The sequence below is a fragment of the Thiomicrorhabdus arctica DSM 13458 genome (genome assembly GCF_000381085.1).
Lineage (GTDB): Bacteria > Pseudomonadota > Gammaproteobacteria > Thiomicrospirales > Thiomicrospiraceae > Thiomicrorhabdus > Thiomicrorhabdus arctica.
Map to the genome: position 1 here is coordinate 115,343 of NZ_KB905899.1, position 57,671 is coordinate 173,013.

A 57,671-nucleotide genomic window follows, 5' to 3' on the forward strand; every position below is an offset into this window, starting at 1 on the left:
GATGGCAAGGGTTCTAAAGATTCTGATAAAGGTTCTAAAGACTCACACAAACGCTCTAGATACGCAGCCAAGGGTTCAAAGCATTCATACAAAGAGTCTGAAGATTCTGAAGAGTCAGATAAAACAAACGATCACGTTTCATCAAACTGGATGGTTGTTGCTTTTGTAGATAAATTGGGCGAAGTGGTTGAAATGACAACTTCTGAACCAGCTTTAACGTGTGAGATACCTGCCAATCGTTCAAGTACTGTGCTTTATGGTTTTACTGTGACAAACTCTGGTCATTCTGTGATTGACAGCGCTGATGTGATTGATTCATTTGGTGTTGTGCCGAACAGTCCCTTAGGTGTACTAAATCCTGGTGATTCAGCGACATTAGAGCGCACGCAAGTGATCTCTGAAGAAACTGAAAATGTGGTTTCAGTGACAGGTCACTCAGCTTTTGCAACTTGTGAGAATCTAACGGCCGTGACCGTTCACCAAGCAGAAGCAAGTGATTCTGATAAGGGATCTAAAGATAAAGGCTCAAAAGGTTCTAAGGGCAAAGGTTCTAAAGATAAAGGCTCAAAGGGTTCTAAGGACAAAGGTTCTAAAGATAAAAACTCAAAGGGTTCTAAGGACAAGGGTTCTGAAGATAAAGGCTCAAAAGATAAGTAGCTTAATGACGACTTAACTCCTTTAAAATCACCATCAGAAATGCTGGTGATTTTTTTTGTATAAAATTTAGGTTTTCGATGGTAACTGTACCCTTTAACTTGGATTTAAACTTAAAATTAAGATTGGAATTGTGATGGAATTAACTATTCAACCGATGAAAGTTTCCAAAATTATGTTGAGTATTATTGCAGTATTAGCGTTATTACATATTACTCAGGTTAGCGCGTTTTTATACATTGGTGATAAAGAGGTGTTTGACTGGATCAGAATGTTAGATTTTGATTACGAAGGTAATTTGCCAACCCTGTATTCGTCAGGTGCTCTTGGCTTGAGTGCTTTACTGTTATGGGTCATTAGCCGTCACCGAAAGCAGATGAGACAAGATTATCGACACTGGTTGGTTCTGTGTTTTATTTTTATTTTTTTGGCATTGGATGAAGGAGTGGTTATTCACGAAAAAATAGGTGACCTTACCGAGCAATATATCAATGCAAGTGGTTTTCTGTATTTTGCTTGGATCGTGCCTTACGGTATTTTGATGACTGTATTTGTACTCAGTTATCTCAAGTTTTTATTTCAACTCCCTAGAAATACGGCGATTCAAATGGTGATCGCAGGGGTATTATTTATCACTGGAGCCGTCGGTTTAGAGATGTTTAGTGGCGTTGAAGCAGAACTTCACAATACATCCACGATTAAATATACTGTTTTATATACCCTTGAAGAGTTGCTGGAAATGATTGCGATTGTTATCTTTGTGAATGCGCTCTTAAAGTACATTGGTCGTGAAATCGGGGACATCACTCTGGATGTACAAAATAGGTGAGTCTTATGAATGCAATGAACCCTTTTTACAACGGCATCAAGGGTATGTCTTCTTTCGGTCTAATGTAAAAATACCTTCAAGGTGACAGCCTCTATCAGCGTTGGAAAGTTATCCAACGCATGAGGCTTATACATGTTTTTCATGCTTGCAATAAACGCCATACACACTCATTTGAAGGAGTTATTAATATACGAGTATAGACGTACTTCTTAATCAAGGTAACCATTTCTTGCACAAGTCCTATTAATTCAAGCCTGTATATTACTAATCAGGGACTCCCTTAAAATCAGCTAGAATGACCTTGCTATAATCAAAACTCGGTACCAATACAGAGTTCATTAAGAGGTTACGTGTACATGTCAATTAAATTAAAAATGGTTTTAGGAATTATTGGAGCCATGTCTTTATTGTTAATCAGTAATTTGGCCACTCAATATCTGATCAATGAAACCAAGCATACTATTTCTACTGTGGTGGATGTCAATGGCGAAAAGTTGTCGTTATTAAATCACCTGAAGAATGTCTCTGACCAACGAGAAATTACACTGCTTAATTTGGCGTTACTGGATCCAGATGAGAGTGGTTATGCTGATCATGTCGCCAGTCTTGATATTGCACTTAAAGAGACACGAGCTGAAATAACGAAAGTTTTTACAAGGATAACCGCCATCCAATTGAGCCCGCCAGAAGAAAAGATGTTTGCCTTGATCAGAGAAAATGTTCAGAGTGCTAATGCCTCTTTTGGAAGTTTTATGACGGCGATTACGGAGGGGTTTGTTGACGAAGCTATTATCATTATGAAAGAGGAGTTTAGACCTAAATACAAAGCCTTTGCTGGCATTGTTGCTAAATTCCGCGATTATGAAATTGAGCAGAATAGTCTTGCAATCGCGAGACTTAATCAACAACAGGAAGATGGCGCATTTTATCTGTGGGTCGGACTGTTATTAAGTGTGATTGGCTTTGCTGTTGCAGGATACTTTTTAAGTCGAAGCATTTTGAACCCCATTAATGCGGTCCGTGACACCATGTTGAAAATTGGTGAAACAGGTGAACTGAACCATCGTATTCCACTGTTTGGTAACGATGAATTGACAACCACAGCTCGTACCATTAATGCGGTTTTAGATGATATGAGTATGGCTTCTGGTGATGTGACTCATGTCTTAACTGAGATTGCTTCGGGACAATTTGACCGTCGTGTGCAGGGTGAATTAAAAGGTGATTTTCTGAACATGAAGATCGAGGTAAATCGTTCAGTTGAACAAATCAGCTCGGTCATGGATATTCTTGAAACAACGGCACAAAATTTCAGGGCGGGTAGGCTCGAAGTTCATAAGGATGATTCGGTCCAATTGTCCGGCAAGTTTGCAGATGTTCTATATAACTTAGATCGTTCCGCAATTCGTATGAAAGAGAATGTTGCATCCATTGCAGATACTTTGCATAGTTTAGCACAGGGTAATTTTAGTGTGCGCTCAGAGGCGGATGCACGTGGTGATTTTATCCCGCTAAAAGAGTCATTAAATATTACCTTAAGTGATTTAGAGCGTTTTGTTGATGAAGTAGCTCTTGTGCAGTCTGCAATCAGTGAAGGTAATTTAACGCGAACCGTTGATGGTTCATATACTGGAAAAATGGCCGTTTTAAAAGACTCCTTGAATCGCTCTGTAAAAAACACGGCCGTCATGGTGGCTAAGGTCGAAGCAATTGCTCGTTCGGTTGTGCAAGGCGTTGAAGAGATGGCGCGGGGTAATAATGATATCTCGATTCGCATTGAGCAGCAAGCCAGTGCGTTGGAGCAAACCTCGGCTTCAATGAGAGAGATGACCAGCAGTGTTCGTAAAAATGCAGAAAATGCTGTGTTGGCTAATCAAAAAACCACCGATGCGCGTGTTCAGCTTAAAACAGGGCTAGAGACGATGGAACAGGCATTAAACTCCATGTCTTCTATGTCAACAGCCAGTCAGAAGATTAACGATATTATTTCAATTATTGATGGAATCGCTTTCCAAACCAATTTATTGGCATTGAATGCAGCGGTAGAAGCGGCCAGAGCGGGTGAACATGGCCGTGGTTTCGCTGTTGTGGCAGGAGAGGTCAGAAATCTTGCTGGCAAGTCTGCAGAGGCCGCTGGGCAAATCAAAGGGTTGATTGAAAATAGCGCCAAAATTAGCCAGCAAAGTGGACATTATGTCCAGGAAACCAGTGAGGCTTTGAGTGCCATTAATGTATCGATGAATGAGGTTAGTGAGATGGTTTCGGATATTTCAGCGGCCAGTGATGAGCAGTCACAAGGGATTGATCATGTGAATGTTGCCATTACAGCGATGGATGAGATGACGCAGAAAAACTCAAAGGTTGTTAAGGCCGTAGAAGAGTCAGGGCGAGTCTTGATTTCAGACGGCGCTTTACTGAAAGAGCAGGTGGATCTATTTACCCTTGAATCGGAAGCTGAGGATAGCCTCTATGCATTAAGCCACACAGAAGACGAGGCTTCATTTGACGAAAAAAATACGGTCAAAGTGGCATAGATAGGTAAAGACACTTTTTAGTCTATTTGTGGGTATCGGCATGGCATTCGTTGTCAGGGTCTTAGGCCGTTTTGGCCGTTATTGGCCGCACCCACCAGTAGGTTCGAGGACTGTTTGCTTAGGCATAAAAACCATCATGAGGAGTTATAAAAAAGTGATTTAATTGACGTTAAAGTTAAACCCGTTTCAACTATTCAAAGCGCTCTACAGACTCTCCTTAATAAAGGACTGATTTCAGGGCGCTTTTTTCATGAGCAGCGCTAAGAAGAGAAAGGTGGCAACCATTACAATGGCAGGGCCTGTTGGCAGATCTGCTAGATAGGATGCCAGTAAACCCAATAAAACTGAGACAATGCCCAGTAGTATGCTCATAAAAAGCATTTTTTCAGGTGTGCTCGAAAGTCTACGAGCCGCAGCTGCGGGGATAATAAGTAGAGAGGTCACTAATAAAACACCAACAATTTTCATGGAGAGGGCAATCATCAATGCCAACAGTAAAACATATTGTAGTTGGATTCTTTTGACGTTAATACCTTCTACTTGTGCGAGTTCATGATTTAAGGTCAAGTTAAGCAGATCCTCCCAGTGAATGCGGTAGAAAATAAGGATTAACAAACCGATGCCTGTTATTAAGAATAAGTCTGTTTCATTAATGCTTAGAATATCACCAAATAGATAGCCCATTAAATCGATTTGTACATTGTCTTGTAGGCTGATTAAAATCAGGCCAAATGCCAAACTGCTGTGTGCAAGGATGCCAAGAAGCGTATCCGAAGAGAGTTCCCTGTATTGGCCTAAGCGAAAAATACCCCAGGCGACAAATAGGGAGACCGCAATAACGGTTAGGGTGAGGTCTGTTTCTAAAAACAGACCAATGCTGACACCCAACAAGGCTGAGTGGGCAAGGGTTGCGCCAAAGTAGGATTGACGTTGCCAAACTACAAAAACACCTAAAGGTGCTGAGATAATGGCTAGTCCAAGACCCCCTATTATGGCAAAAGTCATAAAGCTCGGAAACCATTCCATCTATTTTTCCTTACCTGATTTTCTGGGAGTCTTTAGGTTGCTGGATTCGACCAGGCCTGGTGGTTTTTGGGGGTCTTGTGTGCGTTCAATATGGGGTTGTCCATGAGTATGCTCACAGGTTTTGTCATGATGGTGTTCATAAAAAGCAATGCTCTCAGTATGTGTGCCAAACAAAGCTTGAAACTCAGGTGATTCACTGACATTTTGCGGCAAACCTGAACAGCACATGTGTTGATTTAGACAGAGCACATAATCGGTGTTTTTCATAACGATATGCAGATCATGGCTGACCATTAAAATCCCATAACCACGCTCATGACGAATGCGGTTTATATATTGATAGAGTTCGGTTTGACCTTGTAAATCAACCCCTTGAACAGGTTCGTCGAGAACCAATAGTTCAGGCTCTCCAATTAAAGCACGTGCCAGCAAAATGCGTTGCATTTCACCACCCGAAACCTTCTGAATCGGTTGCTGTAGTAGTGTTTGGATATTGAGTTCTTCAGCGATTTTATAAACAGTTGTGGTATCATATTTGGCCGTTGAAAAAAACATTTTCAACGGGGTTAATAGTCTGTTTTTTAAAGAAGTAAGAAACGGCGTTGGAGGCCATGGCTCCATTTCGGATCTCACTGGGTGTTGTCGAAGGCCTAGTTTTAAGAAGCGTTCAACGGACATTGGTAAGGTGGCATCAATTTGAATTTTTTGCGGCATAAACCCAATGCGCAAACCCGGTTTACGAATGACCTGGCCCGCAGTAGGTTCGATCAGTCCGAGTAGGATTTTCAATAGAGTGGATTTTCCAGCTCCGTTCGGGCCGATGAGCGTCACAATCTCTTTGGGATGAAGGGTTAAAGAGATCTCTTTGAGAACGGTTGCATCGCCAAATTTTTGATTGATATTATGGGCCTCAATTAGAGGCGTTGTTATCTGCACGATGCTGGAGTTCTCCACAATTAATTGACGGTGTTCTTTTTAAATCGGCTTTAGCCGTTTTCAAAAAGGATAGTTTATCTGTGTTATTTTATCTGCAATCCGATGCTAAGGAATAAGAGTTTTGAAAATGAATGATCGAATAGCACCAAACACTTTGCTTAGAAAACGTGTTTTGTCTTTAATGAGCGTTTTTCTGCTGGGTTTGGCAGGGAATGCTTCAGCCTTAACGGTGACGGTCTCAATCCCACCTTTGGCGGGCATAATCGCGCCTTTATTAGGGCCGGCAGATGAACTGCATGTTTTATTGAAGCCGGGGGTCTCCCCTCATGGTTTTCAATTGAGGCCTTCACATGTACGGTTGTTACAAGACAGTGATTTGGTCATTTCTGTCGGCACACCTGTTGATGCTTGGATTGTAAAACCTTTGCAGTTGGTTAACAAAACCCCCATAGCGATGGCACGTTTACCGAATGTGGAGCGATTAGCTCTAAGACAGGGGGGGCTGTGGGAAGATAAGCACCTCCATAGTGATGAGCTTACCCACCGCAAACTTGGCTCAGATGCACACGAGGCCGATAATGATTCTGTCAACCATTCTCAGGGAAATCCAGTTGAAAACAGCCATTTAGATGGGCATCTTTGGATGTCCTTATACAATGCTAAGCAAATGGTGATAGTGGTTAGTCAGCAGTTACAAGCTAAGTTGCCAGGACAGAAAGAAGCCATTCAGAAAAGAGCCGCGGATTGGTTGACACGACTTGATAAAACAAACCTGCAAATTATGACGCGTTTAGCGAAGGTGCAGGGCGAGCCATTTTTAGTTTTGCATGATGCATTTCAGTACTTTGAACATCACTATGGTTTGAACGGAGTGGGGTCGATTCGGTTGAATCCAGAGTTAGCGCCGAGCCTAAAGCGTGTCCATGAATTACGAGAACGCATTAAAGATGGTCATGTGACGTGTTTATTTAAAGAACCACAATTTCCAGAAAAGCGCATAACATCAGTCGTTTCAGGTCTTGATGTCAAGTTAGGCAGCCTCGACCCAATGGGTACCAGTTACGTGTTAAACAAACCTTTTATGCAATATGACGCATTTTTAACGGCCCTATCGAATCAGTTTTACAGCTGCTTAACGAAAGGTAAGGTTCTCTGAATATGCAAGGCGTTAGTTCAGACGTTTCGCCAAAAGACAGTTCTGTTCGTCTAGTGATTACAGGATTGCCTGGCAGTGGCAAATCTCGAGTGATGCAATCGTTGCAACATGAAATGCCCAGGCCTGGTTGTTTTGAAAGCCAGGATCTGTCAGATTTAAATCAAGTGACTTTGCCGTATCAAATCCTTTGTGTGGTTGATGTCCGTACTCCTTTGGTCAGCGGGCGTGACGATTGGTTGGAAGCGCGTTTACAGCAACTTCTATTATGCGCTGATGGAATTATCTTCAGTTTTTTAGAGAGCGCGGCATTAGATGACCAAGTCTGGTGGAACAAGTGGGTTGCTTTACATGCAGGGCATCTTCCTATTGTCAGGTGGTTAAATCAAAGCTTTCCCAGAGACTGGCAAGGATTTCCTGTGAAGAATGACTTACGAACATTGACGACGAAAACGTGTACAAAATCTCTCAAGCCTCTATCAGAATTTGAGTTCAATGTGGGTAGGATTTGTTGGGAACATCTATTATTTGGCTTGGACAGTTCTAAACAAAATTTGGGGATGAAAATCGCTCGGGTTAAAGGAATTGTTCAGACGTTAGAGTATGAAAATGCCGTCACCGTCGAAGGTTCTGCTACTCGGTGGGACCTGTTTGCTGCAGACGAAAAAGAACTTACTGAAGAGGCGCTGGGGCGACTGCAAATTCAAGGTGAGGATCTTGATCAAATTTGGTTAAAAGAGATTGTTAAAGCCAGCTTGGTATAAAACGATTCATTTTAAAAACGGACTCTAAAATAGGGTCGATAAAGTTTTGCTAAATCTCAGTTTTTCATCTCCTCGGATGGACATTTGAGTAATAACCTACTAAAATACTGTGATATTAAACTTTAGGCGATTAAGTGCATGGCAGATTCAGCGCAAATAACAGAATTGAACTCGGCAGGAACGCAATATCAAGAGATTGATAGTTTGCTGAGTAAAAACAAGAATTATAAAGAAGGTTTTTTCACCACGACCACGGTAGAGACTTTTGCTAAAGGACTTGATGAAGCAACCGTGCGTGCGATTTCTGCTAAAAAGAATGAGCCTGAATGGATGCTGAACTTTCGTTTGAAAGCCTTTAACCATTGGTTGACTATGGAAGAGCCGCATTGGGCAAAGCTGCTATATGTTCCGTTAGATTATCAGGAGTATAGCTACTATTCTGCACCAGAATGCAGTGCGTGTGATGGCAGTGCAGATAGTGCTGAAAATGAAATCGATCCGGAGGTTGCCAAGGCATTTGCTGAGTTAGGTGTGCCTTTGACAGGGGATGACTCCAATGTAGCGGTGGACGCTATTTTTGACTCTATTTCGGTTTCAACCACTAAACGTGAAGACTTATTGGAGCTGGGTATTATTTTCTGCTCATTTTCAGAAGCGGTACATGACTATCCAGAGTTAGTGCAAAAGTATATGGGTACAGTGGTGCCCTATCATGATAACTTTTTTGCGGCTTTAAACTCGGCCGTGGCCTCAGATGGTACCTTTGTATACATTCCTGAAAACGTTCGTTGTCCGCTTGATTTGTCGACCTATTTCCGTATTAACGAAGCTAAAACTGGCCAGTTTGAAAGAACGATTGTGGTCGCAGATAAAGGCAGTTATGTTAGTTATTTAGAAGGCTGTTCTGCCCCTGCACGTGATACCTATCAGTTACACGCAGCAGTGGTCGAAGTCGTTGTGCTGGAAGATGCCGAGGTCAAATACTCAACTGTACAGAACTGGTATCCAGGAGATGATGATTGTCAGGGGGGGATCTTAAACTTTGTGACCAAACGCGGAATCTGTGAAGGCAAAAATTCTAAACTATCCTGGACCCAGGCTGAAACGGGCTCTGCGATTACTTGGAAATATCCAAGTTGTATTTTAAAGGGTGACAATTCGATTGGTGAGTTTTACTCAGTCGCTTTAACCAACCGTCGTCAACAAGCTGATACGGGTACCAAGATGATCCATATTGGTAAAAACACCAGCAGTACCATTATCGCTAAAGGATTGTCTGCTGGCCGGAGTGAAAATACCTATCGCGGTTTGGTGAAAATATTGCCAAGTGCCGATGGTGCTCGTAACTTCACCCAATGTGACTCTATGTTGATTGGCAATCAGTGTGGCGCACACACCTTCCCTTATATTGAGGTGGAGAATGCTACCGCGCAAGTCGAACACGAAGCGACCACTTCGCGTATCGGTGATGATCAATTGTTTTACTGTAAGCAGCGCGGAATCAGTGAACAAGATGCAATTTCGATGATCGTTAACGGCTTCTGTAAAGACGTTTTAAGCGAGTTACCGTTAGAGTTTGCTCAAGAAGCAGAAGAGTTATTGTCTCTTAGTTTAGAAGGCTCGGTTGGTTAACTGACTTCGAGCACGACATTGGGTTTGATCCCAAACATGATAGACACCATTAATCAGAAATTATAAAAAAAGAAACAAATTATGTTATTAAAAGTTGAAAATCTTCAAGCTAAAATTGATGAAAAACAGATTCTTAAAGGGTTAAACCTTGAAGTTAAAGCGGGTGAAGTTCACGCGATTATGGGGCCTAATGGTGCCGGTAAAAGTACCTTAGCCAGCGTTTTGGCTGGACGTGATGATTATGAAGTGACTGCGGGAACCGTTGATTTTGATGGTGAAGACCTGTTGGAATTAGCGCCTGATGAACGTGCACGTAAAGGCCTATTTTTGGCTTTTCAGTATCCCGTCGAAATTCCAGGTGTGAGTAACAAGTTGTTTATGCAAACGGCACTCAATGGCGTGCGTGCCGAGCAAGGGTTACCTCCCTTAGATATGTTCGATTTTGATGAATATGCCAAGGATAAGATTGAGTTGCTGGACATGCGCGCCGATCTTTTAGAGCGTTCAGTCAATGTCGGTTTCTCTGGGGGTGAAAAGAAACGTAATGATATTTTCCAAATGGCTCTATTAGCACCAAAGCTATGCATTTTAGATGAGACCGATTCAGGTCTGGATATTGATGCTTTAGGTTTAGTCGCAAATGGAATCAATACCTTGCGCTCTCCAGATCGTGGTTTTATTGTAGTGACACATTATCAGCGTCTTTTAAATTACATTAAGCCAGATCATGTTCATGTTCTTTACAATGGTCAGATTATTAAATCAGGCGGTTTTGAATTAGTCCATGAGTTAGAAGAGTTTGGGTATGATGGAATTGTCCAAAAACACGAACAAGCTCAGTAAAAAGGTTATTAACGGTTCATTTACAGCCTTTAAACGCACCCAGAACTAGGGTGGTACTTTTTGCACAAGAATACGCTAAACACCGAGTTTCATCGGCGGATAAAAAATGTCAAAAAAGATAAATAGAAAAGTTTCTCCAATGGCTCAACAGGCCGTGGATCATTATATTGAACAGTCATTGTTGCTGAACGCGGCCTTTCCAAATGATAAAGTCATTGCAGGACGTCAACGTGCCCAGGTCCTTTTTGCTGAACAAGCGTTTCCTACCTTAAGAGATGAAGATTGGCAATATACTAAGTTAACAGGTTTTGTACAGAATCGTTTTGAATCCTTGGGTAAGCACTCCTTGAAACTGGATGATCTGCATACTTTTTTACCCCCTTATGCGGTGACCAAGATTGTCTTTGTCGATGGTTGGTTTAGCGAAGAGCTATCGGATGATTTAAGTGTTTTGCCTAATGGAGTCTCTTTTGAGTCAACTCGTGATGTGTTTGAAGTGCCAGGAGCGACCGACCAGTTGTTTGGTCGTGAAGACCTCATCAATAAGACGCCTTTTGGTGTTTTAAACAGTTTATTGATGGCTGATGGGTATTACTTGCAAATATCTGCGAATACCCTTTTAGAAACCCCTATTTTTGTCTTGTATATTCAGTCATTAGATAATCAAATGGCGACGGTGCGTAACCATGTTGTGCTGGAAGAGAACGCTGAAATGACCTTAGTAGAGAGATTCGTCAGCCTATCAGCAGACGAAAGCTTTAAAGGCTGTGCAAATGTGGTGACTGAAATGGATATTGCCAAGTCAGCCCGAATGAAACAGATAGTCGTCCAGGAACAAAATCACTCAAGTTACTATTTCAATAATCAGTTTATTTTCCAAGACGATCAAAGCACGTTTAACACCTTTTATACCGGTCTGGGTAGCTTAATTTCCCGCCACCAAAATCATCTTTTTATGAATGGTGAACATATCGAAAATCGCCAAAACAGTGCGTGTTTTGGGCGTGGACAGCAGACCATGGATTCCCGTACCAATACTCAGCACAACCAGGTTTGGGGTAAGAGTCAGCAGTTACATAAATATGTACTAGATGATTCCGCAGTGGGTGTATTCAACGGTATGATCCGTGTTGATCGATTGGCACAAAAGACCGATGGCCAGATGGATAATAAAAACCTTTTGTTGTCTGCAAAAGCCAAAGTGGATTGTAAGCCTCAATTAGAAATTTATGCCGATGACGTCAAGTGTTCTCATGGTTCGGCGACAGGACAGATTGACCAAGATCAAATTTTCTATTTGCAAGCGCGTGGTATTCTTCGCGCAAAAGCCATCGAAATGATTACGCAATCCTTTTTAATGGAACCCGCCGAAGATATTACGAATGGAAATATTCGGCAGTGGATCATGGCAACGCTTGCAGATCAACTTAATGCTAAGGATTCTTTGTAATGTCCCAGGACAGTTTAAACGTTGCCCAAGAGTCGAGGGGTGAATTTGAGGCCGTCACACGACCTGATTTTGCAAAAATTCGTGCACAATTCCCGATTTTACAACAGACTGAAAATGGTCAACCTTTGGTTTATTTAGACAGTGGTGCCACATCTCAAAAACCCTTAGCTGTGATTGAAGCGCTTGATACCTACTATCGTCAGCAGAATGCGAACGTGCATCGTGGCGTCTATGGTTTAAGTGAGCGTGCAACAGAGTTGTATGAAGGTTCACGAGAAACGGTTCGCCAGTTTATTAATGCTGAATCGACTCGAGAAATTGTCTTTGTTCGAGGCACCACCGAAGCGATTAATTTAGTGGCCCATAGTTGGGCGCGTAGTAATATGCAGGCAGGTGATGAAATCATTGTGACGGAGATGGAACATCATTCAAACATCGTACCTTGGCAATTACTGAGAGACCAGTTAGGCATTCATTTGCGAGTGTTGAAAATTAATCCAGCCGGTGAGATCTGTCTAAACGATTTAAAAAACATGGTCTCAGAAAAAACCAAATTGTTAGCTATTACCCATATGTCGAATGCATTAGGTTCAATCAATCCTGTTAAAGAGATGACTGAAATCGCCCACTCTGTTGGGGCTAAAGTCTTGGTAGATGGGGCGCAAGCTACGCCGCATATGGCGGTTGATGTTCAAGATATAGATTGTGATTTTTATGCTCTATCGGGACATAAAATGTATGGTCCAACTGGAATTGGTGTGCTATATGCCAAAGAGGCTTTATTAGAAGCCATGCCACCTTATCAGGGCGGAGGTGATATGATTTATTCAGTGACTTTTGATAAAACCGAATATAACGTCTTGCCTTATAAGTTTGAAGCTGGAACGCCCCATATTGCGGGTGCGATTGGTCTGGCAGCTGCGGTTAAATTTTTGCAGTCGATTGGTTTAAACCATATCGCCGCTTATGAAGCTGAATTATTGGCTTACGCAACAGATAGGCTTAAACAAATTAAAGGCTTAAGGATGATTGGTGAAGCACAGCATAAAGGCGGTGTGCTCTCTTTTATTATTGAAGGTGTTCATCCACATGATATGGCAACCTTAATGGATCAAGATGGGGTTGCGGTCAGAGCCAGTCACCATTGCGCCATGCCTGTGATGCAATACTATAATGTCCCTGCGACGGTGCGTGCCTCATTGGGTGTCTATAATAATAGAGATGATATCGACCGTTTAGTGGCTTCGATTGAAGAAGCTAAAGAGATGTTAATTTAATACGTATCTTAACTTATTTTTGCTATGTAAGGGCGTTCTTTATTGACGATTTATAAAACCGACCAGGCCTGGTCGGTTTTTTTTTGTCTAAAACACAGACGGTAAACGGTGTGTTTAAGTTTTGCTTGCAGACGTTCACATGATAGGGTGCTGTAGTGGCTTCTATTTTGATGGTTTAATCGTTGTAGACTAGAGATTAATTGCAGAATTTAGAGTAATAAAATGTACGTTCAATATAATAAAGCAAGGTATTATATGGGGCATTAGAATAGATTCAGGTGAATGGCTGTTATAGCGGTGTGATCTGAAGGTTTATGGAAAGGTTTGAGTGTGAAAGAACAGGTAAGGCAAATACATTTTGTAGGGATTGGCGGTGTTGGTATGGCGGGAATCGCCGAGGTGTGTTTGAACCTCGGCTATATCGTCAGTGGCTCTGACTTAAAACACAATCCTACTGTTGCAAGATTAGAGTCTTTAGGGGCTTTAATTCAACTGGGGCATGAAGCGAATCATGTTAAAAATACCGATGTTGTGGTCGTTTCTACGGCTATCTCAGCCGATAATTCAGAGGTAAATTGGGCGAGAGAGGCGCGTGTACCTGTCATTCCTCGTGCTGAAATGTTGGCTGAGTTGATGCGGATGCGTTTTGGAATTGCCATCGCAGGGACTCACGGAAAAACCACAACAACCAGTTTAACGGCGGCAATCCTAACGCAAGGGGGTATTGATCCTACGTATGTGATTGGTGGCAAACTCAATCAGACAGGTTCGAATGCACGGCTAGGATCAAGTCATTATTTAGTGGCTGAGGCGGATGAATCAGATGCCTCATTTTTACACCTTTCGCCAATGATGTCGGTCATTACAAATGTTGATGAAGATCATATGGATACTTATCACGGTGATTATCAGAACTTAGAGAATACCTTCGTCGAATTTATTCATCGTTTGCCATTTTATGGTCTGGCGATAGTCTGTATTGATGATGCCAATATTCAGATCATGTTGCCTAAATTAAGTCGTAAGGTTCAAACCTATGGTTTTTCAGAACAAGCGGATGTTCGTGCGATTAATGTCCAGGCAAAGGGCTTGAATATGCACTTTCAGGTGCTGGTTGGCCGAGAGAAAAGTTTTGATGTGGTTCTCAATACACCCGGTCGGCACAATGTTCTAAATGCTTTGGCAGCGATTTCGGTGGCATTGAAATTAGATGTGTCCATCGCTGCTATTCAAGAAGCATTATTAGAATTTGGTGGCGTTGGTCGTCGTTTTGAAGTCTATCCAGACAGATTTATTGGCCAGAAGAAGGTGACTTTGGTGGATGATTATGGTCACCACCCAACGGAACTGACAGCCACCATTGAAACCGCGAAAGCCGCTTTTCCTGGTCAGCGTTTGGTATTAATTTTTCAGCCACATCGTTATTCTCGCACTCGAGATTTGTTTGATGAATTTGTCCAAGCCTTATTAATGCCTGATCTGGTCGTACTCACGGAAGTCTATGCGGCTGGAGAAACGCACTTACCGATGTTCGATTCTAAAGCACTTTTGCAAGCTATGCGTTTGCGTGGTGCACAGGGGATTTATTCCGATAATTTTGAACAGCTTGACGTTATTAGTAAAGACATCTTGCTGGATGGTGATGTTGTGTTGGTGATGGGTGCAGGTGACGTTGGGCAAGTGGCTAAGCAATGGCAGTTACATTTAGCGGCCGAATTGTTGGCTTAATTTGTCAGTGGTCCGTGAGAAAATGTTGAACGAAAGATAAAAGATCTTAAAGCATTATCTGGTTGTGATGATGTGAAAACAAAAAAGGATTTAGAGTGGTGAATTTGGGTAAGGTTGCGGTACTCATGGGTGGTAAAGCCGCAGAGCGTGAAGTGTCTTTAAGGAGTGGTCAAGCTGTCACGATTGCTTTGCAATCACAAGGTGTTGATGCAACCGCACTTGATGTGAAAACTCTCGAAGATATTCAATCAGTGGCTAAAGATTACGACCGCGCGTTCATCGCTCTGCACGGCCGTTGGGGTGAAGACGGTGTGGTGCAAGCAATCCTTGAAGACTTGGGGGTTCCTTACACGGGGAGTGGAATGGCCGCCTCAGCGGTGGCGATGGATAAGCTGCGAACTAAGTGGCTGTGGTTAGGTGCAGGTTTACCAACGCCTAAATTTATTTGGGTCTCTGGCTCATTACCTTTAGATATTGATGCTTTTTCGATTCCATTTCCCGTCATTGTTAAGCCTTCGCATGAAGGCTCTAGTATTGGTATGCGGAAAGTGGCCAGTAAGACAGAACTAGTGGATGCTGTGGTTTTTGCACAACAGTATGATTCGGAAATATTGATTGAACAGTGGATTACTGGGCGTGAGTATACTGTCGGCGTACTTAATAACAAGCCTTTACCTTTAATTGAATTAAGAACAACGCACGATTTTTATGATTTTGAAGCGAAATATCAGTCTAATGATACACAATATATCTGTCCATGTGATTTAGACTCTGAGACGCAGCAAAAAATACAATCCTTAGTGTTACAAGCATTTAATGTTCTCGGCGCGAAGGGATGGGGGCGTGTTGATTTGATGTTAGATGAAAGTAATCAACCTTGGTTAATTGAGTTAAATTCAGTGCCCGGTATGACAGATCACAGTTTAGTCCCTATGGCGGCCAGGGCGGCAGGCCTTTCGTTTGAAGAGCTTGTTCTTGACATTTTACAGACATCAAACTGATGCGTCGACTGTTACGAAGTGCGGTATTGCTCTCAATAATAGGTGCTTTGGGTGCTGTCATTTGGGTATTGATGCAAGAAGATTCACCTCTATTTCGGCCCATACAGCAGTATGAATTAGTCTCTGAAATTCAACATGTAAAACCCGCTGAGATAGACGCTGTTATGCAACGTTATTTGGGGCGTTCTTTTTGGGAAGTGGAACTTGAATCGATTCAGTCCGAATTAACACGATTAGATTGGGTCAGCAGTGCTTTAGTCAAACGCAGTTGGCCAGCGCAATTATACGTCAGCATCCAAGAGCAAAAACCTGTAGCTCGTTGGGGAAAGACAGGCTTGGTTAATCAATCAGGCATTGTATTTTATCCAAAGGATTTAGCAGGTTTCAATAACCTGGTAGTATTAGAAGGACAGTTGGCAGATTCTGCAAAAATACTGGTGAGGCTTTCACTGTTTCAAACAGCGTTGAAGTCGATTAAATTTACGATATCTATATTGAGCTTACAGTTAGATGGCACTTGGAAGATTAGTTTGCTGGATGGTTCAAAAATCATTCTTGATAGGAAGGGCGATGATGTTAAATTGGATCAATTTATAAGGGCATATCCTCAGCTCTCAATGGCGTTGAGAAAGTCACCACAGGTGTATGATTTACGCTATAGTAATGGTTTTATTGTAGGGGGACTCTAGGATGTCTCTAGAGTGGAACTACTCGATAAAAATGTATAATGTGTCCCATATGTCGTCCCGGTGGGCAGCGTAGAAATATGAAAAAGGTAAAGCAGAGTATGGCGCGTAAACAACAAGCTTCAAACACCGTAGTCGGGTTAGATATTGGAACCTCAAAAATTGCTGCGATTATTGGAAAAATAAACTCAGATGGTGAAATTGAAGTAGTTGGGATGGGTACACATCCTTCTCGTGGATTAAAGAAAGGTGTTGTCGTCAATATTGATGCGACTGTTGAATCCATTCAACACGCGATTGATGAAGCTGAAAGAATGTCGGGTTATACCGTTGAGTCCGTCTATGTCGGTATTGCCGGGAGTCATATTAAGAGCTTTAACTCTAACGGCATGGTTGCCATTCGTAATCAAGATGTTCAACCTGAAGACATTGAAAGAGTCATGGATGCCGCGCAAACAATTGCTATTCCTGGTGATGAGCGTATTTTACATATTTTGTCACAAGAATATATTATTGATAGCCAAGGCGGTATCCGGGAACCGATTGGTATGTCAGGGGTGCGTTTAGAAGCCAAAGTTCACATGGTGACTGGATCAGTCAGTGCCGCACAAAATATTATAAAATGTGTAGAACGTTGCGGGTTAGGGGTTGCAGATATTATTTTAGAGCAACTCGCATCCAGTGAAGCCGTTTTGTCTGAAGATGAGAAAGAACTGGGTGTCTGCCTGGTGGATATTGGTGGTGGAACTTCGGATATTGCGGTTTTTCATAATGGCGCAATCAGTCATACCGCTGTAATCTCTGTGGCCGGCGATCAAGTGACAAACGACATTGCTGTCGCGTTAAGAACTCCGACACAAGCGGCTGAAGAAATTAAAAAGAAATATGCCTGTGCTTTGCCTCAGTTGATTAGCAAAGATGAAGAGATTGAGGTGCCTAGTGTAGGTGATCGTCCGGCACGCTGTTTGTCCCGCCGTACATTGGTTGAAGTGATTGAGCCAAGATATGAAGAGTTGTTTCAGTTGATTCAAGCTGAGTTACGCAGTGCAGGTTTTGAAGATATTTTAGCCGCTGGTATTGTCCTAACCGGTGGAAGTTCTTTAGTTGAAGGCGCAGTTGAATTGGCTGAAGAGGTCTTTCATATGCCTGTACGTTTGGGATATCCTCATGGTATAAAAGGATTAACAGAAGAAGTGAATAGTCCTTCTTTTGCAACGACGGTTGGTTTATTGATCTACGCTAAAGAGCATGTTGGAGACACCGCTCTTACCGTTCCAGATAAGCGTGAAGCTGTCGATGTCGGTCAAATTTTCGCTAGAATGAAATCTTGGTTTAAGTCTAGTTTTTAAGTTCCTCGAATCCGTGAGTGAGAACAGGTTATCGACTTAAGTACGTCTTAATACGTGATTGGCGTATTAAATAACACTATTTATGTTACTCGGACAGAGTCCATCTGAAAGCTGTGATAAAATACTCGACCTGAATTTTAGTGATAATCCCTTTTTTGGGGTGATAAGAGAAGACGAGTTTCCATTGAATCAAAGAACTGTTGCAAATCCGATTAAAGCCAAGGGTATTGGCCTGCATACTGGCCATGAGTCAGTCATGACTTTACGTCCAGCGCCAGTCAATACAGGGATTGTGTTCCGACGTATCGATCTCCAACCCCCTGTTGAATTTAAAGTTTCGCCAGAAATTGTTGGTGAGACCATGTTATGTACCACCATTATTAGTTTACAGAATGGTGAGAAGGTCAAAATTGCCACCATTGAACATTTGATGTCTGCGATTGCTGGCGTTGGTATTGATAATATGTATATTGATATTACGTCGGATGAAGTGCCTATTATGGATGGAAGTTCTTCTCATTTCATTTTCCTTTTGCAGTCTGCGGGTCTTAAAATCCAAGGTGAGCCAAAAGTTTTTGTTCGGATTTTAAAACCGGTTCGAGTCGAAAATGACAAGGGCGGGTTTGCTGAATTTTTACCTTATGAAGGCTATCGTTTAAACTTCTCAATTGCATTTGAGCACCCAGCATTTCAATCTACAGCCGAAAAGATGACCTTAGAGTTTTCTTCGACTTCTTATTTTAAAGAAGTCAGTCGTGCACGTACCTTTGGATTTATGAAAGATATGGAGATGCTTAGGGCTAAAAATCTAGGTTTAGGTGCAAGTTTAAAAAATGCCATTGGTCTGGATGATGAAGGGGTGATGAATGTGGAAGGCTTGCGTGATAAAGATGAGTTTGTCCGTCACAAGATTCTAGATGCCGTTGGTGACTTGTACATGTTGGGTCATCCTATTGTAGGAGAGTTCACAGCACATAAATCAGGCCACGCATTGAATAATCAATTGTTAAGAGCATTACAGCTACAGCCAGATGCATTTGAGTTGGTAACCTTTAAAGCGGATGGTGCACAACCCGTGAAATATGGCAGTAGTAAAATTTTATTGTAATGATTCCACTTCGTGGAATCGCATTAAACAAAAGCCCCTCTTAGGGGTTTTTTTGTGCTCGTAAGCTGAGGTTTTTCAGAGCATTACTTAAGCCTTCAGACCGGATAGTATTGCCCATGCTCTTCATTTCTTGAGCATCTTCGGTGGAAGGGTAACTGGTGACTTGGCGTACTTTGCGGATTTCTTTCGGTTGAGGCAAAATATTGACCTTAACGCGATTCAATTCCAGATGTGGAAAATGTGTTTGGAAGGTCCCTAATAAATTAGGTTCATGAAATCGTAGTTGTGTGGCCCAAATGCTTTCGTCTAATTGTAGGATCAAGGTCTGTTGATCAAAACTAACCCCTATAAGATGGGGTTTTAAGTCGAGAGGTAAGCCATCCTGCCCAGCATCAAGAAGCGCTTGGAAAAGCTGCGCATCTTGCAATAAATTATTTAGGGCACCATTGGCTTGTTTTAATAGAGGTTTCATGATGCGGTCACTATGAGATGTGTTAGAATGTTCGCATATTTTACCGCATTATTGCGATGATAGTGCGACGATGAGAATTGAATATTAATCACCTGATTATCCATCAACCGACAGTTTAAAATTTTAACCGGAAATACTCTTAATGGCCTTAACAATCTTTCAGAAAATCTTTGGTAGTCGCAACGAGCGTATGCTAAAGCAATACCGCAAAATAGCTCAAAAAATCAATGAATATGAAGCAAGTTTTGCTGAGTTGACCGACGAAGCTTTACAACAAAAAACCACTGAATTTAAAGCGGCAATCGTTGCGGGTAGTTCACTGGATGAGATATTACCTGAGGCTTTCGCAGTTGTACGTGAAGCTGGAAAGCGCGTTTTTGGTATGCGCCATTATGATGTACAGATGATGGGTGGAATGGCGTTGCATGAGGGTCGAATCGCTGAAATGCGCACCGGTGAGGGAAAAACTCTGGTAGCCACATTACCCGTTTACTTAAATGCTTTAACGGGTGAAGGTGTGCATGTTATTACAGTGAATGACTATCTTGCGAAACGTGACTCTGAATGGATGGGGAGACTCTTTGAGTTTTTGGGGTTATCAACAGGTGTCATTCTCAGTGGACAAAGCCAACAAGAGAAGCAGTTAGCATACTCTATGGACGTGACATACGGGACGAATAATGAATTCGGTTTTGATTATTTACGCGATAATATGGCCATTTTTTCAGCAGAAAAAGTCATGCGTGGGCAAAATTTTGCAGTAATTGATGAGGTCGATTCCATCCTGATTGATGAAGCTCGTACGCCATTGATTATCTCTGGTCCTGCTGAAGATAAAGCGGAGCTTTACCGAAAAATTAATCCGCTCATTCAACACCTTGAACAGGGCGTTGAGGATGAAGAAACTAAGGATTCGAGCGGTGATTTCACCATTGATGTTAAGTCGAAACAGATTCACCTGACTGATCAAGGTCATGCTAAGGTCGAAGAGTTATTGGTTGAAGAAGATATTTTGAATGCAGATGAAAGTCTGTATGACGCTGTTAATATTGGGCTAATGATTCATGTTAATGCGGCCTTAAGAGCGAACTTATTATTTGAAAAAGACCGTGATTATATTGTTGAAGACAATGAAGTTGTTATTATTGATGAATTCACGGGCCGCAAAATGTCAGGCCGTCGATGGAGTGAAGGTCTGCATCAAGCGATTGAAGCTAAAGAAGATGTTGCGATTCAACAAGAAAGCCAAACATTTGCATCTATTACCTTTCAAAATTATTTTAGGCAGTATCACAAGTTAGCCGGAATGACCGGTACAGCCGATACTGAAGCGGGTGAGTTTTTATCAACTTATAACCTTGAAGTGGTTGTAATACCTCCGAATAAAATGCCACAGAGAAAAGATTTAGCCGATTTAGTTTATTTGGATATGGAAGGTAAATTTGCAGCAATTGTAAATGATATTCGTACCATCACTGCTACACAACAGCCTATATTAGTGGGGACAGCTTCGATTGAAATGTCTGAACTTTTATCGAGATTGTTGACTGATTCAGAGATTAAACACAGTGTTTTAAATGCAAAACATCATGAAAACGAAGCCCACATTGTTGCCAATGCGGGTCAACCTGGTGCCGTGACGATTGCAACGAATATGGCTGGTCGTGGTACCGATATCGTTTTAGGTGGCAGTCTAGAAATTGAAATGGAAGCGTTAGGTGAATTAACGGATGAGCAGAAAGCTGACGTTACTCAAGCTTGGCAAGCAAGGCATGATGCCGTACTCAGTTATGGCGGTTTAATGGTCATTGGTTCTGAACGTCATGAGTCCCGTCGTATCGATAATCAGTTACGTGGTCGTTCCGGTCGTCAAGGCGATGCGGGTGTCACTCGTTTTTATCTTTCATTGGATGATGATTTAATGCGTCGCTTTGCATCCGATAAGGTCAAATCGATGATGAAGCGTTTAGGAATGAGTTCAGAAGAAGCCATTGAACACACCATGGTCAGTAAATCCATTCAACGTGCACAAAAACAAGTCGAACGTTTACACCAGGATGAACGTGCCAACCTGTTGAAATTTGATGATATATCCAATGAACAACGAAAGGTTGTATACGCACAGCGTAATGAACTAATGGAAGCTGATGATGTGACCGATGTGTTAGATGATCTGCGTGAGCAAATTGTCGAAAAATTGGTTGCTAATTACGTTCCCAAAGGTTCTTTAGATGAACAGTGGGATATTCCAGGGCTTCAACGTGCGATTCATGAAGAGTTAGGCGCAGAATTCGATATACAGTCCTGGTTGGATGCGGATAAAGACCTATATGAGGAGACTTTGGTCACCAAGCTACTCTCTGAATTGGAAGATATTTATAAAACTAAAATGGCGGTGGTTGATCCGAAAACACGTCATCATTTTGAAAAAGAAGTGCTATTACGCACGATTGATAAACAATGGCGTGAGCATCTCTCTGAAATGGATTATCTACGTAAAGGCATTCATTTACGAGGCTATGCACAAAAAGATCCATTCCAAGAATATCGCCGTGAATCACGAGGTATGTTCACGAACTTCTTGCAAGAAGTGATGTTTGAAACGGTTAAGGTCTTATCTTTGGTGCAGATAGAAGGCGCGAAAGATGTTGAAGAGTTTGATGAACAAAATGCCGCTAATCGTCCTCAGCATTTAGATGCTTCTCATCCTGCGGCGGCCAGTATTTCGGATGCAATGCATGAATCTAGTCTAGAAACTTCTGAAAAAATTATGGATAATGGTGGGGAAGAAGCGGAAGGTACCTTTAAACGAGAGACTCCGAAGGTGGGTCGTAATGATCCATGTCCTTGTGGCTCGGGTAAAAAATACAAACAGTGTTGTGGTAAATTAAGCTAACTTAAGCTTAAATCACAAAGCAGTCATTTAAAAACCCACCATTTGGTGGGTTTTTGGTTTAGGGTAAATATTTTAATGAGCACCCATCGTGTAATGGTTACACGAGTTTAAGGAAAAATTATGACCAATTTATGTCCAATTATGCATCCTGTCGCTGGCGTCTATCTAGGTAGTTGTGCAGCAAAAATTAAAAAGAACGGTAATCCTGATTTAGTCATTATGGAACTGACAGAAGGTGCTTTAACGGTTGCTAGTTTTACCTTGAATGCATTTTGTGCCGCACCCGTCACTTTAGCGAAAGAGCATTTAAAGTCGCATTCACCACGTGCTTTACTGATTAACAGTGGTAATGCTAACGCTGGAACGGGTGCTCAAGGTATGGCTGATGCACGACAGAGCTGTGCCTGGGTGGCCGCCGAGTTAGGGTGCCTACCTGAACAGGTTTTGCCGTTTTCTACAGGAGTGATTGGCCAGAACTTACCCATGGAAAAATTACACGAGGGAATTCCACAAGCGTTAGCGAATTTGTCAATTACAGGTTGGGAAGAGGCTTGCAAGGGAATTATGACAACGGACTTGGTGCCTAAAGCCATTAGCCGTGAAGTTAAGGTGGATGGTCACAGTGTTATGATTACTGGTATCTCAAAAGGTTCTGGAATGATTCACCCTAATATGGCGACCATGCTTGGTTTTGTCGCTACGGATGCTAAGATTAACCAGGCCTGTTTGCAACAAGCCTTGACGGACTCGGTTAATCTTTCCTTCAATCGAATTACGGTGGATGGTGATACTTCAACCAATGATGCATGTACTTTGACGGCGACTCAAAAAGCCGATATGCCAACCATTGATGAAGTAAATTCTAATGCCTATGCCGATTTTTCTAACGCCATTAATGACGTGATGATTGAATTGGCGCAGATGATTATTCGTGATGGGGAAGGGGCAACCAAGTTTGTAACCGTAGCCGTTGAAGGTGGGAAAAGCACTGAAGAGTGTTTAAAGGTTGCACATGCCGTTGCACTTTCTCCACTCGTAAAGACGGCCTTGTTTGCATCTGATCCCAACTGGGGACGTATTTTAGCGGCGGTAGGCCGTTCCGGGGTTGATAAGTTGGATGTGAATACCCTGAAAATCTATTTAGGGGATGTTTGTATTGTAGAAAATGGTGGCAAAGCCCTAAGTTATACTGAGGAAGCTGGTCAAGCAGTGATGAATGAAACGGATATCACGATTTTAATTCAGCTGAATAGGGGGTCGGTCAATGAGACTGTGTGGACAACAGATTTTTCTTATGATTATGTCAAAATTAATGCTGAATATCGTAGTTAAATAATTTAACCTTTAAGTGGTTACGACCTTTATAGGCCATAAAAAAGCCCATTGAATTCTAATTCAATGGGCTTTTTGTTTTTCAGTGTGATGCTTGAATTCTTAAAGTGAGTCGATTTCAAAGCTGGTTTTAGGGCATTGAAACAATCTTTGCTAAGACATCGCAAAGTATTTTATTTTCAACATCAGTGCCAATAGTTATGCGTAGATACTGGTCAATGCGAGGCTTATTAAAATAGCGCACAATGATGGACTGTTCACGTAAGGCAGAAGCCAGTTGTTCTGCGGGGAAGTTGGGATGGGTGGCGAAGATAAAATTTGCAGCAGAAGGAATAACCAGAAAGCCTAATTGCTGCAGGGTGGTTATCAATTCCTCACGAGTTGTTATAATCTTTTGGCACGACGATACAAAATAGGCCTGGTCTTCAAAAGATGCTTTAGCGCCATAGATCGCAAGACGCCCTAATGGATAAGAGTTAAAGCTGTTTTTAACACGCTCTAAGGCTTCAATTAAGGGTGCTTGACCTATGGCAAGACCAACCCTAATTCCGGCGAGAGAGCGAGATTTAGAGAGGGTTTGTGTGACCAGTAGATTGGGATAACGATTAACTAAGCTGATGGCCGTCTCTCCACCAAAATCAATATAGGCTTCATCCACTAGAATCAGGCTGTTTACATGGTTTTGTAGTAGTTTTTCAATGGCATTCAGTGGCAATAAACGTCCGGTAGGTGCATTGGGATTAGGGAAGATAATCGCACCGCAATCAACAGAGTAGTCCTTAATGTCAATTTCAAATGTATCGGTTAATGGAATGGTTTGGTACTCAATTTCATAGAGTCCACAGTACACAGGATAAAAGCTATAGGTAATGTCAGGGAAAAGCAGTGGTTTATCCTGTTTTAAAAGCGCTTGAAAAGCGTGCGCCAACACTTCATCAGAGCCATTGCCGACAAACACTTGATTTGGCTCGACATGATAATAATCAGCAATTGCCTGCTTGAGGACTTCTGCGTTGGGATCCGGGTAGAGTTTTAAGCATTCTCCCGTTTCATCTCTAATGGCCTGTAAAGCTTTAGGTGACGGCGGATAAGGATTTTCGTTGGTATTAAGCTTAATTAAGTTGTCCACTTTAGGCTGTTCCCCTGGAATGTAAGGGGTTAAGGTGTGAACAAGTTGACTCCAGAATTGGCTCATATGTGAATCCGTATATTGAATGATAATGTTAGAGTTTAGGCTAGGGTCTTAATTTGAAATAGCCTATAAGCCGTTCGACATGAAAACGAAGTCGTTGCGGTTAATATAATCCATATTTTACCGTAAAATGACCAGGCCTGGTGAGTTTGCAGACCCATTACAGACGTTTACAGAACCCCGTTTTCAGAGCGCTATTTTAGCGAGTATTTGAGTAAAGGAATAGAAAAATGGCTTATACAGAAATTGTAATTGGTATTTTAAAACGAGGGAATATGGTTTGTTTGAGTTTGAGACAATCTTCGCAAACCATGGCAGGACTTTGGGAGTTTCCAGGAGGCAAGGTCGAAGCGGAAGAGTCGCTAGAAAATGCCCTAAAGCGTGAGTTTCTAGAAGAGTTAGCGGTTGAAACCACCGATTGGCAACCTTTAATGACTGTTCCCTGGACTTACCCAACCGTTACCGTGCGGTTAAATGTGTACGTCACAGAAACATTTACGGGTGAACCTCGTGGCAATGAGGGGCAGAAAGTTGCCTGGGTCTCTATTTTAGACTTGGCCACAATGTCATTTCCAGAAGCCAATAGAGGGATTATTACCGCACTGCTATTAGCCGATAAGTATATGATTTCAGGTGACTTTGAAGGTCAAGAGGACGCTCTGCAACGTTTACAAATTTCGCTTGAGAACGGTATTCGTTTATGTCAGTTACGGGCAAAAAATTTGTCGGAAGACGCATTGTTGTCTTTAGCGAGCAAAGCAATCAAATTGGCGCATGACTATCAGGCTAAAATTTTATTAAATGGTCGTCCGCAACTATTGTCATTACTGCCCGATGCAGATGGGATGCAACTCGCTTCGAATGTCATTTACGATTATCAATCACGACCGATTGCGAAAGATAAGTTGCTTGGTGTATCAACACATACGTTGGAAGACATTGAACAGGCATTGAAAATTGAAGCGGATTTTATACTGCTCTCTCCCATCCAAGAAACATCCTCCCACCCAGATGTACCAGGACTAGGTTGGTCAGCGTTTTCTGATGTCGTTAAAACCCTACCAATCCCAGTGTTTGCTTTAGGAGGTATGCAACCTAAAAATGTTGAACAGGCCCAAAAACTAGGTGGACAAGGCATCGCAGCGATTTCAGGACTTTGGCCTAGTTCGACATTTATTTGAGCGGCGACAGTTTCATTAAGAAGTTACCAAGACACTTCGTTTTGTAATGACCAGGCCTGGTTAAAATAATTTAACTTTCATCAAATAACCTGCGATTTGTCATGTTGACTGGCGGCGATGCTTATTGGTCTATCATGACGGATTGTCGTGTGTCGTAAACCCCTGCATAATCTGTTGCACCTGATGTTGTAGTTTTTCAAGATGACCGTCATTATGAATGATTCGATCTGCAACGGCTAAGCGTTGTGCTCGAGTGGCTTGTACTGCGATGATTTTTTTAATCTGAGCGGCTGTGCTTTGATCTCTATGGCATGCCCGCAGGATTTGTTGTTCTTGTGGGCTATCAATCACCCAAATTTCATCAATGTATTCCGGCTTACGTCCCTGCTTTTGTATGCCTTCTACCAAGAGTGGAATGGCGACGAGTACCAATGGCAAGGGGATAGATAGGTATGATTCATTAACGAGGCAAGCGATTTGTGATTCGGTTTCGGCTTGAATCAGTGGATGTAAAATAGCTTCTAACTGCTCTTTGGCTGTAGGATCATTAAAAATAAGTTCACGCAGATGCATGCGGTTAAGGGTACCATCTTCTTGGAGAATGCTTTCACCAAATAGTTGACTGACGAGGTGTAGACCTTTTGAACCTGGTCGTACTACAAGGCGTGCAATTAGATCGGTATCAACCGTTGGAATGCCATAGTTTGCAAACAGTTGGCTGAGTGTGCTTTTACCGGAGCCAATGCCACCCGTCAACCCTATAATTTTAGGACGAGGGGGGCATCGTTGACTCTTCTGAGACGGTAAAGTTTGCTTAACCATGTTTAGGAAGGGTTGGAGTGATATTGGGCTTACCCAAAAGATAGCCTTGTAGGTGGGTTGCACCTGCTTCTTGCGCATTGTCATACATTTCTTGGTCTTCAATACCTTCCATCACTAAATCGTAACCAGAACGTAAAACCATTTCTGCTGTGGATTTAATAATATTTTTGGTTTTATGGTCTGCTTTGAGGGCGTGAGTCATGCTCATATCAAACTTTATGATATCTACAGGCATGTGTGCCAAATAGCGAATAGAGGAGTAACCACTGCCAAAATCATCTAATGCGATTAAAAAACCTTGTTGTCGAAGTTCATTAAGCACGGTTTGTGCGTATTCCATATGGTCAATTAAAATATTTTCGGTGACCTCTATCACCACCTTAAAGGACTTTAAATAAGGGATAAAATCTGCAAAAAGCGAGGTGAAACCGGGTTGTAAAAGCGTTTTACCTGAAATGTTAATGGCAACACCTGTCTCTTTCGGTAGTTTTCCGGCAATGACCATTCTTAAAATGGCCTGAATGACTTGAGTATCCAGCTCGACTTCTAGGCGGCGGCGTTGAACAACTGCGAAAATATCATTTGGATAAATTAATTTGTTGTTATTTTGAATGCGGATAAGGGATTCAAAGTAAACCGCGCCTGTTTTTATTGACTGAATGGGTTGAAAATGCATTTCGATGTTTTCACCGGTATGGATTGCATTGACGACTGTGTTAACGGTCTCATTAGAGACCAGTGCATGAGCTTGTGACTCTAGTTGGTGGTGATAACACTGCACTTTGTCTTGGTGAGACTGTTTCGCTTTATACATAGCGATATCCGCTTGACGAGGTAAGCTGGCAATGTCATTCGTAAAATCAGTAGATTCACCAGGTGAGACATAACTTATGCCGACACTAAAAGAGAGCTTTTCTTTAATGCCAATAGAACTAAAATTATAATTTCTTAAAGCGTGTAAACATTTTTCAGCTACAGCAATGATCTGTTCGATGTTTTTATTCTGGAGTATGACAGCAAATTCATCACCACCAATTCTGTAGGGAGGACAATCCATCGGTAAGGCTTGTTGAATGGTTAAGGCACAGGTGCGAATAACCTTATCCCCGATTTCATGACCATAAGTATCATTTAGTGCTTTGAAGAAATCGCAGTCAAACAGCATAAAACCGGTGGAGACCTTGTCATGAGGTAAATTCATTAAAAGTTCATTCCAAGCTTCATCGAAAGCTCTACGGTTATAGATATTGGTCAAAACATCACGCCGCGCTTGGTCCCATACGGTTTGGTTTTGATTGTCGAGTGCTTGCTGAGTGACCTGCAGATCACGATGATAGTTGTGTATAGAGGCTTGTAATTCTTGAAACTCTCTAAGATAAAACGTCTTTTGAGGTAATTGTTGCGGCTCTTTTGGATTTATTTTGAGGCGATTCAGATATTGAGAAATGATTTCTAACGGGTGGTAAAACAATTTATTAAATATCATTGAGAGTAATATGCTAGTGACCAACAATAGAATAATGAGTTGTAATATAAACTTTTGAATGAGCTGCCATAAATAATCGGTCACGGGATTGGCAATAGGTTGATATCTGACCTGCTCCATTATTTGGCTTAACGGTATGTCACCCTTGCCACTAAATGATAAGGTTCTTTTATCGACATGATAGAAGGTGTTTTCGTCTTGTAAGTAAGGTAGTAAATCAAGGGAAACCCCAATGTAGCCTAAAATCTGTTCGGTACTCCTCGAATAAATAGGTTCGAAGAGGTTTAGATGTGTTTCTCTGTTTTTTGTCAAAACAATGGTCGGCGTTAAAGAACGAATGGTTAAAGGCAGCGTTTTATGTGAGATTTTTTCAAGAGATGAGGGGGCTAGTAATGTCTTTTGACGGTTATAGATCTCAACCTGATCGTAATGCTTGTTGAAATATTGGCTCTCTTTAAGACGGTCGTCGTGCCAATAAAAATAATAGCTGGAATCTTCGAGTTGTTGATGGACTTCATCCCACTCGCTTAGTGCTTTCAGAGAGTGGCGAAGTTCACTTAACGTTTTTTTAAAAATAGCCGTCATCTCTTTTTTGGCTTCCACTTGCGCTTGTTTATGCACAGTTTGTTGGATTTTTTGACCTTCATTGTAAAGAGACCAGTTAAGAAACAGCAGCAGCACTAAACCTGTAAACAAAAAGCTTAGAAAATAAACCTTAAGAGGTTGAATAAGAAAGTTTTTGGTACCAAGGGCCATTTAGGGGGTCTCTACTCTAAAGATTTTGCATGATTTGAATCAGAACATCATGTAAATCAAACTCATGTTCACTGGAAAAAAAGTGGTTAGCACCGCCAATTGTCGTTAGGTGTGTCCCTGTTTTATCTAACGCATTCAACCAGTCATTGCCGACGGTTTGGTAACGTTTGTCTAATTCTCCCATAATGGTATAGCTTGGAATGGTCAAGTTTTTAAGTGAATCAAGAATGTATGGACGGTTAAGTTTTAGATAGGAGAGAAAACTCTTTGGCGTTGCATAGTAATTACCTTTACAGAATAAAAAACTGTAATTGTAGAGTTGATTACGGTGTTCTTTGAGTGCTTGTTGGGCAAAGTGGACTTCATTTGGTTGGATACCGACCTCTTCGCCTGTTAAATAAAACAGGCTGGTGAATATAGCGGCTTTAATACCGAGATCGTGGTGATTATTTAAAAGTTCAATCAGCTCTTGGCTACCACTGGAATGTCCCAGCAGGACAATTTTTTGATAGCCTTTATCGTGTAGATATTGAATCCACTCAGTCATCTCAATGACATCTCTTTCTAATGTATGGGTGTGAATAGAATTGCATTTAAGAGGATTTTGGCGTTGCGGGATGTTTAGCGTCAGTGTCGGCGTTAAGGTTGTATAACCTTCACTTTGTAACGCTTGAGCCATTGCCAGGACAGTATGAAATCGATTGGTAGTTAGAAACCCGTGTAGGATTAATACAGCTGTTTTATCGGCATCTCCTTCAACAAATTCGGCATCAGCCTTGATATTAAGGGCTGAAATCGTATGGACAACATTGCCGGCTTTAGCTTGGAAGGTCGCGACTAATAGAAAGAGCGCAATATAAGGGAGTTGTTTTGTGAACCAATGTAACTTCATATATTCCTTGTAATACAGCCGTGTATTAGTTGACATAGACTTGTAGGTTAGCAAAAAATAGAACGCGGGTAAACTCAAGCAATTCTTGCTACTCCATTAAAGCACACTCAGAGTAGAGTAGGGTTCATCATTTAATGTTTTCACCCAAAAGTATAAACAGGTAATATAGTGTCTTAATAAAAACAGATAAATAACTTTAAAGAAGTGATGGTATGTGCGGAATTTGTGGTGAAATCTATTGGAATGGTCAGCGAGCAGACATCTCACGCTTAAAACCCATGTTAGAGCAGATGGTAAAGCGTGGGCCAGACGATGAAGGTGTATGGATTAGAGATCAGGTTGGACTCGGTCACCGTCGATTATCTATTATAGATTTATCGGATGCAGGCCATCAACCCATGCAGGATCAAGAGTTCACTTTGGTCTTTAATGGCTGTATCTATAACTACCAGAGCCTAACGGTGGAATTAGAAGCATTAGGGCATAAGTTCGTAACCCATTCTGATACAGAGGTCATTCTTAAAGCCTACCGTCAATGGGGGTTGGAGTGTGTACAGCATTTTGAGGGCATGTTTGCATTTGCTATTTGGGATGATGATCAACAGCAGTTATTGTTGGCAAGAGACCGAATGGGGATTAAGCCGCTTTATTATGCGCCTGTCGAGGGTGGGATGCGTTTTGCCTCAAATACCCAGGCATTATTGACCCGTGATGATATAGATACAACCATTGATCCAGTTGGTCTGCATCACCAGCTCACATTACATGCTGTGATTCCAGCACCTCATACCATTTTAAAAGGCATTAAAAAACTTGAACCCGGCCATTGGATGATTGTGAATCCAGACGGCCAGATGTACAAAAAACGTTTTTGGCACTTGGAGGCACAACGTCTGACTGAGATACATGGCAAGCCAGCACCTCAAAGTGACCAGGCCTGGATAGACTTGATTCATAATGATTTAAAAGAGGCGGTACATAAACGTTTGACAGCGGCAGACGTTCCTGTAGGTGTGTTGCTTTCTGGCGGTTTAGATTCCAGTTTATTAGTGGCCATGCTGCATGAAGCGGGCGTTAAGGATATCAAAACCTTCTCGATTGGTTTTGAAGATGCACCCGAAGAAAAAGGTAACGAATTTGAGTTTTCAGATTTGGTCGTAGAGCGTTACAAAACAGATCATCAACAGTATTTGATTCCAAATGCGGATGTTTTACCAAGACTGCATGAAGCCGTTGAAGCTATGTCCGAACCGATGGTAGGCCAAGATGCGGTTGCGTTCTACCTTTTGTCAGAAAAAGTCTCTGAAAAAGTGAAGGTGGTAATGTCTGGTCAAGGTGCGGATGAGGTATTTGGTGGCTATTCATGGTACCCAAAAATGTACCAGGCTGGGAGTAACATCGATTTAAGCAAACCGCAGGATGCAGTGAATGCGTTTGCACCACACTATTTTGACCGATCTCACCAAGAATGGCTTGAGGTCGTGAATCCAGAATATCATATTGAGGACGTCACCTCTATTTTGATTGGTGATCAGTTAACAGACCCCGGAGCCGATACGTTTTTAGATCAAGTATTACGTTTGGATGTCACAACTTTGATTGTTGATGATCCTGTGAAACGAGTGGATAATATGACAATGGCTTGGGGGTTAGAAGCGCGAGTGCCTTTTTTAGACCATAAGTTAGTGGAAACAGCGATGGCGGCCCCAATAGAGTTAAAAGTTAAGAGTGATGGTAAGCATATCTTGAAAGAGATTGCGCGTGGACTCGTGCCTGATGAAATTATCGATCGTCCTAAGGTGGCGTTTCCAATGCCAGCATTAAAATATGTACGTGGCGAATTTTTTGAGTACATGAAAACCTTATTAACATCTCCCCAAGCTAAAAAACGCGGAATTTTTAACCAACATAAATTACAACAGCTGTTAGAAAATCCGGAGGCTCCGCAAAGTTTTACGGCTATTCAAGGCAGTAAATTGTGGCATGCTGCCTTATTAGAATTTTGGTTGCAAAAGCATGTGGATAAAAGCATTTAATGGGTGTGCTCATAAAATACTATGAACTCAAGCTATAACCTAGTAAAATAGTCGGAAATTAAAGATGAGGATAAATTAATGGAAAATCAAGATCCAGTAGCACAAGAGACTTTAGAGCGAATTCACAGTCAAGTAACAAGTAACCCTGTCGTCCTGTATATGAAAGGCACCCCACAAATGCCATCTTGTGGCTTTTCTAGTCGTACTGCGCAAGCTTTGGCAGAGACTGGAGAGAAGTTTGCTTTTGTCAATATTTTGGCTGATGCAACCATTTTTGAACATTTACCTAAGTATCAAGATTGGCCAACCTTTCCGCAGCTTTACATCGGTGGCGAATTACAAGGTGGTTGTGACATTACTTTAGAGTTAGCGGAATCAGGTGAATTAAAGAAAATGATGGCAGATGCCATCGCTAAAAACGAAGCATCATAAACCTGATGATATGAGCGAATACTAGAGGTTGGTATTCGTTCTGAACCTATACTTTTAAATGAAAAGGCACCTTCGGGTGCCTTTTTTATGACGTTAACTTCTATGCGCTTAAGTTTAGGAGATTCTAAACCAGAATACATTCAAAATGGGGGCTTTAAAATGACCAGGCCTGGTCATTTTTGATAGGATAAGAGTGTCTAATATTCAGGTTTGGTTAATGGGCGTTGATTAACGATGGTACAAAACAGATCGGCTGTTTTTTCTGTATCATAAACGGCCGAGTGTGCTTGGCTATTATCCCACTCTAAACCTGCTGCCTGTACGGACTTGGCCAAAACTGTTTCCCCATAAACCAAGCCAGCCATTGACACTGTGTCAAAGGTGCTGAAGTCATGAAAAGGGGATTTTATGTGGCATCGGGCAGCCGCTTTTTGCACAAAGTTTAGATCAAAAAATGCATTATGGCCGACTAAAATTGCTCGTGAACACCCTTGAAGTTTAAGCTGGTGATTAATGGGCTTGAAAAGAGCTGTTAAAGCTTCTTTTTCACAAATGGCTTCTCTAAAAGGATGGAAAGGGTCTTCCATGCCAATAAATTTTAGAGCACTTTGTTCAATGTTAGCCCCTTTGAACGGCAAGATATTTTTATCAAATGTTGTGCCACGGACAAGATGTCCGGCCGCATTCATTTGTAACATAACGACGGCCATTTCTAATAAAGCATCCGTTTCACAATTAAATCCGGCAGTTTCAACATCAATCACTACGGGTAAGAAACCGCGAAAACGGTCTTTAATTTGGGTAATTTTTTTCATGTATTCGCTTTCGCTGTTAGGTCACAGCACTTTTATGAGGACTTTAGAGAGTCTTTGAAGATTATAGAGGGATTGCTTTTCTGAGGGTAACGCGGAAACAGACTCCAGCCCAAAACCATGCTCAATAAACCAATGGTGTGTATGTGTGGTCAGAAGAAATAAACGATTAAGTCCTAGCGTGAGGGCCTTTTTTTCAACCGCTTTTAGGAGCTCAGTACCGAGCTCCTGTCCTTGATAACTTTCGTGGACAGCCAAGCAAGCTAGCTCTCCCGTTTGACCCGCAATTGGATACAGTGCAGCGCAACCAATAATATGTTGATCTCTTTCCACTAAAATAAAGTTTTCAATTTCCAGCTCAAGTCGCTCTCTAGAACGTTTAACAAGTACGCCTTGTTCTTCCAGTGGTGAAATCAGGTCTAGGATACCACCGACATCCTCAATCGTTGCTGGACGAAGTTGATGATAACGATCACTAAAAATAAGGGTTCCAACACCATCAAGAGAAAATAACTCAAGTAGTAATGCACCGGGATTTTCTTGTTCCATAATGTGAACGCGCTTAACCGTATGGTTAGTTTTTGCAAGTTGCTGTAGAAAACGCACTTGTTCCGGATCGCTAGAGTCTTGAATTATATGGTCTAACTCGGGAATGCTCAACTGTTTGGGTAAGTCTTGCAATTGTTGAGGGTTTGCAAAGATCATTAGCTTATCCGCTTGAATAGCATTGGCGACTTCACAAGCTTGCTCAAGTGTATTAAGGTTGAAGACTTCACCCGTTAATGAATAAGCGAGGGGCGTTAAAAGTGCAATCTGTCCCGCATCGAGTGAACCTGATATGGCGGTATGGTTAATCTTTCTAAGCTTCCCGGTGTATTGAAAATCAATGCCGTTGATAACACCGATCGGTTGGGCAATAACCCAATTACCCGATATCAAGGTTAACGGGTTTGCTTGCATGCAGGTGGCCTGGCTGAAAACAGCTTCTAGTTGGCTACGAACGATCCCAATTGTTTGCTGAAAAATTGGTAAAATTTCTAAGGTAGTGATTCTGAATTGTTGTTGATGTTGCCAAGGGATATTTTGTTTTTCTAAGGCAGCATTAATTTGTGGCGTTGCACCCATGACTAAGACAATCTTTAAGCCAAGATTATGCAATAAGCCAACGTCTTGAGATAATTGTTTTAATGTATCAGGCGCTTGCATTAACTCGCCCGGTAAATAAACGACACAGGTCTTCCCACGGTGCTGTTCGATATACCGAGAAGATTGTCTTAATGTATTAATGAAATCTAATTCAGATTGCTTCATGAATGTGCGAAAATAGGTTAATAATTTTATAAGTATAAACAGTCTGTCGGTGAAAGTCTAAATACTCAGTACTTTACGGCCAGACTAAATTTAAATGAACCGACTCAAAGGAGTTTTTAATGCCTGTATATCGTTCTAAAACCAGTACCCATGGTCGTAATATGGCGGGTGCTCGCGCCTTGTGGAGAGCCACAGGCATGGAAACCGGTGATTTTGGCAAGCCTATTATTGCCATTGCTAACTCTTTTACACAGTTTGTACCAGGACATGTTCATTTAAAGGATATGGGGCAATTAGTCGCCAGGGTTATTGAACAGGCTGGTGGCGTTGCCAAGGAGTTCAACACGATCGCAGTCGATGATGGAATTGCAATGGGTCATGATGGCATGTTGTACTCACTGCCTTCTCGCGATTTAATTGCCGATTCCGTTGAATATATGGTGAATGCACATTGTGCTGATGCCCTAGTTTGTATCTCAAACTGCGATAAAATTACTCCCGGCATGATGATGGCTGCGATGCGCTTAAATATTCCAACCATTTTTGTCACCGGTGGCCCGATGGAGTCGGGTAAAACTGTTCTTGGCGGTATTGGTATTAAACTGGATTTGGTTGATGCAATGGTTATGGCAGCCGATGATAGTGTTTCAGATTCCGATGTGGAGGATGTTGAAGTATCAGCATGTCCAACATGTGGTTCTTGTTCCGGGATGTTCACAGCGAATTCGATGAACTGTTTAGCAGAAGCTTTAGGGATTGCTTTGCCAGGTAATGGTACAACTTTAGCGACTCACTCGGATCGCAGACACCTATTTGAAGAAGCAGGTCGTCGTATCGTTGAGATTGCCAAAAAGCACTATGATGAAGATGATTATTCTGTATTACCACGTTCAATCGCGACCTTTGAGGCATTTGAAAATGCAATGACTTTGGACGTTGCAATGGGTGGTTCAACTAATACAGTATTGCATCTGTTAGCAATCGCAAAAGAAGCTGAAGTCAATTTCACCATGGCGGATATGGATCATATCTCTCGCAGAGTGCCTTGCTTAGTCAAGGTCGCTCCTAACTCAAAGCAATTTCATATGGAAGATGTGCATCGAGCCGGTGGCATTATGCGAATCTTAGGTGAATTGGATCGAGGTGGATTGATTAAGCGCGACGTTCCCACTGTTCATGCTTCTTCCATGGGAGCGGCGCTGGACCTTTGGGATATTCGTCGTACCGATGATGACGCAATTGACACTTTCTTTAGAGCGGCACCAGGAAATGTGCGAACTACAGAAGCCTTTAGTCAAAGCAAGCGTTGGAAAACAGTAGATGATGATCCGATTAACGGGTGTGTTCGTGATATGGAGCATGCTTACACTAAAGAGGGTGGTTTAGCGGTTCTTTACGGTAACATTGCTCTGGACGGTTGTATTGTTAAGACGGCTGGTGTGGATGAATCTATCTTTAAATTTACTGGGCCTGCACGTATATTTGAAAGTCAGGATTCCGCTGTTGCGGCCATCCTTGCTAATGAAATTAGTGAAGGGGATGTTTTAATTATTCGTTATGAAGGGCCGAAAGGTGGACCTGGAATGCAAGAGATGCTCTACCCAACGAGCTATCTAAAGTCTAAGGGCTTGGGTAAGGCATGTGCTTTATTAACGGATGGTCGCTTTTCTGGAGGGACGTCTGGTCTTTCTATTGGTCATGCATCACCAGAAGCAGCGGAAGGTGGTAATATTGGATTGATCAATGAGGGGGACGCGATTGAAATTGATATTCCTAATCGTACGATTAAAGCCTTGTTAACAGATGAAGTTTTTGCTGAACGTCGCCAAGCGATGGTCTCTAAAGGTCGTAACGCTTGGAAGCCATTGGAAGTGCGCCCTCGCAAAATCAGCGCCGCTTTACGTGCTTATGCAGCAATGACAACCAGTGCGGCTTTTGGTGCCGTAAGGGATGTTGAACAGATTGAACACCGATAATTAACGGAGAGTACACATGTTTGTAGATAAATTAACGCAAGAACAGCGCCAGGTCGTGTTTGATTTAGCCGCAAATTTAGCCGCGGCGGATGATGAGATTTCTGAGGAAGAGATTCAATACTTGCAAGACTTTAGTTCGGCTTATGGTATCCATTATGATTTAGATAAAGCGGATATTGATATTGATGCCTTATTGCAGGTTATGAATACAAGACAGTCTAAAATAATTACTTTGCAAGAGTTAATTAAAATCTCTTATAAAGACGGTCACTTTGGCGAGGAAGAGCAAGAGAAAGTTTTCTTAATCGCTCAGAAGCTTGGATTGAATAATCCAGAATTTATGCTACGTCTTGAAAAATGGGTCCGTCAAGGGTTTGATTGGGTCTACGAAGGTGAACAGATGGTAGAAGGACTGTAATTGACGTTAAGACATGAGTGAGCTTGTGTTGAATGGATTAAACGCGGTGACTCTTCAATAGACGATTCCAATAACCAATAAAAAACCAGCCGATCGGCTGGTTTTTTTATATCTGTGTTTCGGCTGATTTATTAGATGACATAACTTTTAGGGTTATTTCATGTTTTGCAAGAAGGAAGTGTTGGTCTTTTACGTGATTAACCTATAGGTGTGGGGATACATGGCTTTGTTGATGTATTACATCAATTGTCTATCAAAAAAGGCGTTTTAGGGAGCTTAGATCTTGGACAGGATCGGATGCTTAGTTGAAACCGTGAAAATTATCCTCTGAAAAAGGGGGGGTAAATCACAGGCATAAAAAAACCCAGCATAGCTGGGTTTTTAAGGGCAACCGAGAAAGTATTATTCGCGGTAACCAGGTCCATTAATTTTTAAGCCATTTGAAACGTAGGCTTCAAAGAACTCTAGATTACGGTACTCTTCACTTTGTGCTTTAAAAGGCTTAGCACGCATGTTTTTGTGACAGCCACCATAACGACGGTGCAACGTACCAAGATTTTGCCATTTAGCTCGGAACACAGGAAAGTGTGTCGTGTGCCCCAGGATTGGCGAAAGCAGGTTTGAACGCGCCTTGCGGCCTGCATTATAAGTGTGACATTTCGCACAAGACAGGTTCAATTGACCCGTTGGCTTAATGTAGATATTACGACCTGCTTCATAAGCTGCACGAGCTCCATCAGTATCGATTTTAACGTTAATTTTCTGACCACGAGCATTGTATGCAAGATAAGCACTTACTTGAGCTAAAGCACCTTTTTTCCACTTGTAAGCTTTTAAACCAGCGTCTGTGCGACAGCTGTTAATTGCACCTTCAAGCGTTACGACTTGTTGTGTTTTTTCATCAAAGTACGGATACTTTGGACGAATCGCGGATACGTCCGTTCCAAAACACTTTTCGTAAGTAGCGATGTCTTTATTGTAATGGGCTTCACCCGCATCAATAGCATCTAAATATGGAGGGAATTCTTCAGCGGCTTCCCATTGTTGCATTTTGTCTGCTGAATAAATGTATGCACCGTTAACATATTCGTCAACAGCAATTTTTGGATTTTTTGCCTGAAAGTAATCAACCAGTTGTTGGCGATCAGTTTCTGGATCCATAGCAGTTGCCAGTGTCGAAGTGGCGGCTACTGTTACACCTAGTGATAAGGCTATGAGTAATGTCTTTTTCATTCCAATCCTCCGTCCGAGAGCTCTGTATATTTCAAATTATTATTATTATTTTTATTTTTAATATTTTTGATATTTTTTGGTACCAGTTATGAAACTGATACCAAATATTCACTTAATTACTTTAACTTAAGTGAATGAGTACCTTTCTCACCAGTGTTATCTGAAAGAGAGATAGCAATTTCATCACCAGAGTTAGCTTTAACTTTAACAGCAACATATGGGTTAGCCGAAACTGCACCAGACCACTGAGCATCAATCGCTTTTACACCGTTGACAGTGACTTCAACCGTATTGATGAATTTAGCTGGAAATGGCTTACCAGTTTTCTTATCCATACGAACACCTGATTCCATTGGATGCTTGATTAACGCTTTAATTTCTGCAACGCCACCAGTTGATTTACCACGCATTCTGATTTTAATAGACATGTAATTTCCTTTTTCTAATTCTTTAATTGTCGTGTATTTCAATAAACTTTAAAACAATGTTTAAAGAAAATTAACCACCACAACCACCGATTGTTACTTTAACTTCTTGCTCAGCTTTTAGTAATTTACCACCAGCTTTAACAATTGCGATAACATTCATGGTTTGACCCATTTTGATACGAGTAGAGACATAACCTACAGCCGAAGCAGCAAAAGTATATTCGCATACCAAAGGAATTGGGTTTTTGCTTGCAAGGATCGCGATAGATTCAACACCATCAATTCCAGATGCATCAACTGTTACAGGTGTTACTGCGCCGTTTTCTGCGATAGCAGGGGCTTTAAGTTGGATGTCGCCAGAAGCAGTCGCATTGCTAGAACCGTAAAATGCAGAGAGTGCATCGTCAGCTGTTTTAGCAGTGAATGCTTTTTTGTTCCAATCAGCTAATACTGTGCTTGGTGTTAAAAGACCAGCGTTTACAGCAACAGCTGCAGCACCAGTAGCTAGTGTACCTTTAAGAAAAGATCTACGTTTCATAAGTTTTTAAACTCCCAATTAAGGTTTGAAAAGATTACAGAGTATAAATGTAATCAACAATTTTATGGATTTCACTATCAGTTAGGATGCCATTTTGTCCAAAAGGAGGCATCATACTGTTAGGAACCGTCTGAGATTCAGGCGTACCCCAAACTTTGTCGAACAGCTTTTGCTTATCTGGGAAACGCAATTTCATTGCGATAATCGCTGGGCCAATATTACCTGGCATAGCGCCGTCAGCTACCATGTGGCAAGCTAGACAGTTACCCTTAGATCGGCTAAAAGCAAGCTTTTTACCCTCGTCAATTGCAGATGCAGCTTTTTCAGCTGCTTGCACAGTTGCTGGAACTGTAAGTACTGCTGTTGAAAGGGCTAAAGCTGTCAACAGTTGTTTCATTTTAGAATTCATCATTCCTCTCCTCCTAAGATGTCTTTCGACGTTCCCATTATATGTTGGGATTTTTATTTGAACAATCGTTTGTTCTTAGGAATGATAGCTTACTGCCTTGGACGATAAACGCAAGGCTTTTGCCTATGATTACCTATAGTATTATTTAATACCTAGCTTGCTAGATTTTATGACAGGTTACTGTTCAGGCCTTTTTGTGTCTTTTTTCAACAGGTTGGCGTATTTATTTGAAAAAATAAAAATCTTATGTTCTAAAATAAAATTTGTACCGTTTATATTTTGTTCAGCTTTTTTTAACAGATACTCACTTCTTTCTGTATTACCGATGTTCAATTGAGCAACAGCTTGGAAATAATACGCTTCCGCATTTTTCTGCTGTGATGCGTATATTTCAGACAGTTTTTGGTTTACTTGATATTGGTATTTTTGGTTCTCATTTCTCGATTCTAGAGTTTGTTGCGCCAACTCTACTTTATCAAGGCTTATGAGTAAATCTGCATATCGTAGTAGCCCTGAGACATCGTTGGGATGAAGTGCTTGCTGATACTCTGCATATTTTAATACTCGATTTAAAAGTTCCTTATTTTTGTGTTGGTCCTTTACGATGGATTCCATCATTAAATTAGAATACAGAATCTGTTGGGGATTATCTTTCATGAGTTGCCATAAACATGTTCTGCTTTTATTCATTTTTTCATCATTAGTTGGACTGTTCATATTGATTAAATTAAGCTGATAACAATTTTCTGCAGCGGATTGATTTTCTGAGAAAAACAGGTTGTGGCTGTCTCGTTGTAAATTGGCTTGATTTAAGCGAAGTTTTATTAAATTTAAGCTATTGTCGGGCTCTCTGGCTTTAAGAGGTGGCATCGTTTGAGCTCGGTTTTCAGCCTCAGCAAGTCGGTGCCCAGTAACGGGGTGTGATCGAAGAATCTCAGGCAACGAAGATGAATTATTCTGACCTGCTTTTGATAATCGTGCAAAAAATTGTCCCATAGCATAGGGATCATAGTTTGCCTTTTGGAGGAATTCAATACCTTTAAAATCGGCCTCTGATTCGTGCATACGGGAGTTTTTGAGTTGTTGTTCCATGTTATAGCCCATACCACCCATTAACGCCGCCATACCAGCATTGGTATCTTGCATTCCAATTAAAATAGCCGCGAGCATGGTTGCAATGCTGGCGATATTGCCTTGGTTAGACTGGTACTCATAACGCCGTGAAAGGTGTCTCTGCGTAACATGAGCAATTTCATGGGCGATCACGGAGGCGAGTTCATCTTCGCTTTGGACTGCTTGAATCAGCCCTGTATGTATGCCAATAACCCCATCTGGACCTGCAAAGGCATTGATTGAATCATTATTGATCACATAAAATCTAAAGTTACGATGATTGCCCGTTTGACTGGCAATTTTATGTCCGATTTTGCGCACGAAACTGACGACTTCTGGGTCATAATTTAATGAATAATCTGTGTGCAGGGAAGTTGTGAATGCACGCCCGAGTTGTTCTTCCGTTTGCTGATCATACTCAATCAAATCTGGCGCACCAAGATCCGGAAGTTCCGCTGAGTGCACTGATAAAGAACTGGCCTGAAATAGAAGAAAGGCCAGAATGTGCTTGATCATCAATCGTCGGTATTGCATGGGCTAATCCGTTTATAACTCGTTATGAATCATTTGTTGCTATGCGGTGTGTCTATCTGTTTTACTTAGGGTTGCAAATGTCAATAACGGTCCTGTTTTGTGGTCGTGAGGTAGGGCTAGCTTTATAAGCCTGCCATTCAAATAATTGACCTGTTATCCTCTTGCTTAGAGTTATTATAAGTAAGCTCTATTCAATTAGGGTAGTTTTATAGTAGGTTTTCGTGTCATTGTTTAGATAGTATAGAGTGAAAAGCTTTGATGCTTTTGTAAGTTATGTTAAGAGTGTGATTATGTTGATAAAGTTAGATACTAAAAGATTAGCGTGCCCTATGCCAATCATTAAGCTTAAAAAATGCTTGGCTCAAAATTCAAAGCAGGAGGTGCAAATACTGATGGAACTTACTGATGCAGGAGGGTTGAAGGATATTCCTGCTTTTTGTCAGCAACAGGGTTTGCTTTATGAATTGGTACAACAGTCACCTATAATTGAATTTAAAATTTGGCGTCAGGCTCTTCCAAAGAGTTGATCAGAGGGTCTTATGAATAATATTATTGAAAATAGGGATGTATCCAGTCAGTTTAGTCTGATTCAGACTAAGGGGACTTTGGACTGGGCGTATCCCGCGTTTATATTGGCGAGTACTGCAGCGGTTATGGATAAAGAGGTTGAAATGTTTTTTACATTTTATGGTTTAAAAACCATTTTGAAAAATACACAGAACCTAAAAGTCACTCCCTTGGGAAATCCTGGGATGCCTATTAAAAGTCCTATTGGGCCTGGTTGGTTAAAGAAAATTGATTGGAACCAATGTTTACCAGGGTTAGTGTGGACGATGCCAGGAGCTTCAATGTTAGCAACCTGGGGATTTAAGAAGCAGATGCTGATGCAAGGTCAAGTACCTATTGATGAGCTACGAGGGCTGTGTCTGGAATTGGGGGTTAAGATGACCGCTTGCCAAATGACAGTCGATTTGATGGGGTATGAGCAAGATCAATTTATCAGTGGAATTGGTTTCGCGGGTGCTGCTTCTTATTTTGCACAAACACCAGAAAATCAAAGCCTACTGATATAGTCCCCTGCTTTAAGGGGGCAGAGTCTCGAATTAAGCTGCTCTCATCCAAATAAGTTGATAGAATGTCTGAAATTAATCTAAATAATAAAGTGGCTATATGAAACCGTTTGAAAAAGGGATTTATCTCCTACCTAACTTAATGACAACTGCTGGATTATTTGCAGGTTTTTATGCTGTGATCGCTGGAATTCAAGGCAATTTCGAGCATGGAGCGATCGCCATATTGCTGGCCATGATTTTTGATGGGTTGGATGGTCGCATTGCAAGAATGACAAACTCTTGTAGTGCATTTGGCGCAGAGTATGACAGCTTAGCGGATATGGTTTCTTTCGGACTGGCTCCCGCTTTATTGATGTACCAGTGGGTTTTGCATGACTTTGGTAAGCTGGGTTGGTTAGTCGCTTTTGTATACACGGTGGCCGCCGCACTTAGGTTGGCACGTTTCAACACTCAAGTGGGTGTGGCAGATAAACGCTATTTTCAAGGTTTGCCTAGCCCTGCTGCCGCTGCACTATTAGCCGGTCTGATATGGGTGGTTGAGAGTAATCGAGATCATCTTGAAGCCGTCGTTGAAGGGGTGCCGGCATTCGTTGGAATTACGGCATTAGTGTTAACTGTTTTTGCGGGTGTCATGATGGTCAGTAATGTCCGCTTCAGTTCTTTCAAAGAGTTCAATCTCAAAGGCAAAGTGCCTTTTATGACGCTACTTGTTGTTGTTTTGGTGTTTGTGATTATTACGCTTGAACCGGCGGTGCTGTTGTTTATTATTTTCTTTGTTTATGCTTTCTCAGGACCTGTTGTAACCTTATTAACATTAAAGAAAACGCGTGCTTTACGACAGCAAAACCGGGAAGGTCATCGTTCAACAGAAAATCGTGCTATGGATTCTTCAGCAGGGACTGTTGTGACTAATGAACCAGAAGTAGACCCTGCAGTTAAAGCAACTAACGAAACGTCAGAGCATGTAGAAAATATTTCGGAGGAAACGGTGGTAGAAGAATACGTTGTAAAACCTGTCAACAGTGCTGGAGATAAAACATGAAAGATCATTTAATTGTTTTTGACACAACCTTACGTGATGGAGAGCAGAGTCCCGGTGCTTCAATGACCAAAGAAGAGAAGGTGCGTATTGCGAAGCAGTTAGAGAAGTTGCGTGTCGATGTGATTGAAGCGGGGTTTCCCGCCGCGAGCCAAGGAGATTTTGACTCGGTTCATGCTGTGGCTTCGGCTGTTAAAGAGAGCACTATTTGTGGTTTGGCACGCGCCGTTGAGAATGATATTCGAAAAGCAGGTGAAGCGATTAAACCGGCGAATTCAGGTCGAATTCATACTTTTATTGCGACCTCTCCTATTCATATGGAGAAAAAGTTACGCATGACACCAGATGAAGTCGTTGAGCGGGCCGTTTGGGCGGTTAAACGAGCACGTGATTTTACCGATGATGTAGAGTTTTCACCTGAAGATGCAGGCCGTTCAGACGTTGATTTTCTGTGTCGAGTCATTGAAGCTGCCATTAATGCCGGTGCAACCACTATTAATATTCCAGATACTGTTGGTTATAGTATGCCACATCAATTTGGCTCGTTATTTAAAGAGTTAATTGAGCGCATTCCAAACTCAGATAAAGCTATATTTTCAGCACACTGCCATAATGATTTAGGCTTGGCGGTTGCGAATTCCTTATCGGCTGTCCGTAATGGTGCCCGTCAAGTCGAGTGCACTCTCAATGGTTTGGGTGAGCGTGCAGGAAATACCGCGCTGGAAGAGATGGTGATGGCGATAAAAACGCGTCAAGATGTCTTTGATGTGGATACCCGTATCAACACCAAAGAAATTCTAGCCGCTTCTCGTTTGGTTTCCAATATTACTGGGTTTGCAGTACAACCTAACAAAGCCATTGTCGGGGCAAATGCCTTTGCACATGAGTCAGGCATTCATCAGGATGGCGTTTTAAAGCATCGTGAAACCTATGAAATTATGCGGGCAGAGGATGTTGGCTGGAGCACCAATAAAATGGTGATGGGTAAGCATTCAGGACGAAATGCATTTAAAACACGCTTAGAAGAGTTGGGCATGGTGTTTGAGACCGAACAAGAGTTAAATGATGTTTTTGTTCGTTTTAAAGAGCTCGCAGATCGCAAACATGAAATTTATGATGAAGATTTACAGTCGCTGATAACCGATAACTCAAACCAACGTGTTGAAAATGAAATATATCGTTTGATTGCTTTAAAGGTCTCTACTGAAACAGGTGAAGCTTCTAAAGCAGAAGTTACCTTGTGGGTTGAGGGTAAAGAGCTTTATGCGATGGCTGAAGGTGGAGGCGTTGTTGATGCAACCTTTAAAGCGATTGAATCTTTGGTGAAATCTGGAGCTTCATTGGAGTTATACTCCGTGAGTAATGTGACCAACGGTACGGATTCATTGGGTGAAACCTCCGTGCGGTTAGAGAAGGGCGGGCGTATTGCCAATGGCCAAGGGTCAGATACGGATATTGTACTGTCTTCAGCTAAAGCCTATATCAATGCGCTTAATAAAATTTGTGGTAATTCTGTTAAAAAACACCCACAAGCTTCGGTGTAATCATCAATATCAGTCATTCTTTTAAACGCCAGCACTCTTTGTTAGGCGTTTACTTCTTAATTTTTACGCTTAGGTAACTGCTATTTATATTTTTAAGGGTTTATCCTCTTTTATAACGAGTTGTTTTTTATTGAAGGATATTCATGTCTAAAACAGTCTTTTCGAGTGCATTATTCGAGCAAATGGGTGGGGTTAATTGGTCGATCAGACCGGGTCACTTTGCATTCCATCCGCATAATAATGATGATACAGTGGAATGCAAGCCAGAACAGGCCGTTAGTGCTTTAAGTGTAGACCTTGCCTTAGACTCTGAAGGTATTACTGAACAATCATCAGATGATGCCAATCCGTTAAAAGAAAATTCCGATATTCACATAGATCGTTCTGAGCAAAAAACCGTCATTGAAAAGCCACTTGTTGATGCTCTGTCTTTGTCTTCAAATGTGGGATCGAATATTGTTGTATTAGGTGCTGGTCTGGACGGATTTTGGCAAAATGATGAGACTCTGGCTTGGCAGCTTTGGCAAAATATTATGCTGGCGTTTGATTGGGATGAATCGCGAATGACTTTTTTTGATACCTCACATCTGGTTTCAGAGGAGATGATTTTTACCACGATGGAAGAGATTATTGGCCTTGGGGTTGATTGGGTATTGACCATGGATGATGAGCATCCTATATCTGAACAGTTGGTTGAGGGGGTGCATGTCGTTTCAGTCCCTGATTTAGAGTCAATGTTGTCTGATCCTTATGCAAAGCAGAGTTTTTACCATGCTGTGATTGAACTTAACAATCAATTTTAATATTACATGCTTATCATTTTAACGGTTCTTACCTTGGGTTTTATCTTAGGTTCTTAAATTAGGGTTTAAAGTTGTCTGGATTCAGTTATCTTCAAGTGTTACAAGATGCCGACTTACCATGGGTGATGTCGGTTGAGCAGCGAGCTTATGATTTTCCCTGGACGTTAAAGGGCTTTGAAAATAGTATGAATCAAGGTTTAAATTATCTTTTCAAGGATGAAGATCATAAAAGTCTGGGATATTGCTGTGTACTACCGGTGCTTGATGAAGCGACTTTGTTGAATGTATGTGTTGCACCAGAACATCAAGGTAGAAGAATTGCTCGACCGGCCTTGGAGCAGATTTTTGCAAAACTCAAAGAAAATGCATTTCAGATTGTATTCTTAGAGGTACGAGCATCTAATGAACCCGCGATTAAGCTATATCAATCCATTGGCTTTTCTGAAGATGGTGTACGTAAGGGATACTATCGTGCTCAGGTTTGGGATGAGCAAGCGATGGAATTAGTCGAAGAGCGAGAGGATGCTATTTTGATGTCTTATTCACTCGTTGATTAATAGTCGTATTAGCTTGGTGTTGACAGGAAGATAGGCGGAGGTAGAGTTTGCTTAAGATACATTGCGTCACGAGATTGCTGAATACTATTCTCGTGACGGGTTTGTATTATTGAGTTTTTGTTTAAATGATCGATTTAACGACGTAACTCAGCAGGGATTGTTTTAGCAATAGTTTGAGCCATTTCTTTAAATAATTTAGGGTTTGCTGCCATGATGTTTCCACTGTCTAAGAAGTTTTCTCCACCTTTAAGATCGGTTGCTAGACCACCAGATTCTAATACCAGCAGTGAGCCTGCAGCAATATCCCAAGGTTTTAAATTAAATTCCCAGTAACCATCAACTCTGCCACAAGCAACATACGCTAGATCCAATGCAGCTGATCCCGCACGACGAATTCCAGCTGTTGAGGTCATAAAGGCTTTAAGGCTATTCATGTATGGGTCGATGTAACTGAAGTCTTTATAGGGAAAGCCTGTTGCCAATAAAGCATTTTCTAAGGTCGTTTGCTGGCTAACACGGATGCGGTGGTTGTTTAAGAAAGCACCACGTCCTCGGGTAGCGGTAAACATTTCATCACGAACAGGATCAAAGATAACAGCGTGCATTATTTTGCCTTTTTCACGTACCGCGATAGAGACACAGAATTGTGGGAATTGGTGTAAAAAGTTGGTTGTGCCATCTAATGGGTCAATAATCCATTCAATATCGGAAACGCCACGTATACCTTTCTTACCTTTTTTGATACCACTCTCTTCAGCCATAATATGGTGTTCAGGATAATATTTTTTAATGGTTTGGATGATAGTGTTTTCAGCTTCTCTATCCACCTCGCTGACATAATCATTTTTTCCTTTCTGCTCGACGTTTAATTGGTCGATACGCGAGTAATGATGCATGATGTTTCCACCCGCTGCACGTGCTGCAAGGGTGGCGATATTGAGTAATGGGTGCATATTAAGCCTTTAGTATGGTTGAAGCAGGGTGCTTATTGTTGATTGAACGGTTAAAATGCTAGGATACGACGGCAAGAAGTCCGGCAATTCACACGAATAAATAGATTATAACGGAAAGTGAGCATGATAGAAGACTACAGTCTTAACCCAGGGTTAGCGAATATTAGAGTGGTGCTTATTGAAACCTCTCATCCTGGCAATATTGGGGCGATTGCACGCGCCATGAAAAATATGGGCCTGAGTCAATTGGTCTTGGTTAAACCCAAAGAATTTCCGAGCGTAGTGGCCTCTGCCCGAGCCTCAAGTGCGGCAGATGTGCTTAATTCTGCTAGGGTGGTGGAATCTCTAGATGACGCCTTGGTTGGTACAAAACTAGTGGTGGGGGCCAGTGCTCGACTGAGAAAAGTGTCTTGGCCACAGTTAGATGTCCGAGAGACGGCTGCCTTGGCGATGGAGACTGTCTCAGATGGTGCTGTAGCATTGGTGTTTGGCCGTGAAGACTCCGGGTTAAGTAATGCAGAAATGGATAAGTGTCATTATCTAGCGCACATTCCAACGAATCCCGTCTATTGCTCACTGAATATCAGTGCTGCTGTTCAAGTCTTTGCATATGAGTGTTTGATGGCCGCGCAACTTACCTCAACGTCTGAGAAATCGACTCGTAGCCAGTTAGCGAACACTGAGCAGTTGGAAGGTTTTTATGAACACATGTTTCAGGCATTGCAAGATATAGAGTTTTTAGACCCGAATAAGAATGCACGTTTTATGCGACGTATACGCCGTCTATTTAATCGTACAGAGTTAGATCGAAAAGAGATTGATATTTTACGCGGTATTTTAAGTGCAGCACAAAGAAAGGCGGGCAAAGAGCCTGCTTATAGCAAAGTAATTGTCACTAAATAGGAGAGTCGGATGTTCGAAAAAATACGTTCAGATGTGCGTTGTGTTTTTGAAAGAGACCCCGCTGCACGCAATACGTTTGAAGTCTTGACAACCTACCCAGGCTTGCATGCCATTATGTGGTACCGACTCACGCACTGGTTATGGAATAAGGGTCTTAAGTGGTTGGCGCGACTGATTTCGATGCTTGCACGTTGGTTTACCGGTGTTGAAATTCATCCCGCAGCAAAGATCGGCGAACGTTTTTTTATTGATCACGGTATGGGAGTGGTGATTGGTGAAACGGCTGAAATTGGTGATGATTGTACCTTGTATCATGGTGTGACGTTGGGTGGCACCTCTTGGAAAACAGGTAAGCGCCATCCTACCTTGGGCAATGGCGTTGTTGTCGGTGCCGGCGCAAAAGTTTTGGGACCAATTGAAGTTGGTGATAATGCGCGTATCGGTTCTAATGCAGTCGTGGTTAAATCGGTCTCTGCGGGTAAAACAGTAGTCGGAATTCCTGGGCGAGAGGTCGAGCGTAAAGGGGAAGATCTAGAAACGCGTCGCGCAAAAATGGCAGATAAGATTGGTTTTGACGCTTATGGTGTAGGTCAGGAGATGGCGGACCCTGTCGAAAAAGCAATTTACAGTCTTTTGGATCACATACAAGTACAGGATGAAAAATTAGAAAAAATGGCACAAGCTCTTTCGAAAATTGGTGGGGAAACCATCGAAATGGACTTGCCTAAGTTAGATGACGTCGTTTTAGAGCCAGATGATCCAGTACAGGCGGCGCACTTAAAATCCACAAAATAGTCCTTTGTAGAATGTTTTTAATAGGTTAGAGAGAACGATAATACTTGAGTTGTTTAGTAGGTTATTATAGAATTCGTAGCTTAAATGAATGACTGTTAACTATTATCTTAATTTAGGCTTACTTATGAAACTTACATCAAAAGGGCGTTATGCGGTGACTGCCATGCTTGATATCGCATTAAATCAAGTGAATGGGGCGATTACTTTGTCTTTGATTTCAGAGCGTCAAGGCATCTCTCTTTCTTATTTAGAGCAGTTATTTTCGAAATTAAAAAAAGCGGGACTGGTTTTGAGTGCAAGAGGTCCTGGCGGTGGTTATCGTTTGAGTCGGGCAGCGGATGACATTTCAGTTAGTCAAATTATTCATGCCGTTGATGAATCTGTCGATGCGAGAAAATGCGCTGGTAGAGAAGATTGCCACGGTGGAGAGCAGTGTTTATCGCATGAGTTATGGAATGATTTAAGTGGTATGATTGATGGCTACTTAAAAAGTATTACGTTGCAAAAGATAATTGATAAAAAACAAAATGGACCAAAAGAAATTTCATTTGGCTAAATTAAGTTTAAGTGACAATTTTAAGGAGGATATATGGCAGTAACACTCACGGAAGCGGCTTCAAATCGAGTCAAGAAAATGATTGCAAAACGCGGGCATGGTGTTGGGCTTAAAGTGTCTACAAAAGTTAGTGGATGTGCGGGCTTTTCCTATGTAGTCGATTATGCAGATGAAATAGAGTCTGCAGACACAGTTTTCGAGAGTTTTGGTACCAAATTAGTGGTTGATGCCAAGAGTCTGGAAAATATCGATGGAATGGAAATTGATTATGTTCAAGAGAGTCTTTTAAATGAAGGGTTTGAATTTAAAAACCCGAAGGTAAAAGAGAGTTGTGGTTGTGGAGAATCATTTACGGTTTAGTCTCTAATGTCATTCTAATTCAAAAGAGCCCTGGCGTTTTCTCCGGGGCTTTTGTTTTTCTGCAGGGTGGTCGAATAGTTGTTAAAATATCTCAATTAAAAATTTTAAGGAACAGGAACGTGGAACGTACTTTCTCAATCATTAAACCAGACGCCGTATCAAGAAATCTCATTGGCAAAATTACACAACGATTTGAAGAGGGTGGTTTGCGTATAATTGCCTCTAAAATGAAACGTTTAACGTTACAAGAAGTTGAAGGTTTTTACGCAGAACATAAGGGGCGTGAGTTTTACGAACCTCTCATTCAATATATGATATCAGCACCCGTTATTGTGCAAGTACTTGAAGGCGATAATGCGATTTTGAAAAATCGTGAAATAATGGGAGCGACAGACCCAACTAAAGCCGCTAAAGGAACTCTTAGAGCAGACTTTGCTATATCGGTACGTGAGAACTCAGCACATGGTTCTGACTCAGCTGAAAGTGCAGAACGTGAAATTAGTTACTTTTTTACGCCAAACGAACTGTGTGACCGACCATAATGACATTAGAACCGCTTTTGCAATCGAATCCTATTTCACTTACCGTGCCTGAAACGAAAGTCGTTCAAAAGACGGATCTGTTAGGGATGGATAGAGAGGCCATGCAGGCCTATTTTACCGAAATTGGTGAGAAACCTTTCCGTGCCACCCAAGTGATGAAGTGGATTCATCAATTTGGCGTAAGTGATTTTGACGAAATGACCAATTTGAGTAAAGCGCTACGTGACAAGCTGAAGCAGGTCGCTAATGTGCGTACACCAAAGGTGGTTGCAGAACAGCATTCAGATGATGGAACGATTAAATGGTTATTGGAAGTTGATAACAATAATGCTGTTGAAGTCGTTTTTATTCCTGAAAAAAACCGTGGTACCTTGTGTATCTCATCTCAAGTTGGATGCGCATTAGAGTGTACTTTCTGCTCGACAGGTCAACAAGGGTTTAACCGTAATTTGGAAAATTGGGAAATTATTGCCCAGGTCTGGGTTGCCAATAAGGCATTAGGCTGTAAACCCAAAGAAGAAAGAGTTATTTCTAATGTTGTTTTTATGGGGATGGGAGAGCCATTACTAAATGTAAAGCATGTCTTTCCGGTAGCACGTATTTTGATGGATGACTATGCTTATGGCTTGTCGAAACGCCGAGTGACTATTAGTACCTCTGGTGTGGTGCCCGCGATTGACATGATTAAATCAGAACTGGATGTAAGTTTAGCGATATCATTACACGCTCCAAACGATGACCTTAGAGATGTTTTGGTTCCGATCAATAAAAAGTATCCGCTTGCGATTCTAATGCCAAGTTTGTATCGCTATGTGGAAGGCGGGCACAGTAAAAAACATGTCACGATCGAATATGTCATGTTGGATAAAGTGAATGATCATATAGAGCATGCTCATCAATTGATTGAATTATTAGGTAACTTGCCGTGTAAGGTAAACCTCATTCCGTTTAATCCATTTCCCAATACGGAATATCAACGATCTTCTAATAATGCAATTCACCGTTTTAGAGCGATACTTGAAGAGGGCGGTTTGCAAGTAACTGTACGTAAAACACGTGGCGACGATATTGATGCGGCCTGTGGCCAGTTGGCGGGTAAGGTTTCAGATCGAACTAAACGTACACTACACCGTGTAGAGTTTGATGCAAAATAGCTTTGCAGATATCAGGCTTTACCAGCGATAAGGAGTTGACATGACTGATGAGAAGACAATAATTGAAATCCCATTAAATCAAAAGCTTGTAGAGGCCCGTAAAGCGAAAGGGTTGAGTAAAGAGGATGTCTGTGGTCTGTTAAATTTATCACTTGTTCAGATCAATAAGTTGGAAGATGATTCCCTCGTCCCGGGAGAATTAACCTTTTTTGAAAGAGGATATGTTCGGAACTATGCGACCTACCTTGGATTGGAGAAGGCCGAATACGAACGTTTTTTACAACAAGAAAGTGATGCGCAGAATCAATTGCATTCCGTACGTCGTTATAGCGTGCCAGTCGGTAAACCGCTTCTCGGTGGTTTTTTTATCAAGTTACTGTTTCTCGTAGTGATCATAGTGGCGATCGTATATATGTTTAAGGGGTTTCTACCAAATAATACTCAGACAGAAAAAGTTCCCACGCAAGTGGACAGTCAGATAGATGTACCAAAACAGCTTAAATTACCTTGATAGATTCAAAACGAGAAGAGCGGATGAGTCCGAAATGAGCAATATTCCACTATTGTCAGCGCCCTAAATAACAAAAATTAAATTTAAAAAATAGAAGTTTTGGCTTAAGTAGTTAAAGATTTCGTAAAAGAAAAGAGTACAAGAAGAATATGGCAAAGCAAATAACAGCCATTCGTGGAATGAATGATATATACGGTGACGGGGTTGATGCATTCGACTACTTGGTCGCGACAGCAGAACAGACTTTAAAACAGTATGGTTATCACTCAATTCGGTTGCCGATTGTCGAGAAAACAGAGTTGTTTTCACGTTCAATCGGTGAAGTCACGGATATTGTCGAAAAAGAGATGTATACCTTTGAAGATCGCAGTGGCGGAAGCTTGGCTTTACGTCCAGAAGGCACAGCAGGTTGTGTGCGTGCCGTCATTCAAAACGGTTTGGCACACAATCAAATACAAAAGCTTTTCTACACTGGACCTATGTTTCGATATGAACGTCCACAAAAGGGCCGCTATCGTCAGTTTCACCAGTTTGGAGTTGAAGTCTTTGGTTTGGCAACCGCGGATATTGATGCAGAATTAATCGTTCTAACGGCACGTTTATGGGAAAAGTTAGGGCTAGAAAAACTTGAACTGCAAATCAACTCATTAGGCAGTCAGGAAGCTCGAGTCGACTACAGAGAAAAACTTGTGGCTTATCTGTCTGATGTTAAAGATCAGTTGGATGAAGACAGTATAAGAAGGCTTGAGACGAATCCTTTGCGTATTTTGGACACTAAAAATCCGGATATGAAGGATATTGTCGAAGGCGCCCCAAAATTGCTTAATCATTTAGATGAAGAATCAAATATTCATTTTGATCTGCTGAAATCACATTTAGATGATTTGGGTATAAGCTATGTCGTCAATCCTAACTTGGTTCGCGGACTGGATTATTATAATCGAACGGTATTTGAGTGGGTGACGACTGAATTAGGTGCGCAAGGTACTGTCTGTGCCGGTGGTCGTTACGATGGTTTAGTCGAGCAAATCGGTGGCAAACCTACACCCGCTGTCGGTTTTGCAATGGGTATTGAGCGTTTAGCGGCCTTATTGATCGATGGCGACAAGGTGCCTGCGGTGACAACGCCCGATATCTATGTTGTGCTTTTTGGCGATAATGTGGAGCGACCAGGCCTGGTCATTTCTGAAATGGTGAGAGATGCTTTACCCCATTTAAATGTTCAGATGAACTGTGGTGGTGGGAGCTTTAAAAGCCAGTTCAAAAAGGCAGATAGATCTGGCGCCAAGTACGCGATTGTTTTAGGTGAGCAGGAAATAGCTGATAAGATCGTCGCACTTAAGCCGTTGAGAGATAACTCTGAACAACAAACGGTTGCGTGGGATAACTTAATTGGGCATTTGTCTCAATTGTTTCCAGCCTAAAGGTCAGATTAATATCCCTACAAATTTATAGATGTTTTAAACATATTTTTTAAATTATTTTAAATAAAGGTTTTCAAAGATGAGTCGTTACGAAACAGAAGATGAACAGCTTGACGCGATTAAAGCTTGGTGGAAAAAGAATGGATCACAGTTACTCACAGTTATTTTAATTGCTGTCTTGGTCTTTTCAGGCTGGCGTTATTGGAGCAATGCTAAGTCAGTTGAATCGACTAATGCTTCTTCACTGTTTGAAGTCTTGCAAGGTAGTATGCAGCAAGGAACCTTTGGTGAAGTCTCACGTGAAGCTTTGAAGCTCGTTCAAGAACAGCCAGAAAGCCCATATGCGATTGGTGCGGCGATGTTATATGCTAAGTACAGCTTAGAGAAGGGTGATACGGATGAGGCGATTCAGCATTTAACGTGGGTTTCTGAAACAGCAGAAGATACTCAGTTACGTCATCTAGCGCTATTAAGGGTCGCCCGTATTCAAGCGGACACTAACGCTTTTGCTGCCGCAGAAAAAAACTTAAACACATTATCTCAGGCCAATTTGGACCGTGCAGAAAAAGCAAACTTTGATTATGTTTCAGGTTTAGTCGCTTTAGCGCAGGGTAATGAAGCTGTTGCACAGCAGGCATTCGAACAGGTCGTAACGAATGTAGATACTGAAAAAAACCTACTGGGTCTAGCTCAAGTTCAATTAGATGACTTATCAAAATAAGTCCAAAATCATTCATCGTAATTGAATGTTTTAAATAAAGGTTGGTTCCAAGAATGAAAATGCGTTTTGCTTTTATAGGATTACTTGCGATTATTTCAAGTGGTTGTTCAACACCAAAGGTGATCAAGGAACCAACAGCGTTGGCACCTCTTGAATCTCACTATACACTTCATAAAGACTGGCAAGTTAAAACCGAAACAATGCCTAACAAAGATTCAGAAGGTCTGTTCTTTTCCGAAGATGTTGATAATTTGTATGTTGCCAATTCAACCGGTTATGTAGTCGCATTAAAAAAAGAAAATACCCGTCGTTGGACCGATCAGGTTGTCTGGGAGACTAAATTTGCGATCCCTATCGTATCCGGTCCTGCAAAATATGGTGACAAGTTAATTATCGGTACTGCCAAAGGGCAAGTCATCGTTTTGTCAGCCACTGATGGTAGCATTATTTGGCAGACACAACTTTCGAGTGAAGTCATGAGTCATGCCGTGATTGCAGAGCAAAAAGTTTTTACACGTACCGTTGATGGAAAATTGTACGCACTTGATGTTAACAGTGGTGCCATCGTGTGGGTGGCAGAGCACCAGATGCCTAGCTTATCATTGCGTGGTTCACCTCCCGTTCTTTACCATGAAGGTACTCTTTATGTTGGCTGGGAAAGTGGCTCTATTCAAGCACTTTCAGCAAAGTCTGGTGGACTTTTGTGGGAAACTCGTGTCGCGGTTCCTAAAGGACGCACTGACTTGGAACGAATGGTTGATGTGCAATCTAGCCTCGTAATGAAACAGAATCGTCTGATTGCCATGGGCTTTCACGGCAAATTAGTTTCTATTAACCCAGAAAATGGTAATTTCTACTTTGTGAAAGAAATTTCAGGCTACCGAGACTTTGTTGTCACTGAGTCCACTATATTTGTAGTCGATGATAGTGATGTGATTCATGCGCTTGATCTGTTAAGTGGTGCTCAACTCTGGAAACAGGATGCTTTTAAAGGTCGTTTGGTTGGTGACTTAACCCTATATAACGATGAACTATTAGTGGTTGATGGTTGGGGTTATCTGCATTGGATGAACAGTATTCAAGGGACTGAATCCTCACGTGTAAAACACAGTAATGAATATGGAGATGGGGATCGGATTTTGCGTGTCAAAGTGGATGGCACAACAATAACATTATTGGATGATGAAGGCGTGATTACCCATTACAGCGTTAAGCCGTCTAATTTAGCTCTATTTAAAGCAGAGCATGCAGAACACACTAGCGAAACAGACCTTTAACTTAGACGTTTTTTCCGCGATAAAGTGATGTCGTGAAAATTTACAGTGAAACATTGAAAATAGGTAATAGACACAAATGAGTAAACCGGTTATCGCCATAGTTGGCAGACCTAATGTTGGGAAATCTACATTATTCAATCGCGTAACTCGCTCCCGAGATGCCATTGTTGCAGATTATCCAGGCTTGACCCGTGACCGTCAATATGGCACGGGCCGTGTCGGCAGCCGTCCTTATATCATTGTTGATACCGGTGGTTTAAGCGGAGAAGTGGATGGTGTTGATCCGCTGATGGCAGGTCAAGTAACCTCTGCTTTAGAAGAGGCAGATTCAATTATCTTCTTAGTTGATGGTCGTCAGGGAATTGTGTCCGCCGATGAAAAAATTGCAAAGTATATTCGTCAGTTTGATAAGCCTGTTCAAGTCGTTGTTAACAAAGCGGAGGGGCATGACCATGATGTGACCACCTCTGATTTCTTTCAGCTGGGATTAGGTAAGCCAATAGCGATATCCTCTGCGCATGGCGATAACGTCACCGTCTGTATGGAACACATTCTGGCAAAAATTCCAGAATCGGAAGCCTCGGCGGAGTCAGATCTAGACAGTCATCCAGGGATTCGTGTTGCCGTTATTGGTCGTCCTAACGTCGGAAAATCGACTTTGATTAACCGCATGATTGGTGAAGAACGCGTGGTGGCATTTGATATGCCAGGCACTACCCGAGACAGTATCTTTGTCCCTTTTGAACGCGATGGTCAAGAATATACCTTGATCGATACTGCAGGCGTCAGGCGTCGTAAAAACATTTCTGAGAAAATTGAAAAATTCAGCATTGTTAAAGCGATTGAAGCGATGGGTGATTCGCATGTGGTCATTTTAGTGATTGATGGTTCTGAAGGATTAACCGATCAAGATTTAACGTTATTAGGTTTAGCGATTGAGTCTGGACGAGGCTTAGTACTCGCCGTTAATAAATGGGATAACTTATCGGAAGATCAACGTAAAAAAGTGAAACATGAATTAAGTTTCCGTTTATCGTTTGCAGAGTATGCAAAACAACACCTGATTTCAGCTTTGCACGGTACAGGGGTTGGTGATCTTTTCAAAACGGTCAACGCGGTGCATATGGCGGCCTTTAAAAGAGTTTCCACTTCCGATTTAAACCGTGTGTTAGAACAGGCTGTTTTGGATCATCAGCCGCCACTGATTTCCGGACGTCGTGTTAAGCTGCGTTATGCGCACTTAGGTGGGCTAAATCCACCACGAGTCATTGTCCATGGTAGTCAAGTCGATAAGCTGCCACAAGCGTATGTACGTTATTTAGTGAGCGTATTCCGGAAAGCCTTTCAGTGGGTTGGCACACCGATTACAATTGAATTTAAAGCCACCGTTAACCCTTTTGAAGGTCGTAAGAGCAAGCAATTGCAATACAAAGTCAAAACCGATGCCTCTTCTGCATTCAAAGCCAAGAAAAAAATCGCTAAAAAAACACAGAAAAAACGTAAATAAGCAGGTAGATATAAAGCGGGATTAGATTGACGGGTTTACTGTTTTGATAACAGTTGTTGACCCGTTCATATGATCAGCATTTCACCTACACTCATCTAATCCAAATGAATAGCCCGATTCACCCTAACTTCTTTAGAGAGCTAAGACAGTACTATGAGTTCAAAACCGACAAAACGTATTCGCGAAATTCCATACAACTATACCTCTTTCTCAGACAAGGAAATTGTCCTAAGATTTATTGGTGAGTCGTGTTGGGAGACGATTCAGTCTCTGCGTGAAACGCGTAATACAGGGCGATCGGCACGGATGCTGTTTGAAGTATTGGGGGATATGTGGGTCATTACGCGTAATCCGTATATTCAAGGGGATTTAATTGAAAATCCTAAAAGACGTGATGCACTCATAAAAGCGCTTCAGCATCGTTTAAAGGAAGTTGAAAAACGCTTGAATAACAATAAGGTTGCCGAGCAGCTTTTAAACGACGTGAAAGAGGCTGTTACCAAGTTTGCAGATTGGTTCCCTCAGCAAATTCTTCTTCGCGCCAAAGTCACCAAACGTCTTAAAAAGATATGCCGCGAAGATAATATCGATTTTGATGGTTTATCACGTGTTGCTCATGCAACTGATGCGACAGATTGGCGTGTGGAGCTGCCCTTAGTGGTCCTTAAACCCGACAATGAACAAGAAACTATTGAGATGGTTGAAGCGTGCAT

54 protein-coding genes (2 of these 54 running past the window's edge) are annotated in these 57,671 nt (G+C 41.7%); 39 read left to right on the forward strand and 15 right to left on the reverse strand.

The annotated features are described in order from the left end of the window. From F612_RS0100495 to F612_RS11855, 3 genes are all read left to right on the forward strand, one after another. Window positions 1-657, forward strand: the 3' end of a protein-coding gene (locus F612_RS0100495; protein ID WP_019555777.1) for a hypothetical protein. 960 nt of this gene lie to the left of the window's left edge; only the last 657 of its 1,617 coding nucleotides appear in the window; its start codon lies off the left edge, out of view; it ends in the stop codon at window positions 655-657. Window positions 658-790: 133 nt separating this feature from the next. After that, window positions 791-1,483, forward strand: a complete 693-nt coding sequence (locus F612_RS0100500) for a hypothetical protein (protein ID WP_019555778.1) — start codon at window positions 791-793, stop codon at window positions 1,481-1,483. A gap of 356 nt (window positions 1,484-1,839) precedes the next feature. After that, window positions 1,840-4,017 (forward strand): HAMP domain-containing methyl-accepting chemotaxis protein, encoded by a 2,178-nt coding sequence (locus F612_RS11855; protein WP_019555779.1) that lies wholly within the window; start codon window positions 1,840-1,842, stop codon window positions 4,015-4,017. A 234-nt stretch (window positions 4,018-4,251) separates the two neighbouring features. Here F612_RS11855 and F612_RS0100510 read toward each other — a convergent pair whose 3' ends face one another. Together F612_RS0100510 and F612_RS11860 are read right to left on the reverse strand one after the other, a co-directional pair. Continuing rightward, window positions 4,252-5,043, reverse strand: a complete 792-nt coding sequence (locus F612_RS0100510) for a metal ABC transporter permease (protein WP_019555780.1) — start codon at window positions 5,041-5,043, stop codon at window positions 4,252-4,254. Beyond that, a complete protein-coding gene (locus F612_RS11860) occupies window positions 5,044-5,979 on the reverse strand; it encodes an ATP-binding cassette domain-containing protein (RefSeq protein ID WP_245539505.1) in 936 nt (311 codons plus the stop codon). Window positions 5,980-6,106: 127 nt separating this feature from the next. On the opposite strand from F612_RS11860, the gene F612_RS0100520 reads away from it, so the two are divergent. The 11 genes from F612_RS0100520 (at window position 6,107) to lpxC (ending at window position 18,970) form a co-directional block, all read left to right on the forward strand. Then, a complete protein-coding gene (locus F612_RS0100520) occupies window positions 6,107-7,135 on the forward strand; it encodes a zinc ABC transporter substrate-binding protein (protein ID WP_019555782.1) in 1,029 nt (342 codons plus the stop codon). A 2-nt stretch (window positions 7,136-7,137) separates the two neighbouring features. Further along, window positions 7,138-7,896, forward strand: a complete 759-nt coding sequence (locus F612_RS0100525; RefSeq protein ID WP_019555783.1) for a hypothetical protein — start codon at window positions 7,138-7,140, stop codon at window positions 7,894-7,896. Between the two features lie 138 nt (window positions 7,897-8,034). Continuing rightward, window positions 8,035-9,528 (forward strand): Fe-S cluster assembly protein SufB, encoded by a 1,494-nt coding sequence (gene sufB, locus F612_RS0100530; protein WP_019555784.1) that lies wholly within the window; start codon window positions 8,035-8,037, stop codon window positions 9,526-9,528. Window positions 9,529-9,609: 81 nt separating this feature from the next. Further along, window positions 9,610-10,371, forward strand: a complete 762-nt coding sequence (gene sufC / locus F612_RS0100535) for a Fe-S cluster assembly ATPase SufC (protein WP_019555785.1) — start codon at window positions 9,610-9,612, stop codon at window positions 10,369-10,371. Window positions 10,372-10,477: 106 nt separating this feature from the next. Next, window positions 10,478-11,821, forward strand: a complete 1,344-nt coding sequence (sufD, locus tag F612_RS0100540) for a Fe-S cluster assembly protein SufD (protein ID WP_026329536.1) — start codon at window positions 10,478-10,480, stop codon at window positions 11,819-11,821. Continuing rightward, entirely contained in the window at window positions 11,821-13,098 is a 1,278-nt protein-coding gene (locus F612_RS0100545; protein WP_019555787.1) for an aminotransferase class V-fold PLP-dependent enzyme, read from the forward strand. Before sufD ends, F612_RS0100545 begins: the two co-directional genes overlap by 1 nt. Window positions 13,099-13,428: 330 nt before the next feature. Then, entirely contained in the window at window positions 13,429-14,826 is a 1,398-nt protein-coding gene (murC, locus tag F612_RS0100550; protein ID WP_019555788.1) for a UDP-N-acetylmuramate--L-alanine ligase, read from the forward strand. Window positions 14,827-14,921: 95 nt separating this feature from the next. After that, complete coding sequence (locus tag F612_RS0100555; RefSeq protein ID WP_019555789.1) at window positions 14,922-15,827, forward strand: D-alanine--D-alanine ligase; 906 nt, start codon at window positions 14,922-14,924, stop codon at window positions 15,825-15,827. Beyond that, entirely contained in the window at window positions 15,827-16,516 is a 690-nt protein-coding gene (locus F612_RS0100560) for a cell division protein FtsQ/DivIB (protein WP_019555790.1), read from the forward strand. The genes F612_RS0100555 and F612_RS0100560 overlap by 1 nt, the downstream gene beginning before the upstream one ends. 98 nt (window positions 16,517-16,614) lie before the next feature. Further along, window positions 16,615-17,862 carry a cell division protein FtsA gene (gene ftsA, locus F612_RS0100565; protein ID WP_019555791.1) on the forward strand — a complete coding sequence of 416 codons (1,248 nt, stop codon included), beginning with the start codon at window positions 16,615-16,617 and terminating at the stop codon, window positions 17,860-17,862. Window positions 17,863-18,046: 184 nt separating this feature from the next. Further along, window positions 18,047-18,970: a UDP-3-O-acyl-N-acetylglucosamine deacetylase gene (lpxC, locus tag F612_RS0100570; protein WP_026329538.1), complete on the forward strand. Its 924-nt coding sequence runs from the start codon at window positions 18,047-18,049 to the stop codon at window positions 18,968-18,970. 40 nt (window positions 18,971-19,010) lie between these two features. Here the strand turns inward: lpxC and F612_RS0100575 are convergent, their stop codons facing one another. Continuing rightward, window positions 19,011-19,442, reverse strand: a complete 432-nt coding sequence (locus F612_RS0100575; RefSeq protein WP_019555793.1) for a DciA family protein — start codon at window positions 19,440-19,442, stop codon at window positions 19,011-19,013. Between the two features lie 142 nt (window positions 19,443-19,584). Between F612_RS0100575 and secA the strand changes: the two genes are divergently transcribed. Together secA and argJ are read left to right on the forward strand one after the other, a co-directional pair. After that, on the forward strand, window positions 19,585-22,338 hold the full coding sequence (secA, locus tag F612_RS0100580; RefSeq protein WP_019555794.1) for a preprotein translocase subunit SecA: 2,754 nt from the start codon (window positions 19,585-19,587) through the stop codon (window positions 22,336-22,338). Between the two features lie 120 nt (window positions 22,339-22,458). Next, window positions 22,459-23,670 carry a bifunctional glutamate N-acetyltransferase/amino-acid acetyltransferase ArgJ gene (argJ, locus tag F612_RS0100585; protein WP_019555795.1) on the forward strand — a complete coding sequence of 404 codons (1,212 nt, stop codon included), beginning with the start codon at window positions 22,459-22,461 and terminating at the stop codon, window positions 23,668-23,670. A gap of 130 nt (window positions 23,671-23,800) precedes the next feature. Here the strand turns inward: argJ and hisC are convergent, their stop codons facing one another. After that, entirely contained in the window at window positions 23,801-24,865 is a 1,065-nt protein-coding gene (hisC, locus tag F612_RS0100590; RefSeq protein ID WP_019555796.1) for a histidinol-phosphate transaminase, read from the reverse strand. Window positions 24,866-25,092: 227 nt separating this feature from the next. On the opposite strand from hisC, the gene F612_RS0100595 reads away from it, so the two are divergent. After that, the gene (locus F612_RS0100595; RefSeq protein WP_019555797.1) at window positions 25,093-26,043 is read left to right on the forward strand and encodes a Nudix family hydrolase; all 951 of its coding nucleotides are present in this window, start codon (window positions 25,093-25,095) and stop codon (window positions 26,041-26,043) included. A 132-nt stretch (window positions 26,044-26,175) separates the two neighbouring features. Here the strand turns inward: F612_RS0100595 and coaE are convergent, their stop codons facing one another. Genes coaE through F612_RS0100610 form a run of 3 tightly spaced genes read right to left on the reverse strand, consistent with a single transcriptional unit; the run spans window position 26,176 to window position 29,999 of the window. Continuing rightward, window positions 26,176-26,865 carry a dephospho-CoA kinase gene (coaE, locus tag F612_RS0100600; RefSeq protein ID WP_019555798.1) on the reverse strand — a complete coding sequence of 230 codons (690 nt, stop codon included), beginning with the start codon at window positions 26,863-26,865 and terminating at the stop codon, window positions 26,176-26,178. After that, window positions 26,858-29,107: an EAL domain-containing protein gene (locus tag F612_RS0100605; protein ID WP_019555799.1), complete on the reverse strand. Its 2,250-nt coding sequence runs from the start codon at window positions 29,105-29,107 to the stop codon at window positions 26,858-26,860. Before F612_RS0100605 ends, coaE begins: the two co-directional genes overlap by 8 nt. Window positions 29,108-29,123: 16 nt before the next feature. Beyond that, window positions 29,124-29,999: a DUF1749 domain-containing protein gene (locus F612_RS0100610; RefSeq protein WP_019555800.1), complete on the reverse strand. Its 876-nt coding sequence runs from the start codon at window positions 29,997-29,999 to the stop codon at window positions 29,124-29,126. A 212-nt stretch (window positions 30,000-30,211) separates the two neighbouring features. On the opposite strand from F612_RS0100610, the gene F612_RS0100615 reads away from it, so the two are divergent. Both F612_RS0100615 and grxD read left to right on the forward strand, forming a co-directional pair. Further along, window positions 30,212-32,035 carry an N-acetylglutaminylglutamine amidotransferase gene (locus F612_RS0100615; protein ID WP_019555801.1) on the forward strand — a complete coding sequence of 608 codons (1,824 nt, stop codon included), beginning with the start codon at window positions 30,212-30,214 and terminating at the stop codon, window positions 32,033-32,035. Between the two features lie 78 nt (window positions 32,036-32,113). Continuing rightward, window positions 32,114-32,467 (forward strand): Grx4 family monothiol glutaredoxin, encoded by a 354-nt coding sequence (grxD, locus tag F612_RS0100620; protein ID WP_019555802.1) that lies wholly within the window; start codon window positions 32,114-32,116, stop codon window positions 32,465-32,467. Window positions 32,468-32,664: 197 nt separating this feature from the next. Here the strand turns inward: grxD and rnt are convergent, their stop codons facing one another. Both rnt and argA read right to left on the reverse strand, forming a co-directional pair. Further along, on the reverse strand, window positions 32,665-33,282 hold the full coding sequence (rnt, locus tag F612_RS0100625) for a ribonuclease T (RefSeq protein WP_019555803.1): 618 nt from the start codon (window positions 33,280-33,282) through the stop codon (window positions 32,665-32,667). A gap of 21 nt (window positions 33,283-33,303) precedes the next feature. Beyond that, complete coding sequence (gene argA / locus F612_RS0100630) at window positions 33,304-34,590, reverse strand: amino-acid N-acetyltransferase (RefSeq protein ID WP_019555804.1); 1,287 nt, start codon at window positions 34,588-34,590, stop codon at window positions 33,304-33,306. 119 nt (window positions 34,591-34,709) lie between these two features. Between argA and ilvD the strand changes: the two genes are divergently transcribed. Then, window positions 34,710-36,566, forward strand: coding sequence for a dihydroxy-acid dehydratase (ilvD, locus tag F612_RS0100635; protein ID WP_019555805.1), 1,857 nt, complete (start codon window positions 34,710-34,712; stop codon window positions 36,564-36,566). 16 nt (window positions 36,567-36,582) lie between these two features. Then, window positions 36,583-36,984: a hypothetical protein gene (locus F612_RS0100640; protein ID WP_019555806.1), complete on the forward strand. Its 402-nt coding sequence runs from the start codon at window positions 36,583-36,585 to the stop codon at window positions 36,982-36,984. A gap of 402 nt (window positions 36,985-37,386) precedes the next feature. Here F612_RS0100640 and soxA read toward each other — a convergent pair whose 3' ends face one another. The 5 genes from soxA to F612_RS11865 all read right to left on the reverse strand — a co-directional run bounded on the left by soxA (window position 37,387) and on the right by F612_RS11865 (window position 41,239). Next, window positions 37,387-38,217 (reverse strand): sulfur oxidation c-type cytochrome SoxA, encoded by an 831-nt coding sequence (gene soxA, locus F612_RS0100645; RefSeq protein WP_019555807.1) that lies wholly within the window; start codon window positions 38,215-38,217, stop codon window positions 37,387-37,389. 116 nt (window positions 38,218-38,333) lie between these two features. Then, window positions 38,334-38,645 carry a thiosulfate oxidation carrier complex protein SoxZ gene (gene soxZ / locus F612_RS0100650; protein ID WP_019555808.1) on the reverse strand — a complete coding sequence of 104 codons (312 nt, stop codon included), beginning with the start codon at window positions 38,643-38,645 and terminating at the stop codon, window positions 38,334-38,336. A gap of 70 nt (window positions 38,646-38,715) precedes the next feature. Continuing rightward, window positions 38,716-39,183 (reverse strand): thiosulfate oxidation carrier protein SoxY, encoded by a 468-nt coding sequence (gene soxY / locus F612_RS0100655; RefSeq protein ID WP_019555809.1) that lies wholly within the window; start codon window positions 39,181-39,183, stop codon window positions 38,716-38,718. A 34-nt stretch (window positions 39,184-39,217) separates the two neighbouring features. After that, a complete protein-coding gene (gene soxX / locus F612_RS0100660; protein ID WP_019555810.1) occupies window positions 39,218-39,595 on the reverse strand; it encodes a sulfur oxidation c-type cytochrome SoxX in 378 nt (125 codons plus the stop codon). A gap of 174 nt (window positions 39,596-39,769) precedes the next feature. Beyond that, window positions 39,770-41,239 (reverse strand): M48 family metalloprotease, encoded by a 1,470-nt coding sequence (locus tag F612_RS11865; protein ID WP_019555811.1) that lies wholly within the window; start codon window positions 41,237-41,239, stop codon window positions 39,770-39,772. Between the two features lie 245 nt (window positions 41,240-41,484). Between F612_RS11865 and F612_RS11870 the strand changes: the two genes are divergently transcribed. The 6 genes from F612_RS11870 (at window position 41,485) to rimI (ending at window position 46,255) form a co-directional block, all read left to right on the forward strand. After that, window positions 41,485-41,766: a sulfurtransferase TusA family protein gene (locus F612_RS11870; RefSeq protein WP_157760440.1), complete on the forward strand. Its 282-nt coding sequence runs from the start codon at window positions 41,485-41,487 to the stop codon at window positions 41,764-41,766. Between the two features lie 12 nt (window positions 41,767-41,778). Continuing rightward, on the forward strand, window positions 41,779-42,312 hold the full coding sequence (locus F612_RS0100675) for a DsrE/DsrF/DrsH-like family protein (RefSeq protein ID WP_019555813.1): 534 nt from the start codon (window positions 41,779-41,781) through the stop codon (window positions 42,310-42,312). Window positions 42,313-42,409: 97 nt separating this feature from the next. Further along, entirely contained in the window at window positions 42,410-43,354 is a 945-nt protein-coding gene (gene pssA / locus F612_RS11875) for a CDP-diacylglycerol--serine O-phosphatidyltransferase (RefSeq protein ID WP_019555814.1), read from the forward strand. After that, window positions 43,351-44,895: a 2-isopropylmalate synthase gene (locus F612_RS0100685; protein WP_019555815.1), complete on the forward strand. Its 1,545-nt coding sequence runs from the start codon at window positions 43,351-43,353 to the stop codon at window positions 44,893-44,895. The genes pssA and F612_RS0100685 overlap by 4 nt, the downstream gene beginning before the upstream one ends. Before the next feature lie 143 nt (window positions 44,896-45,038). After that, window positions 45,039-45,698, forward strand: a complete 660-nt coding sequence (locus tag F612_RS0100690; RefSeq protein ID WP_019555816.1) for a hypothetical protein — start codon at window positions 45,039-45,041, stop codon at window positions 45,696-45,698. Window positions 45,699-45,769: 71 nt separating this feature from the next. Beyond that, window positions 45,770-46,255 (forward strand): ribosomal protein S18-alanine N-acetyltransferase, encoded by a 486-nt coding sequence (rimI, locus tag F612_RS11880; RefSeq protein ID WP_019555817.1) that lies wholly within the window; start codon window positions 45,770-45,772, stop codon window positions 46,253-46,255. 134 nt (window positions 46,256-46,389) lie between these two features. Here rimI and F612_RS0100700 read toward each other — a convergent pair whose 3' ends face one another. Next, window positions 46,390-47,208, reverse strand: coding sequence for an inositol monophosphatase family protein (locus tag F612_RS0100700; RefSeq protein WP_019555818.1), 819 nt, complete (start codon window positions 47,206-47,208; stop codon window positions 46,390-46,392). Window positions 47,209-47,331: 123 nt separating this feature from the next. Here F612_RS0100700 and F612_RS0100705 point away from each other — a divergent pair, with 123 nt between their 5' ends. The 12 genes from F612_RS0100705 to F612_RS0100760 all read left to right on the forward strand — a co-directional run. Next, complete coding sequence (locus F612_RS0100705; protein ID WP_019555819.1) at window positions 47,332-48,111, forward strand: RNA methyltransferase; 780 nt, start codon at window positions 47,332-47,334, stop codon at window positions 48,109-48,111. Between the two features lie 9 nt (window positions 48,112-48,120). Continuing rightward, on the forward strand, window positions 48,121-48,906 hold the full coding sequence (cysE, locus tag F612_RS0100710) for a serine O-acetyltransferase (protein WP_019555820.1): 786 nt from the start codon (window positions 48,121-48,123) through the stop codon (window positions 48,904-48,906). 124 nt (window positions 48,907-49,030) lie between these two features. Then, window positions 49,031-49,462 (forward strand): Rrf2 family transcriptional regulator, encoded by a 432-nt coding sequence (locus F612_RS0100715; RefSeq protein ID WP_026329542.1) that lies wholly within the window; start codon window positions 49,031-49,033, stop codon window positions 49,460-49,462. A 33-nt stretch (window positions 49,463-49,495) separates the two neighbouring features. Next, window positions 49,496-49,822 carry a HesB/IscA family protein gene (locus F612_RS0100720; protein WP_019555822.1) on the forward strand — a complete coding sequence of 109 codons (327 nt, stop codon included), beginning with the start codon at window positions 49,496-49,498 and terminating at the stop codon, window positions 49,820-49,822. 119 nt (window positions 49,823-49,941) lie between these two features. Beyond that, entirely contained in the window at window positions 49,942-50,364 is a 423-nt protein-coding gene (gene ndk / locus F612_RS0100725; protein ID WP_019555823.1) for a nucleoside-diphosphate kinase, read from the forward strand. Next, on the forward strand, window positions 50,364-51,518 hold the full coding sequence (gene rlmN, locus F612_RS0100730; protein WP_019555824.1) for a 23S rRNA (adenine(2503)-C(2))-methyltransferase RlmN: 1,155 nt from the start codon (window positions 50,364-50,366) through the stop codon (window positions 51,516-51,518). Before ndk ends, rlmN begins: the two co-directional genes overlap by 1 nt. A 40-nt stretch (window positions 51,519-51,558) precedes the next feature. Further along, on the forward strand, window positions 51,559-52,029 hold the full coding sequence (locus F612_RS0100735) for a helix-turn-helix domain-containing protein (RefSeq protein ID WP_019555825.1): 471 nt from the start codon (window positions 51,559-51,561) through the stop codon (window positions 52,027-52,029). Between the two features lie 149 nt (window positions 52,030-52,178). Continuing rightward, window positions 52,179-53,453 (forward strand): histidine--tRNA ligase, encoded by a 1,275-nt coding sequence (gene hisS, locus F612_RS0100740; protein ID WP_019555826.1) that lies wholly within the window; start codon window positions 52,179-52,181, stop codon window positions 53,451-53,453. A 79-nt stretch (window positions 53,454-53,532) separates the two neighbouring features. Continuing rightward, a complete protein-coding gene (locus F612_RS0100745; RefSeq protein ID WP_019555827.1) occupies window positions 53,533-54,174 on the forward strand; it encodes a YfgM family protein in 642 nt (213 codons plus the stop codon). Between the two features lie 53 nt (window positions 54,175-54,227). Continuing rightward, entirely contained in the window at window positions 54,228-55,451 is a 1,224-nt protein-coding gene (bamB, locus tag F612_RS0100750) for an outer membrane protein assembly factor BamB (protein ID WP_157760441.1), read from the forward strand. Between the two features lie 76 nt (window positions 55,452-55,527). Further along, window positions 55,528-56,958 (forward strand): ribosome biogenesis GTPase Der, encoded by a 1,431-nt coding sequence (gene der / locus F612_RS0100755; protein ID WP_019555829.1) that lies wholly within the window; start codon window positions 55,528-55,530, stop codon window positions 56,956-56,958. 153 nt (window positions 56,959-57,111) lie between these two features. Continuing rightward, a protein-coding gene (locus tag F612_RS0100760; protein WP_019555830.1) for a DUF3683 domain-containing protein crosses the window boundary here: on the forward strand, window positions 57,112-57,671 show its 5' end (the start). The gene runs 3,304 nt beyond the window's last position; the window shows 560 of its 3,864 coding nt (coding positions 1-560); it begins with the start codon at window positions 57,112-57,114; the stop codon falls past the right edge of the window.

Coding starts and splice junctions, on each gene's coding strand:
- F612_RS0100500 (WP_019555778.1), top strand. CDS start 791: ATGGAATTAACTATTCAACCGATGAAAGTTTCCAAAATTATGTTGAGT.
- F612_RS11855 (WP_019555779.1), top strand. CDS start 1,840: ATGTCAATTAAATTAAAAATGGTTTTAGGAATTATTGGAGCCATGTCT.
- F612_RS0100510 (WP_019555780.1), bottom strand. CDS start 5,043: ATGGAATGGTTTCCGAGCTTTATGACTTTTGCCATAATAGGGGGTCTT.
- F612_RS0100520 (WP_019555782.1), top strand. CDS start 6,107: ATGAATGATCGAATAGCACCAAACACTTTGCTTAGAAAACGTGTTTTG.
- F612_RS0100525 (WP_019555783.1), top strand. CDS start 7,138: ATGCAAGGCGTTAGTTCAGACGTTTCGCCAAAAGACAGTTCTGTTCGT.
- sufB (WP_019555784.1), top strand. CDS start 8,035: ATGGCAGATTCAGCGCAAATAACAGAATTGAACTCGGCAGGAACGCAA.
- sufC (WP_019555785.1), top strand. CDS start 9,610: ATGTTATTAAAAGTTGAAAATCTTCAAGCTAAAATTGATGAAAAACAG.
- sufD (WP_026329536.1), top strand. CDS start 10,478: ATGTCAAAAAAGATAAATAGAAAAGTTTCTCCAATGGCTCAACAGGCC.
- F612_RS0100545 (WP_019555787.1), top strand. CDS start 11,821: ATGTCCCAGGACAGTTTAAACGTTGCCCAAGAGTCGAGGGGTGAATTT.
- F612_RS0100560 (WP_019555790.1), top strand. CDS start 15,827: ATGCGTCGACTGTTACGAAGTGCGGTATTGCTCTCAATAATAGGTGCT.
- ftsA (WP_019555791.1), top strand. CDS start 16,615: ATGGCGCGTAAACAACAAGCTTCAAACACCGTAGTCGGGTTAGATATT.
- F612_RS0100575 (WP_019555793.1), bottom strand. CDS start 19,442: ATGAAACCTCTATTAAAACAAGCCAATGGTGCCCTAAATAATTTATTG.
- secA (WP_019555794.1), top strand. CDS start 19,585: ATGGCCTTAACAATCTTTCAGAAAATCTTTGGTAGTCGCAACGAGCGT.
- argJ (WP_019555795.1), top strand. CDS start 22,459: ATGACCAATTTATGTCCAATTATGCATCCTGTCGCTGGCGTCTATCTA.
- hisC (WP_019555796.1), bottom strand. CDS start 24,865: ATGAGCCAATTCTGGAGTCAACTTGTTCACACCTTAACCCCTTACATT.
- F612_RS0100595 (WP_019555797.1), top strand. CDS start 25,093: ATGGCTTATACAGAAATTGTAATTGGTATTTTAAAACGAGGGAATATG.
- coaE (WP_019555798.1), bottom strand. CDS start 26,865: ATGGTTAAGCAAACTTTACCGTCTCAGAAGAGTCAACGATGCCCCCCT.
- F612_RS0100605 (WP_019555799.1), bottom strand. CDS start 29,107: ATGGCCCTTGGTACCAAAAACTTTCTTATTCAACCTCTTAAGGTTTAT.
- F612_RS0100610 (WP_019555800.1), bottom strand. CDS start 29,999: ATGAAGTTACATTGGTTCACAAAACAACTCCCTTATATTGCGCTCTTT.
- F612_RS0100615 (WP_019555801.1), top strand. CDS start 30,212: ATGTGCGGAATTTGTGGTGAAATCTATTGGAATGGTCAGCGAGCAGAC.
- grxD (WP_019555802.1), top strand. CDS start 32,114: ATGGAAAATCAAGATCCAGTAGCACAAGAGACTTTAGAGCGAATTCAC.
- rnt (WP_019555803.1), bottom strand. CDS start 33,282: ATGAAAAAAATTACCCAAATTAAAGACCGTTTTCGCGGTTTCTTACCC.
- argA (WP_019555804.1), bottom strand. CDS start 34,590: ATGAAGCAATCTGAATTAGATTTCATTAATACATTAAGACAATCTTCT.
- ilvD (WP_019555805.1), top strand. CDS start 34,710: ATGCCTGTATATCGTTCTAAAACCAGTACCCATGGTCGTAATATGGCG.
- F612_RS0100640 (WP_019555806.1), top strand. CDS start 36,583: ATGTTTGTAGATAAATTAACGCAAGAACAGCGCCAGGTCGTGTTTGAT.
- soxA (WP_019555807.1), bottom strand. CDS start 38,217: ATGAAAAAGACATTACTCATAGCCTTATCACTAGGTGTAACAGTAGCC.
- soxZ (WP_019555808.1), bottom strand. CDS start 38,645: ATGTCTATTAAAATCAGAATGCGTGGTAAATCAACTGGTGGCGTTGCA.
- soxY (WP_019555809.1), bottom strand. CDS start 39,183: ATGAAACGTAGATCTTTTCTTAAAGGTACACTAGCTACTGGTGCTGCA.
- soxX (WP_019555810.1), bottom strand. CDS start 39,595: ATGATGAATTCTAAAATGAAACAACTGTTGACAGCTTTAGCCCTTTCA.
- F612_RS11865 (WP_019555811.1), bottom strand. CDS start 41,239: ATGCAATACCGACGATTGATGATCAAGCACATTCTGGCCTTTCTTCTA.
- F612_RS0100675 (WP_019555813.1), top strand. CDS start 41,779: ATGAATAATATTATTGAAAATAGGGATGTATCCAGTCAGTTTAGTCTG.
- pssA (WP_019555814.1), top strand. CDS start 42,410: ATGAAACCGTTTGAAAAAGGGATTTATCTCCTACCTAACTTAATGACA.
- F612_RS0100685 (WP_019555815.1), top strand. CDS start 43,351: ATGAAAGATCATTTAATTGTTTTTGACACAACCTTACGTGATGGAGAG.
- F612_RS0100690 (WP_019555816.1), top strand. CDS start 45,039: ATGTCTAAAACAGTCTTTTCGAGTGCATTATTCGAGCAAATGGGTGGG.
- F612_RS0100700 (WP_019555818.1), bottom strand. CDS start 47,208: ATGCACCCATTACTCAATATCGCCACCCTTGCAGCACGTGCAGCGGGT.
- F612_RS0100705 (WP_019555819.1), top strand. CDS start 47,332: ATGATAGAAGACTACAGTCTTAACCCAGGGTTAGCGAATATTAGAGTG.
- cysE (WP_019555820.1), top strand. CDS start 48,121: ATGTTCGAAAAAATACGTTCAGATGTGCGTTGTGTTTTTGAAAGAGAC.
- F612_RS0100715 (WP_026329542.1), top strand. CDS start 49,031: ATGAAACTTACATCAAAAGGGCGTTATGCGGTGACTGCCATGCTTGAT.
- F612_RS0100720 (WP_019555822.1), top strand. CDS start 49,496: ATGGCAGTAACACTCACGGAAGCGGCTTCAAATCGAGTCAAGAAAATG.
- rlmN (WP_019555824.1), top strand. CDS start 50,364: ATGACATTAGAACCGCTTTTGCAATCGAATCCTATTTCACTTACCGTG.
- F612_RS0100735 (WP_019555825.1), top strand. CDS start 51,559: ATGACTGATGAGAAGACAATAATTGAAATCCCATTAAATCAAAAGCTT.
- hisS (WP_019555826.1), top strand. CDS start 52,179: ATGGCAAAGCAAATAACAGCCATTCGTGGAATGAATGATATATACGGT.
- F612_RS0100745 (WP_019555827.1), top strand. CDS start 53,533: ATGAGTCGTTACGAAACAGAAGATGAACAGCTTGACGCGATTAAAGCT.
- bamB (WP_157760441.1), top strand. CDS start 54,228: ATGAAAATGCGTTTTGCTTTTATAGGATTACTTGCGATTATTTCAAGT.
- der (WP_019555829.1), top strand. CDS start 55,528: ATGAGTAAACCGGTTATCGCCATAGTTGGCAGACCTAATGTTGGGAAA.